The following is a 53,720-nucleotide window of genomic DNA, read 5'->3' on the forward strand; positions in this document are numbered from 1 at the left end:
AAAAAACTAGCACAACAATCGGACGCGGGATGGAGCAGTATGGTAGCTCGTCGGGCTCATAACCCGAAGGTCGTCGGTTCAAATCCGGCTCCCGCAACCACTTTCTTACTAGTGAAAGTTAAAAAAACTAGCGCAACAATCGGACGCGGGATGGAGCAGTATGGTAGCTCGTCGGGCTCATAACCCGAAGGTCGTCGGTTCAAATCCGGCTCCCGCAACCACTTTCTTACTAGTGAAAGTTAAAAAAACTAGCACAACAATCGGACGCGGGATGGAGCAGTATGGTAGCTCGTCGGGCTCATAACCCGAAGGTCGTCGGTTCAAATCCGGCTCCCGCAACCACTTTCTTACTAGTGAAAGTTAAAAAAATTAGCACAACAATCGGACGCGGGATGGAGCAGTATGGTAGCTCGTCGGGCTCATAACCCGAAGGTCGTCGGTTCAAATCCGGCTCCCGCAACCAATTTAACCAGCATAAGCTGGTTTTTTTGTACCTAAAAATCAATGAAACCCACAGTAAAATATGGGATAGAGCGGCATGCTAACTCGTCGGGATCAACTCTTCATAAATAACAGGCGATGGTCATCAGTTCAAATCCACTTCAGCAACAGCATCCGAACTAAAAATTTAACCTGATTAGCTGATCTCAATGCGTTTTTTGGATTTCAAATTTCGCCATGAAGGTATCGGACAATATGACTCCGGCCATAGCACCAAAGGAAACGGTGAAAATCATGATGAAAGGTAGAGGTTTCAAATAAGCGAAAGTGAGAACACCTTGACCGAACCAGTGCATTAAAAGACCAAGGATCATGACGCCAAAAGCGAGCTTATTCGCAGCAAAAAACATCGGGATTTCGAACGCCCACAACGCTTTATTTTCCTTAAATTGAGCGAAACCGAAATAGAGATAAAGCAGTAATGCCACGATAGCGATAGCACAAACACTGAGTACATAGCTTAATTGAGACGTCCCCGCTAAGACTTGATAGCCGATACGAATGGCATAAATACCAACACCCAACCAAAGTATCAGCAGTGGCAATAAAATGAGTCCCATTTTTTATCCTTAAAAGTTGAGATATACATGCACTTAGCACCTAAAGCGAGCTCTGGAAATGAGCGCTTAATGCTATTTCCTAACCTCGATTTGTGAAGTGAGCACTTGAAGTAAGTTCTTAAAGTTAGGACTTGGAATGGAATGAGCACTTAGAGTCCGTTCTTAAAGTAAATGCCTTAAGCAACAGCTAAAATAGCGCCGAGATCAGCATGCTATTTTATCCGCGCCATATGATACACACTGACAAACTCACCATTTCTAAAGGCAAAATCCTTCGACTCACCTTCAATCACAAAGCCAAACTTTTTATATAGACCAATGGCGGCATGATTATCAGTATAAACCGTTAATTCAATTCGTTTTATATTCATCCATTTATCGGTGAGCTCAAGCATAGCATTAATCAAGGCGCTACCAACACCGCGGCCTTGGTAGCTGTCTTTTACCCCCATTCCAAAGGAGGCAACATGCCTACGACGCGGTTGCTCATACAGCTCAAAACCCAACTCGCCGACAATTTTACCTTCAATCTCTGCGACATAGCGACTAATATGATTCGATGTTGCCGCAAGGCGTGACTCCCATTTATCGGTCGATGGCCAAGGGAGTTGTAAGGTACCCGTATAGGCATTTGGGCAGGCATATACGGCTTGAATGGCTGCTGCGTCACGCTTCTCTGCATGCCTAATCGTAATCTTTTCCAATGAGTCCCCTCCATGGTTTTCTAATAAAAAATACCTGTCCGGTTCAACGTACACAGAGCTAAGCACACAGATCTAAATCCACGAATTAGCTTAGGCACAAAGGCTCGAACACTGTAGTAAATCGCAACTTAGCCCGCTTCTTATCAAACCGACTTTACGGATGAAGCTCGCATAAGACAAGTATGAAATTTAAAAAACTATTGATAAACCTAGTTTTTATATGGATATATATCAATTGAGATGAGAATTGAAGCAACCACGGCGCTATCGATAAACCTATCATAACAACCCAGCCTCAACATCTAGGTTAAAACACTGGGCAAATAAAAACCCGCTCAAGATAAGTTCTTGGCGGGTTTATGGGATATCGCGGCAATTGAGTCGAGTTGAACAGTTCAGCATTTAAATTAAGCTAATATAATCAATCGCATTACACTAACTAAACTGAGTCACTGTGTTCTGTTAAAGCGGTAAACGGCCATTAAATGACAAGGCTAACGTCGTGCTATCCACGTATTCAAGCTCGCCACCAACGGGTACGCCGTGGGCGATGCGACTGATCATCACCTTATGGCGTCTGGCCATATCAGCAATAAAATGCGCTGTTGCCTCGCCTTCTACCGTCGGATTGGTCGCCAGAATCAACTCAGCAACATCACCCGAGGCCAAATGGCGCTCAAGTAACGCTAAACCTAACTCTTCTGGCCCAACACCATCGAGTGGCGATAGATGGCCTAATAGAACAAAGTAACGACCGGTGAAATGTCCACCCGCCTCAATGGCTAATACATCGGCGGGCGTTTCCACCACACAAATGGTGGAAGACGTACCGCGTTTATGGCTAGCACAAATCGGACAGAGGGTTTCTTCAGTGTAGGTTCGGCAAGACTGACAATGACCGACGTCACTCATCGCACTGGACAGCGCACTGGCTAATTTAAGCCCTGCTTTTCTGTCGCGCTCGAGTAACTGAAACGCCATACGTTGCGCCGATTTAGGCCCAACCCCAGGTAAACAACGCAGGGACTGAATTAACTCATCTAACAGTGGACTAAATTTCATCGGCTATCTCAATTAAAATGGCATTTTCATGCCTGGAGGTAATTGCATACCACCAGTGACTTCGGCCATTTTAGTTTTTTGGTTTTCTTCGATTCGACGGGCAGCGTCATTACAAGCCGCAGCAATCAAATCTTCCAGCATTTCTTTGTCGTCTTCCATCAGGCTTGGGTCGATTTCAACTTTACGCACTGTGTGCGCGCCAGTCATGGTGACTTTCACCAAACCTGCACCAGATTCACCCACCATTTCCATACGGGCGATTTCTTCCTGCACTTTGGCCATTTTTTCTTGCATCATCTGGGCCTGTTTCATCAGATTGCCCATACCGCCTTTTCCAAACATAGTCTTTTCTCTTCTATTAGGGTTAGTCGCAAGCATTAACGCGGCTAATCTTACTTAAATAAATGGGATTGGCAATCAATGCCGTTATCTTGTTAATAAACTTATGATCTCGATGCCGAGTTTCTCAGCAGCATCACTATAAATATGCACTTTGAGCTCAAATTTAAACTACAAGGTTACAAATTAACGACGAACATTTTACCCAAGGGCTCGTCAATAATGGTTAACTCGCCGCCTCAGTTAACTCAGGTAACGCTTGTATTTGCTGACTGCGTAAATTCAACAACTCGGGCGGATACACTAAACTGTCGGCATCGAGTTCGGCGCCCATACGTTGGATCAACCATTGTACATTGTCATCATGGATCAGTGATTGATGCGCCTGTTGCAGCAACTCTTGGTGGAAACGTTTACGTAACTCTAAAGGCGTTTCCCGCTGCGCATCGATTCCTATGACCACTTGTACCCGTCTTGGGTTCCCAAGCGCAGCACTTAAGGCTTGCTCAAGCTGTACTATGGCGACATCGGCCGCAAGATGTTTCTGATTTGGCTTAAGCAGCAGCGGCAAAGGATCGCTCTGGGTTTGGCAAACGGAATTAACCGCCAGTTGCCGCACTCGCCCGCCGATCTCTAAGCTCGCCATTAACTTGTACCAATGCAAATCTAATGGATGACCGCTGATCGGAAGTGTACTAAGCGCGACTTCCCTCTCCTGCGTGCGCTCAACAGCGCTAGCCGTCTGAGTCAGTGCAGTCGTGCTAGCCGGCGTTAATGCGGTAGCTTGCACTTTATCTTGATGCCTTGCTTGAGTTTGAAGCGCTTGTGACTTCGAACCTGAATCCTGCTCAGCACTCCGGGAGTCATTGCCATCTGCCGCATTATTCTGTCCGTCATTGGCAGTGTTGCTAGTCTCTAAAGATCCTTGGCAACTGCTGGCAGAGTCATCATTTATATCAGAGCCTTGAGCCATCACAGCATCAGCGATATTAGTATTGCCGCTATCAACCTGAGTCGTTTCGATAAGCTCAGCTGTTGACGCTACTTCTGGCGCAGCCTCCCAAGGTGGACGATCATATGTTGCCGGTTTGACTGGTTCAGCAGGGACAGAACCTGATGCGCTTGCAGCCGAAGGCACTGATTGATGCAGAGCAATTGGCTCAAGATCTAAGTCAAAATCATCATCGAAATCTATTGTTAAATCGGGATCTAAATCAGCGGCGGGATCGGCAGAGAATGACGCACTTGTCTTACTTGCATCACTTTTACTGGCAGGTTTTGATAAACTGATCCCATTGGCTTTACTGTTTGGTGTCTTTAATTTTGAGTCCAGTGACGACTTTTTTTCATCACCGTCCTTAACACTTAAGGCGTCGAGATCTGATAACAGTGAATCTCGCGCAGCCAACACCGCCGAGAGAATATCATCATCGGCTAAGGATGCGGAGGCTAGTGTTGGAATTGAAATTGGAGTTGGTGTTGGTGTCTGAGGAGACACTTGAGCCATTGCAGCTGACTGACTATCAACAGAGCCTTGCATGCCTACAGCACTTTGAATACTTGCTGCGCTTTGAACATCAGCAGAATGTTGAACACTATCTGAGTGTTGAACATTAGCTGAGTGTTGAACATCATCAGGCACAGCATGAGAGTCAAAGCTGTGATGAAAATCATCGTCATTGTAAGAGCCGGAAGAGAATTCAACATAAGCATCTTGATAGGAATCGAGCGGTGCTGACTCTTGGGCATAAGCTCCTATCGCTGGATATGAATGCTCGGCTTCAGTTCCATAGGGGCGATGTTCATCTAGCCCCTTTTGCTCAAGCGTATTGTTAGCGGTGGGATTGTTATCCAGTGTGTTCTCAGCAGCGCTGTTGTTATCAGCAGATGTTGAATCAACAAGCGTTTCAGCCATAGCTGGATTAACAATACTCGACTCGGCAGCTGCCCCGATTAATTCAGGAATGTCACTATTCTGAGCATCAAGACTGGCAACCGATGCTTCAATGTCAGCAACGGGTTCAGAAATGTGTATAGAAGGCGCTTGAGCGGTTGATACTGTTTGAGTTTGAGGCTCTACCTCAGCATTAACTGTGTCAGCGTTTAAGCTGTCAGCGTTAAATCCCTGACTGTGCGCCTGACTTAGAATCACCGCCTGTTCGGCAATTAATGCTGCATCCGCTTCGAGCTCAGCATCAAGCGCCTGCTCTACAGTATCTGCTGGCTCAATTGACGCTTCAGCCGTTGTAACAGCGGCCGCTTGCGCGGTTTCAACATGCTGGTTAGCACTAGTTAGCTCAATTAATGCTGTTTTTTTTTCAGCAGGCACTGTTTCAGCTATATGTGGTTCAGTGCTATGTGGTTCAGCAAACTGTGGTTCATTTACATGAGGAGCTTGCGCTGCAGCAGTTGCCGCAACGGGCGTTTGCCCTTCGGGTAAACGGATCTCTGCGACCGCATCTGGCTGCCAACGCTTTACCGGCTTTTCTGGCACAAATGCGACTGCGCGTAACAGCGCCATCTCAAGACCCGATTTAGGATCGGGTGCATGGGGTAAATCTTTGCGGCCCGTTAATAAAATCTGATAATAAAGCTGCACTTGCTCCGGCGTAAGCTGCTCGGCAAAGGCGCGAATTTGCGCGCTATACAAAGATTGCTGCGCGGCCGCGGGGGCAAATTGGGTCAAGGTAATTTGATGTAACAGTTCAAGTAAACTGCGCAGTACTTCTTGGGCATCGGCGCCGTACGCGAGCACTTGGGCACACGTATGCATTAACACGCCAATATCGGCATCGGTTAAGGCTTTAAGCAAGGCAACCACATGCTGCTCATCAATACTGCCCAGCATAGTTTGCACTTGAGTGAGCATCACATTGCCGCCACCAAAGGCAATCGCTTGATCGGTCAAACTCAAGGCATCACGCATACTGCCATTGGCGGCTTTGGCAAGAAGCTTTAAGGCTTCAGCCTCAAAGGGAAGCTGCTCTTGGGTCAAGATATGATTGAGCTGAGTGCTAATTTCGCCTTGGGTCAGGCTTTTTAAATTGAATTGCAAACAACGGGATAACACAGTCACGGGAAGTTTCTGTGGATCAGTTGTCGCCAAAAGAAATTTAACGTGTTCGGGGGGTTCTTCTAAGGTTTTGAGCAGTGCGTTAAAACTGCTGCGTGACAGCATATGCACTTCGTCGATGAGATAAACCTTAAAACGGCCACGGGTCGGACGATACTGCACATTGTCTAACAGCTCACGGGTGTCATCGACCTTAGTGCGGGACGCGGCATCGACTTCAATTAAATCGACAAAACGGCCTTGAGCGATTTCCACGCAGCTGCCGCAAGCACCACAGGGAGTCGCTGTCACGCCTTGTTCGCAATTTAAGCCTTTGGCAAAGAGTCGCGCCAAGCTGGTTTTACCGACACCGCGCGTTCCCGTAAACAGGTATGCATGATGTAAGCGCTGCTGGCTTAACGCATTGGTCAAGGCATGCAAAACATGGCTTTGGCCAACCATTTGATCAAATGTGGCAGGGCGCCATTTTCTGGCTAACACCTGATATGACATGGAACTCCCCAGAGTATGTGATACAAGAGCGGGAGCATGCGCCCCGAGAACTTTGAAAGATAACATGTCATGATTTGACATGCCATCAAACTATCCCAAGGCGCCTTTAGCTGCAGATTTATTCGCCTTCAAACTCACAAAGTTTAACCAACTCAAGCCCTAATGCGGTTAAACGGGCTTCACCACCTAAATCAGGTAATGAGATCACAAAGGCCGCATGTTTAACTTCACCGCCCAGTTGGCGAATGAGTTTAACGGTCGCTTCAATAGTACCGCCAGTCGCGAGTAAATCGTCAACGACTAGCACTTTGTCATTTGGGTTAATCGCATCGGTATGAATTTCTAGGCTATCGTGACCGTATTCCAGTTCATAGCTTTGGCTGATAGTCGCACGCGGTAATTTACCCGGTTTACGCACAGGTACAAAACCCACACCCAATTCTAAAGCCAGCGGCGCGCCAAACAAGAAACCACGGGCCTCAGTGCCCACAATTTTGGTAAAGCCTTGGCCACGATAATGTTCAACTAACAAGTCGATGGTCGCTTTATAGGCGGCTGCATTCTCAAGCAAACTGGTGACATCTCGAAATAAAATCCCTTCCTTAGGATAATTAGGAATCGTTTTAATGCTTTGCTTTATCAAGGATAAGGTTTCTGTATTCATAGCCATCATATTTACTTAATAAGTTACTTAATCAATTCACCAACCTAGCGTTGGCGGTATAAAACAAAACGTCCACACTGGGTGGACGCATTGTCGAAAGTCGGACAAAGCTTATGCCGCTTTAGTTTTAGTTGCAACAATCACAACGCACAAGTGATGGAAAGGTTATCAATTTGTGCCTTAGATCAAACCCTGTCGGCACTGTGTTAAATCCCCTCACCCATGACGCGGCGAAAACGATTTGTCACACATTGAATCCATAGTGTCGCTCAATCATCCCTCTATTTCAGGGATCCCTTTGAGATACCAGAGTAAGACGAGTGCCATCACGAGCAGCAAACCTTTTACCCAAAGGATAGGCACCACAATAATGCTGACACTAAAACTCAGCGCGCTGACGACCATAGCTTTGCGTTTCAACCCCTTACGCATTGCTCGCTGCTCTTGCCACTGGGTTAAGGCATCGGCAAACCAAGGATGAGTCATCAACCAATGGTGTAAACGTTCACTGGAGCGGGCAAAGCAAAAAGCGGCAAGCAAGATAAACGGCACGGTCGGTAGCAAAGGCAGCACGATACCGAGTAAACCCAAGGCTAACGCGGTTAAACCTAACAATAAAAATAATCCGCGCTTTAATACCATCGATTTACTTACCCTTTATCAGAAAAACAAAAGCCACTCTAAGAGTGGCCAATAGTCTATGCGCTCGAGATTAACGCTCGCTTAAATTAGACCTAAGTGCTTTAACCAAGACAGGCTTGCTGGCAGAGTCGGCAACAGTAAAACTAAAATAAAACCAATAAAATACAAAAAATTAAATGGGTCTTTGAACGGCTGACTACTCATTACAGCTCCTCTAGTATGTGCAAGTATAAGTGCGCAGGAATCGTACAGTGATTGAGATCACAAAACGGCCGACATTGTAGCGGTTTGTCAAATTAATAAAAACCCTTTAGATGTAGGGTTATTGCATTTATTTCGGCAATAATCCCCACCTTAAGACTGACGACCGCGCACTATCCCTTTGGCCGCTAATTGCTCGAGTAACTGGCTACAACCTTGCCCAATAACCTGAGGTGCCATTTGAGGGTAAGTGATTGTTAACCAATCAAGTATCTCTTGAAAACTCGCTTGGCCCTGAGCTTGAAGAAATGCCAGCACCTGTGCACTTAAGGGATTTAACTGTAGGAAACACACTTCGCAATCAACATCTTGATAGAGACAAAAAAACACTGGCGTATCGAGTTGTTGCTGCGGACGATAATCCTGACGAATGTGCTGCACCTCAAAATGATACTGCGCCACCCTCGCCGTCTTCGATAAACATAAGGCCTGCATCGGAATTTGCGCTGGGCTAAGTTGAGATTCATCCCCACTCGCATGTGCAACCGCAACAGCTAACTCTAGCCATTCATAGTGGGCTAATTCGAGCATAAAAACAGGATCATTTGCCGTGGGCTGATATTGCTGCTGTAAAAAATCTAAAAATTCGCCCGCGATATCGATAAAAATCGGCGATTGGCAATCATGTTGACTAAAAAAGCTTTGCACTAATGCCAACCACTCTTCCTCAGAATACAAACTTTTCAGCACGGGAAAGCCGTTCGACACAAATCCCAGTACATTATTAAAAAATAACTCGCGGTAAACCTGCATGCGCCGGACATCAGTATCCGCGGGCAATGGCCGAGACGGATCGCGGATATAATCGATAAAGGATTGCTGCACTTGCTTAAAATCCATTAGGCGATCCTCTTTACAACATGAGCGCTATTTTGAATGTGAGAGCTGGGCGCCGCCGCTTGATAAGCGTGGATTTGATTTAGCTCGAGCAACAATTCAGCAGTTGTAGGCACATTAAAGTCACGCTCAAGCAAGGTCGGCTTTACCCCATGTAAGGCATAGCAACGTTGCAACAGTGCCCAAACGGGATCGTTAATGGCAGCGCCATGGGTGTCGATGAGTAAATCTTCAGCTTGCTTGTAGTGCCCAGCGATATGCAGATAAGCGATACGCTCCGTCGGCATGGCCTGTAAAAAGGTATCGGCATCGTATTGATGATTTATCGAGTTCACATAGATGTTGTTCACATCGAGTAGCAGCTTACAATCGGCTTCTTGCAGCACAGCATTGACGAATTCAAGTTCACTCATGCGCGCGCCGGGGGCGGCATAAAATGACACATTTTCTAAAATAAGTGGCCGCTCTAAAATATCTTCGACCTGCTTCACCCGCGCCGCCACATGCTTTACCGCGGCGTCGGTAAAAGGGATCGGCATGAGATCGTATAAGTGACCTTGGCCTGAGCAATAACTTAAGTGTTCGGAATAGATTTGGATTTGGTGTAAATCCATAAAGGTTTTGATGTTTTTTACAAACGCGAGATCTAAGGGCTCTGGGCTACCAATCGATAAGCTCAAACCGTGGCAATAGAAAGTATGTTGCTCGGTCAGTTCACGAAATTGACGGCCAAACTTACCGCCTAAGGTCATCCAGTTTTCTGGTGCCACTTCAAAAAAATTAATCGCTTCAGGCACCGATTCACAAAACTCACTGAGCATTTCTCGCCGTAAGCCCAGCCCTACCTGTGCCGCATTTTTTTGATCATTCATAGAACCTCACGAACGCTTGCTGTCATCGCTTTAGGATAAAACAAATGAGACCAGCGCGGGCTGGCCTCTTAAGACTCAATAACCCCCATTACTGCGGGATCAGTGCAGTCGGATTTATTTCATTTCTTTTTTAACGGCTTCGACTTTAGCGTCAACTTTCTCGGCGGTTTTCTTCATATCCGCACCACATTTCGCTTCACCACACTTACCTTCGTGTGCTTTCGCCATCGCGGCTTTTTTCACATCGGCACCGCATTTCGCTTCGCCACACTTGCCTTCATGGGCTTTATCTGCAGCCGCTTTTTTCATCTCGGCGCCACATTTAGCTTCACCACATTTACCTTCTTTGGCTTTTTCAGCGGCGGCTTTCTTCATATCCGCGCCGCATTTGGCTTCACCACATTTTCCTTCTGAGCCGACAATTTGATAACCCGCATCCATTGCTTCAAAACCAAACGGGTTGGTTTGAGCATTGACTGCAAAAGCTGAACTCATGACGACTGAACCTAAGGCTACTGCAACTGCTGTTTTTTTAACTGAATTCATAAATAATCCCTTCTTGTTTATTGAGTAATGTTGACCAACAACAGTAGAAGTAGCTGGCTTACTGCAAAAGACCTGCCCTGTTTCAATTCTATTGCAAAAAATATCACTAAATCACAGAAATGATCAAAATATCCTGCTAGGACAATCAGTTTAGCGTGGATTTTATCTATGGGGGCGCCTATTCATCCGCATTCACTCGACCACTTTGTAACTTAAGGCCGATAAGGTAGAATGCTCGCCCTTTGCAAATAGATATGGGTTTACTGCAGTGCGTGTGATTTTGGCTCCAATGGAAGGCGTAGTAGACGCTTTGATGCGTGATATTCTATCGACCATCAATCCCTACGATTTGCTCGTCACCGAATTTGTGCGTGTGGTAGACCAACTGCTGCCTGAAAAAGTCTTTCTCAAACTTTGTCCTGAGCTGCTCAACAACGGCAATACCCCTTCGGGTACGCCAGTGCGAGTGCAGTTACTCGGCCAAGAGCCCCAATGTATGGGCGAAAATGCCCTGCGGGCGATTGAACTCGGTTCACACGGTGTCGATGCCAACTTTGGCTGTCCGGCTAAAATCGTTAACCGCAGCAAAGGTGGCGCCGTATTACTGCAATATCCTGAGAGTGTGCACGATATTGTCAAAGCCATGCGTCAAGCGGTACCGAAAGAACATGCCGTGACCGCTAAAATACGTTTGGGCTACGAAGATAAGTCACTGTTCATGGAGAATGCCATTGCTGTGTATGAAGCCGGAGCAACTGAGCTTGCCATCCATGCGCGTAGTAAAGTCGACGGCTACAGACCGCCAGCCTACTGGGAATACATCACAGAAGTACGCAAACGTTTGCCGATCCCGGTGATCGCCAACGGCGAGATTTGGAACAGCGATGATGCTAAGCGATGTATCGAAGTCACCGGCTGCGACAGTATTATGATCGGCCGCGGGGCGATTTCATTGCCGAACTTGGCCGATACCATCAAGACAGGCGCAACCCCTTATACTTGGGCGCAAACCTTAGGGCTGATGCTCAGTTATACCCAAAGGGAACTCAATGGCCGCAAGAGCGACTATTATCCCGCCCGAATCAAACAGTGGTTTACCTACCTCAATCGTCAATATCCCGAAGCCGATACCTTGTTCAGGGAGCTGCGCGTGTTTAAAACCACAGAAGAAATCGTTGCTGTATTAGAAGCTGCGCAGCGAAACTTAGGCAACGAATCATAGAAGAGTGAGCAACCACAGAACGACGGCCAACCATAAAACTGTTAGAAATCGAGATTCAATGCGCGGCAATGTGAGCCATGGAAGGGACTTAGCGATAGCACACATAATGCGATAGGAATGAAGTACTTTTTCGATTTTTAACGGCGGAAAAACCTAAAATGTGGCAGATACTTGATCTTTATCATAGTCGTTGGTAGTGGAACTATTAGACTGGACGCCTAGAGTCAAATGAAATAGGCGATTTTACGTGAGCACCACCCATATCAGACATGAATTGTCAGAGCTTGAAGCTAATCTAAGGAAAGAACTCGGCGCGCTCCCTCCGTTCCTCGAAGTCATAGGGGAGCATTATGCTAGCCTGAGTCTGACAGAGTTAATTGATACATTGGCGCAAACGCCACTGGCCGATCACCCGCTATTTTGCCAGCTGAATAAACTTGATGCCGCCTTTTGTCAGCTCGACTTAGGCCTCTACGGTCTTTGCTCGGATTGTGAGGCAGAAATCGAAACCGAACGCTTAAACCAAGATCCCACTGAACAACGCTGCGCCTCCTGCGCCGAGCATTATCAACACGAACATCGCCACGAGCTGCGCCTCACACATTGACAGCGCTGATCCGATAAGCAACCTGAAAAGCAGGCAAAAAAATAAGCAAAAAAACCTCCGCAAGCGGAGGTTTGAGTTATCCAGGGAGGGCGGACAACCTAAAACTTCTGGTTTATTCTCAGGTAATACGTTCTACCTAACACATCATATAAACCCACATTCACATCGCGATAATCGGCGTAGGTATAATAGTTTGGTGTTTCAGCATCAAACACATTATTCACCCCTACTGTGATAGAGCCGTTATAAGCATGGGTATAACCAAATTGGATATTGTGTTTAAAGTAATTATCGTAATCGACATAACGGTCGGTTTTTTCTAACTTGTTGAAATAACTTGCTGATTGACTACCAATATAGACGACTGTCCATGCGGCAGAGAAATCATCGTATTTCCAACTTGTCGCAAAATTACCGCGCCAATCGGGTGAGTCTGTTGTTCCTGCGTAATCGATCATCTCTGATTCGGCATTATCCTGCTTCTTAAAATCAAGCACGTGAGTCAAATCCAGTTTGAAATTGAAATCACCAAAACCTGTCTCTAAGTTATAAGCCGTTACAAAATCGATACCAGAGGTCTCAACTGTGGCTAAATTACGAATTCCCGCCTCAATATACTCAATCTTACCATCTGGACCACGGGTCACATAGGGAGAAGATCCATTCTTGATTTCATCGCGCAGGATATCATCTACATCAATCGACTCAATTTTGTTGTCGTAGGTGATTGAGTAATAAGATAACTCCAAGTTCCATGCATCAGTGACATTCCAAACGCCACCAAAAGTTAACGAGTTACCCTCTTCAGCCTCTAAGTTTGGGTTACCACCAAACCAAGTTTTATGCTGATTATTAGTGGCGCAATATATGGCATCCACGTTACCGGGTTCATTACACCATAAAGAGTCAACGCTCTTCTCAAAACTCAAAGATTGAGACGAGAACATTTCACTCATATTCGGCGCGCGGAATGAGTCACCATAGCTAGCACGCAGTAATAGCGTGTCTATAGGACGCCAGCTTAAACCAAACTTAGGCACCACGGCATCGAAGGTCGATGAGTTAACCACCTCCCCTTGAGGCCCTGTGAGGGTTCCTTCCTGCTCATAGCGCTCATAACGTACTGCGGCAGAGAACTCAACGTTGGCAGGTAAGCCAACTTGGAGTTCCAAATAAGCGGCGCTACGGTCACGCGTGGCGTCCACATCATCACCACCCGAACCGCCGGAGATAATACCCGCGGCCGATTCTGGATCACTGGTTTGCTTAAACTTGATCATTTCATATTCAAGACCGCCAACCATAGCGACCGAAAAATCACCGTCATCGAGTAGTAAGGTCGAAGCAAGACCATCCAATTGAGTACTTTCAAATTTACCCTGATAAACCCCAGTATGTGCAGCTTTGCGATACAGATCTGTCATCTGTTGGTCCCACTGCTCATAACTCATGCCAGAGGTATTGAAAATATCATATTGCTCTGAATCTATTTCTTGCTGAATAATATTGTCATTCAGTAAATTGTAGTTAAAACTGTTTGTTGTTGAGGTCGCATGCTGGGCATTTAATTCCCAGTCGATACCATTACCGGAATCTATTGTGCCAACAAAGCCACCAAGAATATCAAAATTGTTGGTTTCAGTTAATGTATCTCGCTCACCAAGTTGTGCGCCTCGCATAGAAATAACTAATTCTTCGCCAACTGGGTTGTACTTATTATCGGCACTCATCACAGGGGTATTCGTTGATACTGGTGTACCCGCATAACGAGTTTCAGTTTCAGCTAAAGACGCAGAAGCTCGGCCTCGGAATTTTATATTTTCTGAAATTTCATAGGAGAAATTAGATAATAGCGAGTTACGGGTTTGATCACCAAATAACTTAGTGACATTACCATGATTATATAAACAACGACCATCACCTGAGTCTATGGTATTTTCCGTTTTTTCACATATATCTGAATTACTATACCAGCTACCATTGCCTGGTCCATATTTACCATTTGGTACTGAGCTATATCCGCTATAGGCGTTATAACTTGAATCATCCATTCGCCAAATATCACGGTCCATTACCGCTTTAGTATCATAATATTCATAGGTGAGAGTGATATTGCCTTTATCTGTATTAAAGCCAGTTGCAAGCGATAAACGGTTAGCATCGCCCCCTTCTACGCTTGGTTGCTCTGTACTGTAATCAAGCTGAAAACCTTCAAACTCTTTCTTAGTGATAATGTTTATCACGCCCGCCACCGCATCGGAACCATAGACTGCTGAAGCGCCATCCCGCAGGATTTCAATACGTTCCACGATAGCCATAGGGATAGAAGATGTATCCGCCACTGAGCCAGAGCTCGAACTCGTGCCTGGCATACGGCGTCCATCTAATAACACTAAGGTCGCAGACGATCCTAAACCGCGTAAATTGACATTACTGGTTGAGCTTGCACCAGAGCCATAACCTGAAATACCACGCCAAGAACCAAAGCTGTTTATCGCAGAGTTATTTAATACGTCAGCAACGGTTTTTTCACCTGTCATAGCAATATCTGCAGCATTGATGACAGTCACGGGTGAAACGGTTTCCATATCAACTTGTTTAATACGAGAACCCGTCACTTCAATGCGTTCAACTTTGGTATTTTCTTCTGCTGCATTTATCATTGCAGAAAAACCTAATCCCGAAAAAACCACACTGCTTGTCGCCGCAGTAATTAAACTAGCACGAACGGCTTTGGCCGTTAAACTTAAATAGCGCATTAATCTCTCCTTGAGGCAAATAAAACCCTATGTTTTTATTTTTATATTTAACCAGCGAACTCTATTTCGCTGTAGAGATAATGTTAATGCGCAACATTTAAGTCAACCATTAAAACAAGTTAATTCAAAAATAAAACAAATTGATACAAACTAAAACATAAAAAACCAAATTTAGACATGAAAAAATTAATACGCATCATGGACTTAAGGAGTTTAGATTGATTAAATATATTAAAAAAACAACCTGATACAATAAAACTTATTTGTTACCAAAAAATAGCGCAACACAATTTAGTGCCACAAATAAATCAATATGTATCATTAGTGGACCCCTGAACATTAAATTACACTTAATTCAATATTAATTAGCCATAAAAATGCCACTCCATTGAGTGGCATTTATATTTAAACACTGAGTAATGATTGATTACTTAAAGTTGACAACCTTCAACACTGTTTGAGTTTTCATAAACGATATCGCCTATCGGACTGTAGTCAGCAGCTTTAATCGCTTGTTTCTCTTTCAAGAAAGAATAGGCTTTGTTTCCTAAATCGAGTCAGCGAACAAAACTCTCATCATTGTTCAAATATCAAGCTACATAGCGGGTTTCAGACATACCTAGCCCAGTAAGCTTGTTCAAAGCCCTAATCATCGCATAAGTTTCTCCCACCTGAGCGCTATAATTCCGCATGCTCAACGTGCCTCCTAGCAGTTGTTTTATCCTGTACATGGCGGTTTCTGAGATTGAACGGCGATGATAACCATACCGTTTTTTCCATTGCTTATTTGAGCCATGAAGCTGTTGCCAACTGACGGCTAAGTTTCGTGGATGCCCTTGTTCCCATAGTGCAGCACCTTCCCTAGGTGGAATGAGCACTAAAGCGCGCTTTCGACGAACTGCTTCGTGACAGGCTTTCGTGTCGTAAGCACCATCACCCGAGATATTGCGGATTTTTCGATGGGTTTGCTTAAGTAAATTGGGCATCACTTCAGCGTCTGTGACACCTGATAAACTGAGTTCTGCGGCAATAATTTCATGGCTATGTGTATCTACGGCAATATGCAGTTTACGCCACACTCGGCGCTTGCCATCTGTGCCATGTTTCTTCACTTTCCACTCACCTTCGCCATAGACCTTCAAGCCTGTTGAGTCGATAGCTAAGTGCTCAATGGCGCCGCGAGTCTTGGTTTTAAAAGCAATATTGACCGTTTTCGCGCGTTTACTGATGCAGGTGTAATGCGGGCAAGATCATGGGATGTCACCCAGTTTAAACACCGAATTGATAAAGCCCTGTAAGGCTCTCAGTGGCATAGAGAAAATACGCTTAACCATCAACGCAGTGGTAATGGCTAAGTCGCTAAACACACGAGGACGACCTTTCTTGGGCTGCTCGACCTTGGCTTTCCACTTAGCAATTGCATCCTCATCAATCCAGAAGGTAAGTGGACCGCGGTTGATTAAGGCTTGGTTGTATTGCTTCCAGTTGGTTGTTTTATAGCGAGGTTTTGACACGGTTGATGGGTAAGTTGATAGGCGATGCCGATCAGATCTGCGGCTACGGTTTTAGTTCAACTTATTTAGGTAACAAAGCCATTCCTGAGACATCACTATATACTGTGCCGTACTAACTCCTAGATAAATAAGCTCACAAATAAAAGTTTCAATTATCAAGGAATCACTAAATTATGCTAAAACCACTAAATCAGAGTAATCTTAACATTAAAAACATTCTGACGACTCAGACTAAATAATGGCGATAAATTAATTTAGATGCTTAAATAAAAACACCAGTTAATAATAAAATCAACTGGTGAGCACATTTACATAAATGTTATCTAAGCCTTATATTACAACTTAGGAGCAGCAGGACAACCTTTAACTTCGCCACCAGCTGATGTATAAGTTATATCACCAGCAACAGGATTAAAGTCAGCAACCTTGATATCTGTTTTAGTTTCAATAAAGTCTCGCAAAACTAAAGCATCAGCAACCTCAATAGATGTCGCACTGATCACTGGATATTTGTCTCCACCAGCGGCACTAAATGTAGAGATTGAGAATGTATATTCTTCATTGTCACTAAACCCTTTACCATTGATATCGTTTACAGTGACTTTTTTTGCATCACAATCAACGGCCATCTTAATACCATCGAATTGAGCATATCCACCACTACCAACACTAATTGTCGCAACAGTATTTAAGTATTGTGTAATATCTGAGCCTTTCATGGTAGCTTTAGCAACCATGTTGCCAAATGGCTGGACTGTTAGTACATCACGATATGTAATGTTTCCTGCCGGAATAGATGCTCTTACACCACCAGAATTCATGATACCAAAGTCACTGTTAACCAGTTTATATTGGCTTTGAGCTCTGGCTAATAAATGGCCAAGATTAGTCTGTTCAGAACGAACATTGTTTCGCTCCCCAACTAACATTCCATCCGTATTACCAATGATAACATCTAATAATGCTTGTCCTTTCTCCTGGTAAGGTCTTAAGACTTGTAACACTCCGATATCTTCATCAATTTTTGATGTACCAGGTACTAATGTTGTTGATTTTTTATCATCTTTAACTGCAAGAGCAGGAGTACCATATGCATCTAAAACCATTAAATTGACTGGCACTAACTTATAACTCGCTAAATGCAACTCGCCATTAAAATATTCGAAATCGGCACGACCTACATATTTACCCCATTCATGGGCCTGCATAATGTAAGTACCTTTTTGCTGATCTGGCTTACACTCATCGCCACGGTTAAATACTGCATAAGATTCATTACCTGGTTCCATGCACACAGGATTTTGTGAATGTCCACCAATGATCGCTTGTAAATCGCCTTCATTAAGTGCTCTTGCTAGCGAGACATCTCCTGGCGCATTACTTCCACTTGCAGCATTAGCATAATGTCCCATATGTGTTGTGGCAAAAATTAAATCAGCAGCTTTTGCATCTTTAATTTCTTTTATCACTTTCTTGATTTCAACTTGAGGATCGGTAAATTCAAGGTTAGTCAAATACTCTGGATTACCGATTTTAGCGGTGTCTACAGTAGTGAGACCAATAACGGCTATACGTAATCCATTTATATGAAAAACTTTATAAGGATCAAAATAGCGTTTCCCTGAAACTTTATCGTATATGTTAGCGGCTAACATAGGGAAATCAGCAAGTTTCCTCTGCATTTCAACAATATCTAATGGATTATCAAATTCATGATTTCCCACTGCCATCGCATCATAACCAATCAGGTTCATACCAATAAAATCTGGTACAGCATCTTGCATATCTGACTCAGGGACTCCGGTATTGATATCACCACCAGACAGGAGTAATACTTGACTACCACGTGATTCAACTTCATCACGGATCTGATCAATTAGCGTTTTACGAGCTGCCATACCATATTCACCATACTCACTCTGCCAGAAGCGGCCGTGGTTATCATTGGTGTGTAAAACGGTAAATGTTGTGCAAGCGCTTCCCGCTTCAGCACACGTTGTTGGGACTTTATCGTCATCACTATTATTACAACCCGCAAGCGCAGCGACAACAGCAGTTGCAACTAGTCCTTTAATAAGCATATGTCTCATTACATCAACCCCTTGATTTTAATTATTTTATCATAGAAAGATTGCCGTGAACTCCATCAAGTTCAGCGTCACGGATAATAACAAAGAATAAAGATAAATTGTGTCATTTTTATTAAAAACTTGACATTTATAGGGGAATTCGCGGGCGCTTTAAGACAGATTTGTTTCATATAAAAAATAAGCTGAATGACTGATTTCTATATATTTAGAGAATTAAAAATAAAAATGAAATAAATTAATTTAAATCGTTCAGTATAAATGACTTAGAAAACATTACAGAAAACAGTGATTGTTCCCATAAAAAAACAAGCATGGGCAACTTTCAATTTACCGCATGCTGCTTTTATCAGCAATTAGACTTCTCTACATTTCAAATCGCTGTAATAACCACTTAGAAATCTCTTTTAACTGTGCAGGGATCACTGAATGTGGCATAGGATAAGTCTGCCACACCACATTATAACCGCCCGTAATTAAGGCTTCTTTGGCTAATGTTCCAGCGGATAGTGGCACTACATCATCCTGTAGACCGTGTTGCTGTAATATGGGTGTATTACGATTCGCTGCGCTTAATTCAGCGGGTAATACATCGCCCGTAGGTAAATAGCAAGACAGCGCCATAATCCCTGCAAGTTGCTCGGGGAAACGCAGTCCAGAGAATAAACTCATGACTCCGCCCTGACTGAATCCTGCTAATACGATACGCTCGCTCGCAATACCCGCCGCGATTTGTTCGTTAATTAATGCAGCAACCCTTTTCTCCGACTCAAGCACCCCTTGCATATCAGCTCTGTCGTGCAAATCCATGCTTTTAATATCGTACCAAGCGCGCATGACGTAGCCGCCATTGATGGTCACGGCTTGCTCCGGTGCATGGGGGAAAATAAACCGGATAGCATGATCGGCAGGTAAGCCTAATGCAGGCACTACGGGGGCAAATCCGGCACCCGAATCCCCTAATCCATGTAACCAAATGACCACGGCTGTAGCAGGCGTCTTAGGTTCAACGACAATACGCTCAAGAGAAACTGACATTCTAAAAATTCCCAATTCGATATTAAACACTCATCAACTAAAAACTGATGATAAATCTATAAGTTAACCACTCTGCACAACGCAGGCGTACTTTATTCCGCATCCATTCCCAGCACATCTTGAATCGCCCGTAACTGGGCATTTGAGTCCAACACTAAGCTCCAACGCACACCGCCACCATCGGCGATTAACATAGGTGGCTGACGTCTCAAACCGATATCCTCAGCACTCGCTTGCAGCACGATACTGGCAACATTGAGCCGCACTTGCACTTCGAACTCAGTGACGATTAACTTACCCTGCGAAAAATCTAACACCATTTTGATAACCGCCCTATGTGAAAACGCCGACATCATAGCAAACTTGTGGTCTTTTACCGATGGCATTTCCTTGCCAGCATACGAGCCATTAAAGTTTGATTACATTTGAGCTAACAGTGAGATAACAAATCCAGTGGATTATCAGGTAAACTTTTGCCCTAAATAGAATGGGTCGATAGAACACCAAGCAAATTGGTGCACTTATCGCCCAAAACTCGAGCAAAAATACTTCATCATTAGGCTGTTAAATAATGCTTTCACTTCGACGTACCGTCCTAAGCAGCGCCCTTTTGTTTGCGCTGCAACTCCTTGCTAGCACCTATGCCAATAGCGCTCCAAATACGTTAGCCGCTGAGCCGACTGCCACTGTTGTACAAGCACAGACGCAGCAGAACCAAGATGCACTGACCTACGCCAATTACACTGAAGTCAGCGTGAGTCATGTGGAGCTAGCCCTTGCCGTCGATTTTAAACAAAGCCGCTTATCCGGTGAAGCCACCCTCGATTTAGCTTGGCATAAACTGGGGAAGGAACTCATCTTAGATACCCGAGATCTGACGATTAACAGTGTGAGTGCTTTGAATTCAACTGGGAAATGGCAAAGCGTGCCCTTCACCTTAGCCAAAGCTGACGCTGTAAAAGGCGCGGCGCTGACCATAAAACTTGCTGATGAAGATACCCAAAAAGTTAAAATCAATTACCACACGTCGAATAATCCATCCGGTATTCAATGGTTAACTCCAGAGCAAACCCAAGGTAAACAGTTACCTTTTATGTTCAGTCAGAGTCAGGCGATTCATGCTCGCAGCTGGATCCCACTGCAAGATACCCCAGCCGTGCGCCAAACCTATAGCGCAACGATTACTGCCGATAAAGCCATTACTGTGGTCATGAGTGCCGATCGTAAAACCCTGTCGAGCACGCAGACCCAATTCACTATGCCGCAGGCGATCCCTGCTTATTTAATCGCCATTGCAGCCGGGCATTTAAAGTTCTCCCCTTTAGATAACATCTCGGGCATTTGGGCTGAGCCAGAAATCCTCGACAAAGCCAGCAAGGAATTTGCCGACACGCCGGAGATGATCAAAATCGCCGCTAAACGTTACGGCGATTACCGTTGGGGACGTTATGACTTGCTTATTTTGCCGCCAAGCTTCCCCTTCGGCGGGATGGAAAATCCACGGCTTTCGTTTATTACGCCAACGGTGATCGCGGGTGATAAAAGTTTAGTGAGTCTAATTGCCCATGAACTTGCCCACTCGTGGTCGGGTAACTTGGTGACCAACGCCACTTGGCGCGATCTCTGGCTTAATGAAGGTTTTACTACCTATGTTGAGAACCGCATCATGGAAGATCTCTACGGCCGCGACCGAGCGCTGATGGAGCAAACCATCGGCTATTCTGAGCTGCTTGCCGAGCTTGCAGAACTCACGCCTGGCGATTCAGTGCTGCATGTGGATCTTGGCAAACGCTCGCCAGACGAGGCCTTCAGCGGTGTCCCTTATGTGAAAGGCCAGTTGTTCTTAATCTTTTTAGAGCAGAAATTTGGCCGCGAACGCTTCGATGCTTTTGTGAAAAGCTACTTCAATCATTTTGCATTTCAAAGCATTACCACGGCGCAGTTCCGTGAGTATTTATCTTTGAATCTATTAAACAAATATCCCAATGTTGTCAGTGAGGCCGAAGTGGATACTTGGATTGAAGGTCAAGGTTTGCCGCCATTTTTAGTGCCGCCCAATTCCCACGCCTTCGATGATATCGATGCCCAAAGACAAACTTGGCTCGACAGAAAACTTAGTGCAAGTGAGTTGAAAACCAGCACTTGGACAGTGCACCAGTGGTTAAGGTTTATCAATGAAATGCCAAGAGTCAATCTAGACCAAGCCAAGCTTGCCGAGCTGGATAAGGCGTTCCATTTTACGGGCACAGGCAACAGTGAAATCGCTTTTGCATGGTATTCACTCGCCCTAGACAACGGCTATTACGCGGTACTACCTGCTTTAAAACAGCACTTGACCCATATTGGTCGCATGCGCTTAATCGTGCCGTTATATCAAAAGCTTGCAAGCACAGATCAGTACGACTGGGCCAAGAGTGTCTATCTTAGGGCTCGCAGCGGTTACCATCCACAAACCCAAGCAAGTCTAGATATAATGTTTGCCGACAAACCACTCGCTCATGAACATAGCCATTAGCCAGATAAAGAGCCATTAGCGAGATGAAGAGCCATTAGCAGTTGCGCTAACTATTAAGCCATTAGCACCATAAAAACAAAAAAGCCCAAACCTAGGTTTGGGCTTTTGCTATTCAATCTTCTGCCTCGATTCATTCAACTTATTCTGAACTTATACTCATCTCACATTGAGTCAGATAAAAGCCAAGTTCGAAGCTGAACCCGAAGCCTAAAGATTAGTGGTGATGACCACCAGCGCCATGGGCATGGCCGTGGGCGATTTCTTCATCACTCGCGTCACGGGCACCAACGACTTCGATATCAAATGTCAGTTCGCGGCCCGCTAATGGATGGTTGACATCCACAGTCGCCATAAACTTACCCACTTTAACGATAGTCACTTGGCGTTGACCTTGGTCAGTATTGACCACAGCAGTCATACCCGGTTTCCACGCAGTCGCGCCCAATAAGTGCTTAACCGACACACGTTGGTGCGCATCAGCATCCGCTACGCGCTCACCGTATGTTTCGGCAGCAGGTAAAGTCACAGTGAATTTTTCACCGATGGCTTTACCATTGATCGCGTTTTCTACACCAGGCATCATGTTGTCATGACCGTGTAAATAGGCAATCGGATCGCGACCTTCGTTCGTCTCAATCACTTCGCCTTTCTCGTCACGCAGTGTGTAGTTAAACTGCACAACCATATCGTCTTTAATGCTCATCGAATATCCTTTGATTTTCTTCGATTTCAATTGTGGGCCGAGCTTAACAAAACTGAGCTTTTCACTCCACTTTTTTATCCGGCCTAAAAGCGCTCAAAACCCGCGGCGAGCGCTCTTTGGCTGCAGTAACGACAGTGACAGTGGCTACAGTGATAGTCCTAAAGCAGTAAACACCTCTGGGCTTGGGAAGCCATCGGCAATCATCTGTTTGCTCCGTTGAAAGGCTTGCAATCCTGCCACAGAGTTACGCCCTAACACACCATCTGGCTTGCCAACATCAAATCCGGCCTCATTCAGTTTTGCTTGCAATTGCTTAACTTGCTCACGACTTAAGCGTGGCTGTTCTGGCGGGCTCACTGTCAAAGGTAAGCCACCATTAATGCGATCGGCGAGATGCCCTACTGTAATGGCATAATACTCGGAGCGATTCCAACGCATGATCACATTGAAGTTCTCATAGCCTAAAAAGGCAGGCCCTGTATGGCCTGCAGGCAAATACAACGCGGCTTGAATATCAACGGCGGGCAAAGGTTGACCATTCGCTTGCGTGACATTAAGGGCGGCCCACTCTGATAACGCCAAGGGCTGTTTCGCCCCTAAATGGCTGTAACTAAAATCCTTTGGTAATAAGACTTCACGGCCCCAGCGTTCATTTCGCTGCCAGCCTAAGTGCTGTAAAAAGTTCGCGGCGGAAGTCAGCGCGTCTGTGGTGCTATTCCATAAATCGGCTTTACCATCGCCGTCACCGTCGACGGCATATTTGGCATAGGCCGACGGCATAAATTGCGTGTGTCCCATGGCGCCAGCCCATGATCCCACCATAGTGTCATCATCGAACTGATACTTTTCTTTCAGCTTTAAGGCTTGCATCAGTTCTATGGTGAAATAATTGCTACGGCGTGGCTCACAGGCCAAAGTCGCGAGCGAATTCAATACCGACATCTTGCCTTTATAGGAACCATAGTTAGTTTCAAGCCCCCAAAAAGACAAGATATATTGCGGCGGCACGCCATATTCTTTAGCTAGTTGATTGAGTAAAACGCTGTGTTTTTTCAGTAAGCGACGGCCTTCATTGACGCGCCATTCGGTGGCGCGCTTACTGAAATAATTATCGAAGGTCTGGCTGAATTCAGGTTGTTGCTGATCGAGCTCAATCACCCGAGGCACAAATTTCAAATTTGCAATGGTCGAGTTAATCGTCGCCTCTGACAGCCCTTCGGTGCGCGCCCGCGCTTGTAGCCCAGTCAAACAACTCGGAAATGCCTCGGCATTCGCTTGTACGCTAGCACTGATATCGGGCATTGGGTTGGCTTCTGCGGCTATGCCACTTGCATTGCTACTGACTGCGTTAGTGTTGGAACTGGCACTCGCCGCTGGCACGCTGGAACAGGCACTCAGACTGACACAGGCGGCAATACTCGCAAACAGATAAGTTAACCCTTTAATTTTAATCAAATCAACAACTCCAATATTTGATTTCACAACAATGGCACAGTAATCACACTGCTGTGGCTAAACACGACAATCTTCCTTCTTCGAGAGGGGATTGCCCTAGAGAGATATTCGCCTTGGCATAACGAGTTAAAGGTTCTATTAAAAAAACCTTTAACGGCCAATGGTATAGAAGACATGTTTCTCCCCCCACGGAAAGCCTCTATCTGAGTCACACTTGAACAGTAAAGCACACTGCATCAAGGCTTATCATTGCCAATAATCCTGACCCATAGCGACACGTAACACAATCCTTATCGCCATAAATACCTTGTGGCACCGGCTTATTGCTCAGTTATCCAACACAAGAAAAATCTTAACAAAGAATCCCTTGGTATCGCAGCATGTTACCGTATAATGGATAAGTTAACAGCACACATCAAAGAGACCTATCATGACTGAAATCAATGCGGCTTTGGCTGGCTTTATCAAAAATGTAAAACAACATCAGACGCTTTGGGGTCTAATGGATGAAACTGGCGAAGGCTGGGTCGTTTGTGATTCTTCAGAATTTGAAGACACAGATGTGATGCCATTGTGGTCAAGTGAAGCCACTGCAAAATCCCATTGCAGCGACGAATGGCACGACTACCAACCCGTTGCTATTTCATTAGAAGAATTTCTGGAATATTGGGTGTCTGATCTCAACGACGATGGTGTATTGATCGGTGTGGATTGGCAGACTGATGAAGATTGCCTTGAACTTGATCCAATTGTTTTAGCAAAAGATTTGGTTGATGTTGAAGAAGTTTAATCCCTTCAATATGCCATTAGTGACATCAAGGACTGAGGTGCTCATTCCTTGATGTCTGCTATCCCGCTTATCGATATTCCCTTCGACCAACGTCATACCTGTTGGTTTTGCGGCGAACCGAGCAATCAACACTTCGAATATATTGCCCACACACATACGCCACATCCTTCATTAGCCGTCCCCGCCTGCAGCGAATGCTTACGATTAGCCAAACAACATACCCTGAGTTCAATTTGGGATTGTCGTATGGCCGTCAAAGATGCACTGATGCGCATTTATGCAAAACACCTCGCGATTGGAATTAATTGGACCGAAGAAGAACTTGCCGAGTCTGAATTTTCCTGCAAAGTGTTTGAAGGCTTTAAGAAAAGTGCTTGGATGATGTACCAGATTGCCCGCGACCGTATCAACGCACCCGGCTGGCCACTGGTATTAGAAGGCGAAGAAATTGACGACCAAGGTTATAACGCAGGTTTCGAATTTGATGGCGTGACCTTTAACTCAGTCAATGCTGCAATCCAGTACTACTCGACGCAATTCACCTTAGACCCGCAGTTTTTTGCCGAACTGGTGCGCCTCGTCGGCCGAGCAAGATTCAACTACGCCCTACGACTCGCCCGCATCCATATTGCCGCCGCCAAAGAAATGAAACGCCAAGTATTACAAGATGTAGAAGCCGAATTCGCCTCGTAATCGAGCGTTAAATAAAAAGGTAATTTGGTAGGATTTGCACAAAAGCGATGGAAAGGTTGCAATTGAAGGGCTGATATTAAAAGTCTGATATAAACAGGCCACATTTAAAAGCGGTTATTAAAAGCGGTTATTAAAAGCGGTTATTAAAAGCGGTTATTAAAAGCGGTTATTAAAAGCGGTTATTAAAAGCGCTGAGCCTACCGATGACCAACACAAGGTCAATCACCGATAGTTCGAATATCAAAATGCTTAGTGATTAATCACTTGTCTTAATCTTTCTTGTACCACTTCCACCAGCAGATCCGGCTGGAACTTAGAAATAAACTTATCACAGCCCACCTTTTCAACCATGGCATGGTTAAAGCTGCCGCTCAGTGAAGTATTCAAGGTAATATATAGATCTGACATAGCTTTATCACCGCGGACTTCAGACGTCAGTTTGTAACCGTCCATCTCGGGCATTTCGGCATCAGTAATCATCATCAACAATTCTTTGGATACTTGCTTGCCTTCATCGCGCCATTTTTGTAATAAATTCAATGCCTGCAAGCCATCAGAAGCTTCAATAATTTCTATGCCTAGTTGGCTTAAAGTCTCACGCACCTGACGCCTTGCGGTCGATGAATCGTCCACAATCAATATTTTTCTGCCTGGCATTTCATGCACTAAACTTTCGTCAAGCACACCTTCTGATAAACTAATATCGTAGTGAATAATCTCCGCCAGTACTTTCTCTACGTCGATAATCGACACTAATTGCGATTTGCCTTGATGTTCGATGCGGGTAATTGCCGTCAGATAATTATTGCGCCCCGCCGTTTTCGGCGGCGGCATGATATCGCTCCACGTCATGTTGATAATGTGCTCAACCTTGCCGACTAAGAAGCCCTGCACGCTGCGGTTATATTCAGTGATGATCATATTGGCATCATCATCTGGCGGCACAGGTTTAAACCCAATCGCCGAACGTAAATCAATCACAGGGATAGAAATACCGCGAATATTAGCAACACCATAAATATGAGGATGACTCCCAGGCATGGCATTAAGGGGAGGAAGCTTAACCACTTCTTTGACTTTAAAGACGTTGATGGCAAATAACTGCGTGGAATTAATGCTAAAGAGCAACAACTCGAGGCGGTTCTCACCCACGAGTTTGGTACGCTGATCTACGGTTGCAAGTACGTTTGCCATAATGCTGCTTCTCTACTCTTGAGGAAAATCCTTTCCTCACATGCGACGGATTAGCTCAAATTATAGCGGTAAACTCCCATGAAGAACCATGCCGAGGTGCTATTTTATCTAAAAATTACAACCACTCTCGCAAAATCACGCCGCTAACTTGGTTTACTCCACCCCGAATATTAATGGCGCTGCTGGTTCATGTCTGTGCTCAAGCGGCGAAATAGCCAAAATATTTGGCTTTGGCATAAGTGTGAATATTAGCAAAAGCACGAATATTCAATCCATTCAAAACGAACATTCAATTTGCGTCAGCGGCGTTGCCACCTAACGCAGCACTTTCTGGGCAAGCACCATGCCCGCAAGATCCAAGGCATTTCTGTCGCAGACTATCTCAAACCCCGCTTGACGCAACACAAGTAACAACTCGCGGTGATTAAAGCGATTTTGTTGTGGATGCTCAAATAGGCGTCGACTCAGTGGATTACAAATCGCAGCGCGATATAAATCCTCTACCACAAAGTAACCGTTTGGTTTCAGTACTCGGGCAACGTCCTTGATTGCCGCCTGCCAATTTGGAATATGGTGGAATACGGCAAAATCAAACACTATATCGAACTCGCAATCGGCAAAGGGAAGACAAGATGCGTCGGCAACCGAGAAACTCAGCCCTTTCAAACCTTGTGGCCGAGCTTGCCAGCGAGATTGCGCCGCTGCGACCATTTCAGGGTCGATATCCACAGCCGTGATATGTCCTGCGCCAAAATGCTCGCGGATCAACTGAATACCATTACCAAACCCACAACCGATTTCTAATGCGCGCTCGCAGCGAGCCATAGGTTTAGGCATCATAGACGTAAGCAAAGGCGCTTCGACATGATTTTGTAGCCAAAAACGTATTGGATGCTGAACGAGCTTTTTCTCAAATGGATTTAATTTCATGCCATCCTCTAAATATGGGTAAACTATTGTTGATAATTTTACTGATCGAACTGCCACTATGGTACGTAATGATAGGAACATAAGTTCACCAGAGGCCAAGATGAAATTACCTCTTTTTCCACTACCCATTTGTTTATTGCCCGAAGGTTACACACAACTGCGGGTATTTGAACCTAGATATAAGCGTTTAGTCGCCGAATCGTTAAAGTCAGGCGAAGGCTTTGGCTTATGTATGCTCGAAGAGGATGGCAAAACCATTCAGCCCATAGGCACCTTAGTGCATATTATTGATTTTGAAACCCTACCCGATGGACTATTAGGGATCAGCATTCAAGGTTCAAAGCGCTTTAAAGTTAATGAAATCAGTGTCGAAGACGATGGCTTGAAGCGCGGCGATGTTAGCTTTATCGACAATTGGCCTGCGACACGTATTGCGACCGATGAGCGTTACTTGAGCCAAATGTTACAAAACATCCTCAAGGAATATCCGCAACATCTCAAGCACTACCAAGCGGAACAGTTTGAAGACATTGCTTGGGTCTGCCAACGCTGGCTAGAAATATTGCCCGTGCAAGCCTCTGAAAAGTACAACTGCATTAATACCTTAGATCATATTATGACCCGAGACCTATTACGGGCCGTAATAAAATAATCCTGTGAATGATCCTTTATTTAAGCCACTCCGTATTGATTGACAGTTTGACAGTAAAACTGGGCTCAGAAGTGAAACAAGCCTCTCAATTTTGTCGTTACTGATCTCAAACTTAGCACTAACGACTGGGATAAGAGCGAAAATAATGGAAAATATTCAATCACAAAGCAGGCAAAATCGGTATCATGGCCCTATCACGTCTCTGACTCATTCGGCTATGGATAACGACATTCCCGCTCTCAAAACCTGCGAGCCTCAAGCGGATACTTTGATCACGTTTATGCTACAAGTAGCTGACAAACGGGACAGAGCCGCCTTTGGGCATTTATTCCAGCATTTTATGCCCAAGATCCGCGCCTTTGGTTTACAAAGACTGAATCAACAAGGCTTAGCCATGGATTTAGTTCAAGAAACCATGACCAGCGTGTGGACTAAGGCCCATCTGTACAATGCAGATAAAGGCTCAGTGACGACTTGGGTATTTACCATAATGCGTAATCAGTGTTTCGATATGCTGAGACGAGTACAACACAATAAAGAAGATACCTTTGGCGATGATATTTGGCCGCTGTGCGATGCGACCATGGCTCAAGACACACTCACTGATCATAAATTGACGGCGAAACTCCTCCAACATCTTGATGCCCTTCCCCTCGCACAAAGACAAGTCGTGCAAGGTATCTACATGCAAGAACTCACTCAACAAGAGCTAGCCGATGCCCTCAAGGTGCCAATAGGTACAATAAAGTCACGATTAAGACTCGGGCTAGAAAAGTTGAAAAGTTTCTTGGAGACACACAATGATTAAGCATCATCCCCAACAAGAATTACTCGTGAGCCATGCGAATGGGGTCTTACCTTTATCGATGGCCATTGCAGTATCAGCGCATTGCGCATTATGTGAGACGTGTCGTGAGCAACTAGCCCTATTAACCGAGCAAGCTGCCAATTCGGCATTAAATCCAGATGGTGCTCATGCTGCAAAGCATACACACCAAGAGTCGATTCACACTGCGCATATTGATGCTGGAAACACTCAAGCTACTCATGTTCCAATGATGGATATTGACGCTATGCTGGCGCAAATCATGGCCCAGCCTGCGGCAACGGATGTGCATAGTAATGCTCCTCTGGATGTTCAAGTAAAACAACAGCATTACACAGTGCCGTCGGTGTTTCGCCAGCATTTGGCCCGTCCTTGGCAAATATTAGGCAAAGTCAGTCGTATGCGTTTTGATGTCGATGAAATGAACACCCGCGCGAGCTTGTTACACATAGATGCGCAAGGTGAAATCCCCCAACATACCCATAAGGGCTATGAGTTAACCCTATTGTTAGCGGGAGCGTTTTCGGATATTAACGGTGACTATGTGCCAGGTGATTTTATTGTGCTCGATAGCCAACATCACCACTCACCTAAAACCGTTGACGGTTGCTTATGCTACACAGTGTTAGATGCGCCGCTGCATTTTACCAAAGGCCTAAGCAAGTTGCTTAACCCCATAGGTGAACTGATTTATTAAGCCTGTAGCCAGTGCTTTAACATGACTTATTTACTCCGTTTTAAAATGAGTCCGCTGCTAAATTTTCAGTTACTGAATCTTCAATTACTAAATTTTCAGTTACTAAATGACAGCCATTAATCCCATTGAAATAACCTATTTCAGTGGGATTTTTTATTCTATTTGCATGAGTTTTTTATTCAGTTTGCTAGAATTTTTAATTCAATTGGCTAACAGTAGCCACATCCTTTTCGCCTAAAAAGCCGCAATATGGACACCCAGCATTGCCGCTAAATACAAAATAAGAATATGCCCCATACCGAGCTTTATGCTTTAAATCAAATGAATAGCTAGAAACAATTCACGTTAACTCAACATCAATCAACAAATAATCACATTGAATAAAAATTAAACTTGCATAAGCTACTTTTATTGATATACTGCACGTCGTTTTGAGAAACACCTTGTTGTTTACCTTTTTAAACCAGCCTGACTATTAGCAATCAGAGTTCGGTCCTCATAAAGAAAGCCTACTACAAGCAAAACCCCATAAGCTCAAGCATTCGATACCACTAAAATCATGTGGTTATGTCTGTGAACTTACTGTTCTCCACACTGTCATAGTATTGTCATTAAGCTATGGTCAACTGGCAGAATCAAGTTAGTCCATTGGCATAATCGACAGCATGTATTATTTATCGATTAAGCATCTCTTGATTAATGAATCAAAGATGGGGTAACCTCGATACTCAATAGAACGAATCTTTCGCAAATTGCTAAGGATATTTTATAGTTACAACTATCTCACCTATGGGTGAATTAACAAAAAGGAGTGTGGCATATGTCATACAAAATTAATGGACATGAAATTACAGTGAACTTCCCTGTAGATTCAATCTCAGTAAATAAAACCTCAATTGCTTTTACCGATCGTCAAGGTAAAAACAGACAGACTTTTTCAAAGCGTACAGAAGCCATAAGCTTTATGAAATGGTTATTGTCCGCAAACAAATAAGTCAAAAAGTAAATTAGACGATAAGTTAGAAATAAGTACTGTAATACCCCGTTTGCTCAAGTGTATTTAATCGGTTTCCATTCTCTTCGCAGTACCGAGCACTTAAGTAAACTGATAGCCGAATGTCACGAACACGCTATCCTTTTTTACGTCATCATGACGAACACATTTGGTTCAGGCTGTATCTCTCTCACACAGATACCTGCCGAACCAAATGAGTCAAATCCAGCTTAGCTCACCTACTTCCACTGCAGCATCCGCTAATATTCATCCCCATGAATACTGTACAGCACCTCACCTATGCCAAAACCCAATACCCAAATCGCCATGCAAAGCTTGATAAGCCAGATCAAAGCGACAATTCCGCTCAATTTAACGGAAGCACAACTGTGCCAAGGACAATGTTTAGGTTGTTCGAAAAAAATGCTGGAAATGTTAGATGCTGAAATCAGCTATTGGCAGTTTAGCGATGTAATACCTAGCCTAAAAGATTTAAAAAACCTCGAGAATATAGGCCAACGTACCTATAAAATCCTTAAGCGAAACCATCTACTATCTTAAGAAACTATCTACTGTCTTAAGAAACCATCTGCCGTCTTAAAAAAGCGGTCTTAATCTATTGCGCTGGTTATATTACTATTCTTTGAAAATTCTCATACTCCAGAAAATTTACGCTGATAACGCGGCAACATGGTCTCATTCCCTAATATTCCGCCTTGATGCAAATACATCACATGACCTAATTCACTACGCTGTAAGTAATCCTCAAGCACAATAAAACCTAAGGGATCGTAGAGTAGTTCAAATTGAATACCTGAGGCACAAACGCGCTGCCACATGGCATAAAATTCTGGGTAGAGTTTACCAAAGTGATATTTTTTGCCGACATTCACTATCTGTGGATGCTCGAGAGTATTTGGATTAAGCATAGAGAATTGCAAACGTAAATAATCATCGCCGCCCACCACGGCGCAAGTCACGATGCGAATCGCCGTTTGCTGACGAATAAAGTACTGATTTAAAAATAACGCCGTCGTCCCCGTCCCCGACGGTAAAAATACTGTTAAATCGACTAAATCATTCGCCTGCGCAAATTGCACTATTTCTTGCGCCAGTCTATTTACCCCGTATTCAGCGTAGGAACAGCGACCGCCCTCTGGGATAAAAAGCGCCGTAGGTTCATTCGCGAGTATCTGAGTCTCGATATACTCTTGGCAACTCAGTCGCGCACCACCCGTTTGCAAAGCAGGTTCACAACTAACATTGTGGCCAGATAAAACCTGAGGTTCACCCTGCGACTGAGTAAACGCCAGCTTTTGCGCCATTAACTCACTTAAGTCGATAATATTGGCGCCATTTGCCAATGCCGCAGCGTAATTCCCCGTGGGATGCTTAACAATCTGGCTGGCAATATGGTCAACATAAAAATCACACTGCCAGCCTTTCATCTTGGCCAATGTAGATAGGGAATACAAAGAGTTTGCTAAGGGTGAGCCATGACCTATCACCTTGTTGATGCCTGCAAACTCATGATCTAAAAAGTAGCCGAATTTACGCGCTTTATTGCCGCTAAACGCTGGATGCAATAAATCATCACGTTTTAGAAATATTTCTCGACCAGCAAAGGCAAAAATATCGACGGGGGAATTTGCAAACATCAGGCTACTCAAACGATTAAATACTCAGGCTTTTAAGCCATTGGATGGAATGGCTAGTGTAACGCCGCCTTTGCTCTTCTGCTCTTAAGAAATTAGCAATTTAGCGAAGAATTAGTAAAAATCACAAATGAAGCTTAAACAGGTGGATGTAAGACATTGATTTTTGAAAATAAAATAATTGGCACGTTTCTCGCTTAGTCATTGGCATATATTCAGTTTATCAAAGCTAACGGCATTCATTAGAGCTGACGATAAAGGCTAAAAAAGTAACATAAGGAGTTTTCAATGGCAGTATTACGCTTAATATTCAACATCGCTTGGTTTGTGCTCGGTGGATTTGTGATGGGACTCGCTTGGTGGCTCGCTGGTATCCTGTGTTTTATCAGCATTATTGGTATTCCCTTTGGCCGCGCCTGCTTTGTTATCGGTGAAATGACCTTCTGGCCCTTTGGTCAAGAACAAATCAGCCGTCGTCACTTAACCGGACGTGACGATTTAGGCACAGGTGCCCTAGGCATGGTGGGAAATATTATTTGGTTCTTGCTGTTTGGGATCTGGTTAGCCATAGGCCACCTGGTCCATGCCTTAGCCTGTTTTGTGACTATTATCGGTATTCCCTTTGGAATACAGCATCTTAAACTGGCGTTACTCAGCCTAACACCGATAGGCCAAACCGTTGTGGCTAAAGCCTAATAGGCAGTGAGTTATCCGTCTTAGCGCTGTTCATTGCTGATGATTTACTGTCGATGATTTACTGTGGAGAATGGATAGCGCTTTTTCATCCCATTCTGAAAATATCGCCTCAATGAAGGCCATTTCCTCCTCCAGTAAATCATTGCAACTATATTGAGTATGGACATATTGAGCATGGGCAGGTTCATCATCCTCTTGAACCTCAGTTTGCGGCTTAGTCGGCGCCACAATTGCCAACAGATAATGTGCCAGTTTTGCAGGGGCATCAATGGCCGCATCATGGCCGCAATACGCTAATACTATCAAATCCGTGTGAAAGTGCTGTGCCAAGGCTTTGCTCGATGCCATGCTCACCAACGCATCACGGTCGCCACAGAGTACACTTATCGGCACTTCCACGGTCAATGGACATTGATATTGAAAAGCCGCCCACAGTTGCCGCCAGGCGTTACGGATAGTTGGCGACGATTGGCGGCGAAATTCACTCCATTCGGCAATTAAACCGCAGTCTCGCCGATGACGAAAACTGGTTAAACGCACTATCGTCGACTCGATGGGATGTAAAGCTTTACCCCGAGCCCGCAAGAAAAACGCCTTCAATGCATTCAGTGGATTAAATCTTTGATACCACGTCGATAAATTAGCCGCACTGCTGTTTAGTACAAATACATGCCTTATCTGCCAAGGTCGCTGGCGCGCCATTTCTAGCGCTAACATACCGCCCATAGACAAACCGAGAAGGTAAATGGCTTCTCCATTTTGCACCTGCTCATCCAATTGCTGCCACACTGCATGGGCATAATCGGCAATCTTAAGTGGGCTTAGTTCATGGGATAGCGTCCCATTACCTGGCAAATCCGGTGTCAGTACTCGCAGCCCCTTTTGTCGCAGTCGCTGATCGAAGCCATTCCAGTGGCGCTGATCACGCATTAATCCCCGCAATAACACCCAAGTTGTCATGACTGTGGCTCCCGATACCAATACTGCCGCGCGCACTCAGTGAGTTCAGTCAAACGTTCAGGGGTTAACTGCTCTAACGATTGGGCGTAGGCCGCTTCCATCATAAATTGCATCAGCACTGTGTGCCTGCGTAAAATTCTGTGGTGACGATGTGTTTTCTGCGGATTGAAAAAACCTGCAAAATTAAATATTTGCCTTGGGTTTTTCTTTATCCAAGCCCAGGATCCCATCTCCAATGTCAAAGGCAGAAACGGTACCTGAGCATGGGGATCGGCCACTTGATGTTGGCGATAGAGGTAATCCCAAATATCCCCATGGGTGCGATAAAACTGACTCTGGGGTGCGAGCCGATAATGGCCATGATGGGGATAACTCTGTTCAAATAATTGTTTTAGATAAAAAATATAATTGGCATTTTCGAAGGCGGTACGTGTATGGGCGTAGGGGAACCAAATATGATCACTCAAGCCAAAGCCTGAGTGAGCATCGAGGGAAATCAAACTGGTGCTGCGGCTCAGCAATTGCTGTATATAGGCAACTAAACCGGCGGTTTCAAGCTCCATTCCCCCCATGCCGCGATACCAAGGCAGCCGCGACGATATCCGCTGTCCTCCGACCATAAAAGAGACTTTTTCGCTAGATTCTATCGGGGCGTTACGCATCAAATCCACTTGATTGCCATTGCCCCGCGTTCCCATAAATAAACCAACGGGATTCACCACAGGCACAAAAGCTAACCGCACGCCCGTTAACATCTGTTGTAGATGCTTATCCCACACCAGCCGCTGCAACAAACTGTTCAGCAATGCCAAGATGACTTGAGAGCCAATACGTTCAACCCCATGCACGCCGCCCACAAAGAGTACTGTCGGACAGGGCTTCTCTCCTCCGCCCAGTTCAACACTGTAGAGAGGAAAATGTTCGTGACGAAATGGGATGTCAGCAAGAATTTGATACTGCAACTTAAGATGATGAGTATCAATGAGTTGTTGCAGCGTATCTAACTCAAAGGGAAGTTTATTCATGTCACCTTAATCAATAAAATGAGAAAGCAACTCATGCCGTTAAGGTGATGCTAATAGTGAACAAAGACAGAATGATGACAAGCGGAATATCTGATGTAATTTTGAGAGGAATTGGCTGAAAATAGAGGAAAAAATAAGGGGGGAAATTGAGAGCACACTAACCTAAATTATGCATTAGTCTTCACGATACAGTAGCTCTCCGATGATGGTTTCGACATCAATTTGCGCCAAGCCTTGATCAAAAATATCCCGCCAACGTCGGCCTTCTTCGGTATTACGAAACGCAATATAAAGCTGCTTATTCGCTAAAATTTGGCGGTTGATTTGCAGTTTGTCCGCCAATGGCTGCAAGGGCTTTTGCTTAAGTAAATAGTGCAGCACGTTGACATCGATTACCGCCGCATCAATACGGCCTGCGGCCACTTTCTTAATATTGTGCTCATCTGAAGTCACCGCTTCAGTCGGCTGAACGCCTGTGGCAATCATGCGATCTAACGCCTGAGTATTCACGTAATCTTTCACCACACCTAAGGTATAGCGATTCAGATCTTCGACATAATTCCAACTCACAGGATGGGCTTTTTGCTCCACCAGTCCCAAAGGACCGTCGCCAATCGATTTAGAAAAAACAAACTTTTCAGTCTCAAAGTAATACTCAGGGAAATAACCCAGATAGTCAGAATTAGGCATACTGGCGAGCTTTACAGCGCGGCTCCATGGGTAAAAATCCACTTCTAATTGGTGCCCCATCACTTTGAGCGCCGCCCGCGCCACAGCAATACTCGCGCCCTGCTCGGCTAATTGCTGCCCAGAATAAGGCGGCCAAAGTAAGGATGTCAGCATTAAGGTATCCGCTTTCGCTGTGCTCAATCCCATGGAAAAAAGGCAACACGCAAGGAGCATTGAACGCCATCGAACCATTTGGGACTCCTTAGCCTACAGAATGGATTGACTAGTAAATCATCGACAAATTGAGCTTTAGTGTTTATCTGCCAAGATTTTTTCTCTGGTTTTAGTATAGCCATGAAGCCACTGCGGGGAAGTGAAGTTTTGTTACAATTAGGCTGACGACATAAGCTGCCAATAAATGAGCAAAGGATTAGACTGAAAACTGATATACAGTTAGCACACAACTGATAGTCAGTTGACAGTAGATCTTGATTCAATTAACTCACCATGAGGCCAACTCCTATGCGCAAAGTTACCTTTTTCAATCTCGCGCCGTCCTCCCATGCAAAAGGCGCGATAACTAAAGCAGGGATCACTGTGATTGGCGCAGCTTTAACCTTGCTTGGGCTAGTCTTTTTACTCTTACCCGGCCCAGGTTTACTCTTGATTATCTTAGGATTGGCGCTGCTCAGCACACAATATGCGTGGGCAAAGCTGGCGCTGCGTCGTAGTCAGCGAAAGTTAACTCAAAGTGCGGCTTGGCTTGATGGCATGACCCGTCGACTCTTCCGTTAACTCGCTCACTTGTAGGTTAAACGGCATCTATAGACTGAATAAAATTCAAGCCGCATTGTGCGGCTTGAAGTCGAAAAAGCAGGCTCGCCAAATCACATCACTTAAGCATTAATATCTTCATATAACTCTTGATACATCAGCTCACGCATTTTGAATTTCTGAATTTTCCCCGTCACTGTCATTGGATACTGATCCACAAACTTGATGTAACGCGGCACCTTGAAGTAGGCAAACTTCTCGGTAAGAAAATGACGAATATCGTCCTCGGTAATCGCGGAGCCTGAGCGGACTTTAATCCAAGCACACACTTCCTCCCCGTATTTATCGCTTTGAACACCAAAAACCGCCGCATCCTGCACATCTTTATGGGTGTAAAGTTTCTCTTCAATCTCACGGGGATAGATATTCTCGCCACCGCGAATGATCATATCTTTAATCCGACCCACAATTTGCACATAACCTTGCTCATCCATTTGGCCAATATCGCCAGAATGTAGCCAACCCGCACTGTCTATGGTCGCCGCTGTTTTTTCGGGATCGTTCCAATAGCACTGCATTATGCAATATCCCCGACTACAGACTTCACCGGGTTGATTAATTGGCAACACTTCACCAAATTCGTCGACTATTTTCACTTCGGTATGGGGCAAAGCACGGCCAACAGTGAGCACCCGTTTCTCAACTGGCGAATCAATTTCAGTAATATGATTGAGCGGACTGCACTCAGTCTGACCATAACCAATTAGTACTTCCTTCATATACATGAGATTTTGTACTCGGCGCATCACTTCTTCTGGGCAAGTTGCCCCCGCCATCACGCCGGTTCGTAAAGAACTCAAATCAAAACGCGTAAATTCAGGATGCTCAAGCTCGGCAATAAACATGGTCGGTACGCCATGTAAAGCGGTGCAACGCTCTTGCTCAATCACTTGCAATGTCGTCAAGGGATCGAAGGATTCGCCGGGGAACACAGCCGCGGCGCCTTTGGCTAAGCAAACTAAACTGCCGAGCACCATGCCAAAGCAATGATATAAGGGCACAGGAATACAGAGTTTATCGTGACAGGTAAACTTCATCGCCTCTGCGACTAAATAACCATTATTCAAAATGTTATGGTGGGATAAGGTCGCACCTTTCGGGCTGCCCGTCGTGCCAGAGGTAAACTGGATATTAATCGAATCATACGGGCTTAATGCTTTGCCGATACTCTCGAGTGCCGCCTTGTCATCGGCGGTCACATCGACGAGCAAGTCATCAAAATTCAACATGCCGACGGATTTTTCAGCGCCCATACGGATCACAAACTCGAGATCAGGAACGGCCTTCGCCTGTAGTTGACCCGCAGGGCAAGAAGTTAGCTCAGGCGCCAATTCGTATAGCATTTCGAGGTAATTGCTGGATTTAAACTTGTCGGCACAAATTACCGCGCGGCACCCCACGTTACTCAGCGCATATTGCAACTCTTCAGGCCGATAGGCAGGATTAATACACACCATGATGGCGCCAATTTTAGCGGTCGCATATTGGGTTAAGCACCATTCAATATTGTTGGGTGACCAAATGCCCACCCTATCGCCGGACTTAATACCGAGTTTTAATAATCCTGTGGCGAGCGCCTCGATTTGAGCGAGATATTGACGGTAATTCCAGCGGATATGTTGATGGTGTACGACGACAGCTAATTGGTCGGGATAGGTTGCCGCAATCTCATCAAGATACTGACCTATGGTTTTCTCAACGAGTTTCGGTGATGACTCGCCTCTAAACTCGCTGACGTTGAGCGGACTGATAACTTGGCTTGTTGGAACTGACATTAAGGCCTCCGTGCATTTATTATTATGGTTAGCGAGGTCCAAACTAACCAATCCACGGATCATGTCACAAGCAAAAAAGCACTTTATTAGACTAAAGAGTAAGATAATCGATTAAATAACAATCCATTAAAGTGCGGGGTTAGCGACTGATAAATTCAAGATGAGTACTCGACTTAGGCACATTTAAACTTTGCAAGCGCTCAACAATGGCCAGTAAAATCCCTTGGCGGCGCATATTTTCTAACACGCCAGGGCTAAAGACCTCAAGTCGCGTCATGGCGGTCAGCAGCAACTTGCATTGTGCTATGCTCGCTTCACGAATGTAGGCGGGTTTATCGACTAAGTAACTGTTGTTATACCAATAGTCCCAAGTGAAATTTGCCAATAACCAACCTTGGGTTGTCAGGTCATTAATAAATTCCAGCATACGCTCATGGCTTAGGATCACATCACCGGCTGTAAAATCCTTAAGATATTTAGTATATAAACCACAGTCGGACGTCATTGTTGAAGTTCCCATCACACACCTCACAGGTTTTGATTGCCACTGCTGCCACAACTTGTATGGCACCAATCACAAACCGAGATCGAATTTGACGCTTTGCCTTAGAAACGAGAATCTGCATAAGGCATACCAAATAAGATTGCTGCCCACAGGCTAAGCCACCTTATCTGAACCGAAACTTAATCAAACTCACAATGTTTGATATGAGTGACGAACTGGGGTGTTCGATAAAATTAAGATAAACTCAGGGATATTGAAGCGCTTAACGGCAACTATGAATAAAGGAAACAAGATGAACTACTGGCTTATGAAATCGGAACCCGACGAATTTAGCATAGATGATCTTAAGGCTTGCCCGAACCAAATCGAAGCTTGGCATGGGATACGTAACTATCAGGCGCGTAACTTCATGCGCGATGAGATGCAGATTGGCGATCAGGTATTTTTTTACCATTCAAGCTGCAAAGTACCCGGTATTGTCGGTATCGCTGAAGTCGTGACAAATGCGTATCCCGACAGCACAGCCTTCGATCCCGAATCTAAGTATTTCGACCCTAAGTCAGATCCAACCAAACCGAGATGGCTACGAGTAGATATCCGCTTTGTTGAAAAATTTAACGATATTATTCCCTTAAGCCTGATTAAAAACCTGCCGCAATTAGCCGACATGTATTTAGTGACTAAGGGTTCAAGGCTGAGTATCCAACCTGTGACCGCCGAACAATGGCAAGCTGTGCTAATGTTAACCCGTTGAGTTTAAACATCTCGACTCAGTAACGTTCAGCTAAGGTTCATTTAGTATCGCCTATTGTTGGCCGCATCAAGCATTGCCGCTGCACTAGCTCAATGCTCTCTCAACGCCCCTTTGGAGCACAGATGAATAAATCAACGTCAGTGGTTATCGTAGGACTCGTGCTCAGCTTAATGGCGCCTATATCAGTTTTTGCTAAAGATGACCATGAACACGAGCACCACAAAAAAGAGAAAGGCTTACCACCTGGATTACAGAAAAAGGTCGACCACGGTGAACGTTTACCACCCGGTTGGCAGAAAAAACTCCATCGTGGTGATGTGCTTGAGCATGATATTTATGACCGCGGTCGTATCATAGTGCCCTTAGACAGAGATGGCATTATTAGCATCCAAGTTGAAGGCGCATTGATCAAACTCGATAATAACAGCCGTAAAATCCTCGATATCGTCAATATCATTACCGAATAACGCAAGACATTCGCGAAATGGCTAATCACAGTAGTTTTATTAGCACGCCCAATTCTTATTAGGGCGTGCCATCATCCCAAATCATGATGCTTGCACAATCCTATCCCTTGTCTGTACTTCTATTTATCCCACAATTTCTCGCGCGTGAATGACTACAGTTACAATTAAGCAACATGCTGATATTTATCATATCTTTACTATCTGATGCTTGGTCACTCATTAGCTGAATGCTAGACTCAGCCAGTGCTAATATGCGCATAAACTAAGATGAAATGTCTTCGGCGGTACTCAAGGTTTTAGTCTGGACAGAAGACTAAGCTTCTGGCATCAAAGCATTGGTATCAAGTCCTTTGCATAAAGTTATAGCATCGAACCGAATCAGATAAGCGTTATCAAAAGGTACTCACGCAGCTAAAGTAACCAAAGCAGCCAAAGCATCGACTAATGCAAAACCTTAACGACACTCATAGCATCCCTATAATGACCGCAGACTAAAGCTGGATTTTGACAATGGAACACACCACATCACTTCAACGGGTTAAGCAGGCGATTATTGCGGGATTCTGGGCATCACTCGCCAGTATTTCTGTGGGTTTTCTCTTTAAGCTTTGGTTAGCACAATGGGTCGCCAAAGCGGATCTAGCGCTCTATCACACGGTTATCGATATTATCTCACTGTCGCTGATCCTGATGACAGGATTTCGCTCCTCTATGGTGGTGACTTACTCCCAGACCAAGCAAGATGTGGATATCACCAATATATTCCGCTACAGCTTGATCGCTATGGTGCTGCTGACATGGGGCTTAGTCTTGCCCTATATCAAACACAAACTTCACCTTAACGTTGAATATTTTCAATTGGTTGGCATTGTTTTGAGCATGGGACTCAAGGTGTATTTTACCAATCAAATCGCTATGTACCGGCTATATGCCATCTCCAATCGAGTGACTTGGCTGGAACCGATAGCGCAAGTGACTAGCTTTTTCTTGTGTTTCTATGGGCTAAAACAAACGGCCATAGCCTCACTCTTTTACAGCATGACACTGTCATCGCTCATCGTTGCCTTATATATGTACTTAAAACGGCGCAAAGATATCGCCACGCCGCCCTTAAGTGCGGTGCATTTTGATACGGGCTTACGTAGTTTCATGAAAAAAAGCCTGACAGCGTCCATGGAAGCCGGTGCCAGTATCTTGATGATTTACATCACAGTACTGCTGACCATTGCCTATTTCAGCATAGATGAACTGGGTGATTTCCAAGTAGTAGTGCGGCCGATGATCACTTACCTCACCTTGCTGTTTGTCTTCCCCATCTACCGCTTTGTGCTGCCCGAAGTGGCAGTGTGTGTACGAGAAAAACGCTTTGATGAAGTGCAACAAATCAAGTCATGGCTGACTAAAGTCTCCCTGTGGATCAGCGGAGTGTTTTTCGTCGCTATGATATTCGCGAGCAAGCCATTGGTGGCTTGGTTATTTCCCGAGCAATACATTAAAGCGGCGCCAGTATTGATGCATTTCTCTATGTTTTTTATATTTATGATGCTCAACGGCTATCAGTTAGCCTATATCAAAGCCCACGGCTACTTTACCCAAAGCCTGCTCATTCGCCTTGCTGGTATCGCAGTGCTGGTAGGTACTTTCTACGCTTACCGCCTATATACCGAGAATGTCGTCGCAGTGATTTTAGCCTTGGGCACAGGCTATTTGATGATGTATCTGATATCGAAACTGGTGGAAAGACGCATTCAGCAAAGCCTTAACAACGGCGAAAACGCTTAAAACGTTGAAGGAAATGACAGGCTTCAACTAAAAAGGCATCCCAGAGGATTATCTGGAATGCCTTAAGAAGAGACAGCATGATTGCAAAATGGTGCTGTGATTGACTTACATCGATTTAGCTTAAGGTTTAACGCCCATCAAGCATGCGGCCAAGACCACCAAGCACTGAACCTTCACCGCGATCACTGCCACCCGCAGATGGGGCATGGGCGATAATGCGATCCGCCATTCGTGAGAACGGCAAGCTTTGCAGCCAAACCGTGCCGTGACCTTTTAAGGTCGCTAAAAACAAACCTTCACCGCCAAATACCATAGACTTTAACGAGCCTGCGCGCTCGATGTCGTAATCTATTCCAGGCGTAAATCCAACCAGACAACCGGTATCAACCCTTAAGGTTTCACCTCGCAGTTCTTTCTTCACTAAAGTGCCGCCCGCATGGATAAAGGCCATGCCATCGCCTTGTAGGCTTTGCAGAATAAACCCTTCGCCACCGAAAAATCCCGTGCCTAAACGGCGATTAAATTTCATCGTCACCCGCGTACCTAGAGCCGCCGCTAAAAAACTGTCCTTCTGGCAGATAAGCTCGCCGCCATGTTCGGCTAAGTCGATCGCAAGGATAGTGCCCGGATAAGGTGCGGCAAAGGCGACTTTACGCTTTTGATTTCCTTGGTTGGTAAAGTGAGTCATAAAAATACTCTCCCCCGTCAGCGCCCGTTTACCCGCGCCCATCAACTTGCCAAAAAAGCCGGACTCTGGTTCAGAGCCATCGCCCATTTTGGCCTCAAAGCTAATATCTTGCTCTAGGTAGTTCATCGCGCCCGCTTCGGCAACCACGGTTTCGTTAGGATCAAGCTCCACTTCAACCAACTGCATACTGTGGCCGATGATTTCATAATCCACTTCATGACAACGTTTAGACATACTGTTCCCCTTAACTGTCAGTTCCTTGTTACTAGCCTTTAGATTGACCCAGATGGACAACTCTTTAGCTATCGCGGCTAAATTTCACTCTTCATCACGACCTTAATCTAGATCTAAGCTCAGTCTGAATTTAGGCCTTATTTTAACTCTCAATCTAAGCCTTAATCTGACCTAGGCATTAATCTATGACATAAAATGTCAAAATGCGATAATTTTATGCGGTAACTTGTATCAAAAGATGACAAGTGAAGACTTATCAACCCAAACCCACACCATTGAACTGCTCAGCCTTAGCAAACTCCTCTAATATCAACTCGGTAAAAAGTTGTCCCGCACGGCCTAACGGCCGCTCTAAGGTCGAGACGAGCTGTGGAATAAAGGTATACCGGCTGCCACCGACAAAGTCGATTTCAACTAACTCCCCCTTCACCAACTCTTCTTGTACGAGAAAGTCTGGCAACCAACCAAAACCTAAACCTTTTAACAAAGCATTCTTTTTCATGATAAAACCAGAAAGATAAAACACTTTATCGCCGCCAAATTGCATTTCATCGCGGTAACTTTTATTGGGTGAAGAGTCTTCGATAGTCAATTCCACGTGTTGCTGCAGTTCGGACAAACTAATTTCGCGAATAAATGACAAAGGATGCGAAGCACTGGCCACCAGCACGCTAGTGATGGCTGGCAAAGGTTGCGGATGATAATAAGGACCTGTGCGATAATCTTTCACTAACATCAAGTCGGCATTATCCCGCTCGAATCTGTGTTGCACGCCGCCTAAAAACTCCATATTCAGCTGAATTTTAGTGGGGATCTGATGTTCAGCCATACGCTTTAAGGCCGTCATGATAGGCTCCATCGGTAAGGCACCGTCTATCACTAACTCTAGCTTTGGCTCCCAGCCTTCACTGAAACGACTGGCAAGATGTTCAATGTTTGCAAGGTGTTGCAACAATCTTCGCCCCTCGGCCAAAATCACCCGGCCCTCTTGCGTCAGCTCAGCACGATATTGTTCACGGCTAAAAAGCTGCACGCCTAAGTGCTCTTCTAACTTTTTAACTTGATAACTCACCGCCGATTGCGCCTTGTGTAACCGCTCCGCCGCCTTGGCAAAACTGCCCTCTTCCACCAGCACTTGCAGCACATTAAAAGCATCAATATCGATGCGCATGGTCACTCCTTGGCTCTTATGAACATGTCACGGAAACACTACGATTCGTAAAGATTAGAATACCATCTAATTTTTAGATTGAGATAACGGATTTATTATTCTTTTTTTTGTTCATTCAAGCAACTAAATTGATAACAAGATCACACTAATGCAACTTGCAGCATAACGACCAGCGATGTAGGTAATCCTGCAACGCAATATTGAAGGAATAACCATGCCATTTTATGTGAAACAAGGCCAGATCCCCCATAAGCGCCATATCGCATTTGAAAAGGAAAACGGCGAGCTTTACCGTGAAGAGTTGTTCTCAACCCATGGTTTTTCCAATATTTATTCCAATAAATATCACCACAACATGCCAACCAAAGCGTTGGAAGTAGCGCCCTATAGCCTAAGCCATGGTGCCAATTGGGAAGATTCACTGGTCCAAAACTATAAACTCGATTCCCGCGATGCCGACCGTGAAGGTAATTTTTTCAGCGCCCGCAACAAGATCTTTTATAACAATGACTTAGCACTTTATACCGCCAAAGTCACCGCCGATACCGACAAGTTTTACCGTAATGCCTATGCCGATGAAGTGGTTTTTGTTCACGAAGGCGAAGGCACACTCTACAGCGAGTACGGCACGATTAAGGTTCAAAAGTGGGACTATCTCGTGATCCCACGCGGCACGACTTATCAACTTAAATTCAACGATTACAGCAATGTGCGACTTTTCGTTATCGAGTCATTCTCTATGGTGGAAGTGCCTAAGCATTTCCGTAACGAGTATGGTCAGCTATTAGAGTCGGCACCTTACTGCGAGCGCGATTTGCGCGTGCCCACATTGCAAGATGCTGTGGTTGAGCGCGGTGCCTTCCCCTTAGTGTGTAAGTTTGGCGATAAGTACCAACTCACCACACTTGAATGGCATCCCTTTGATTTAGTGGGTTGGGATGGCTGTGTTTACCCTTGGGCATTCAACATTACCGAATACGCGCCAAAGGTGGGCAAAATCCATCTGCCGCCTTCTGATCACTTGGTCTTTACTGCCCATAACTTTGTAATTTGTAACTTCGTGCCGCGCCCCTACGATTTCCACCCGAAATCGATTCCAGCGCCTTATTACCACAACAACATAGATAGCGACGAAGTTTTGTATTACGTCGATGGCGACTTTATGAGCCGCACGGGCATTGAAGCGGGTTACATGACCTTACATCAAAAAGGCGTGGCCCACGGACCACAACCGGGCCGCACTGAAGCCTCGATTGGCAAGAAAGAAACCTATGAATACGCAGTGATGGTGGACACCTTCGCCCCACTTAAATTAACCGAACATGTACAAAATTGCATGAGCAAAGACTACAACCGCTCTTGGCTAGAAGACTAGCCCTAAGCCACCAGCGCACCGAAAAGGTTGCGTATCCCAACGTAATTAAGGGGATAAAGAGTGTCGGCGGTTGAACTAAAATAATGAGGAAAACATCATGGCAAGCGAACTAAATCCACTGGGCTTATTAGGTATCGAATTCACTGAATTCGCCAGCCCTGATACTGATTTTATGCACAAAGTCTTTATTGACTTTGGTTTTTCACTGCTGAAAAAAGCCAAGAATAAAGACATTCTGTACTACAAACAGAATGACATTAATTTTCTGCTCAACACTGAGCGCGAAGGTTTCTCTGCTAAGTTTGCTAAATCCCACGGCCCAGCCATTTGCTCTATGGGCTGGCGTGTAGAAGATGCCGGCTTTGCCTATCGCGTTGCCGTTGAACGTGGTGCAAAACCCGCCGATGATGCCAACAAAGATCTGCCTTATCCTGCGATTTACGGTATTGGCGACAGCTTGATTTATTTCATCGACACCTTCGGCGCAGATAACAATATCTATGCCGCTGATTTTGAAGACTTAGACGAGCAAGTGATCACCCAAGAGAAAGGCTTTATCGAAGTCGATCACTTAACCAACAACGTCTACAAAGGCACAATGGAACATTGGGCTAACTTCTATAAAAACATTTTTGGTTTTACTGAAGTGCGCTACTTTGACATCAGCGGCGTACAAACCGCGCTAGTGTCCTACGCCCTGCGTTCGCCCGATGGCAGCTTCTGTATCCCGATTAACGAAGGTAAAGGCAGCGATAAAAACCAAATCGATGAATACCTGAAGGAATATAACGGCCCAGGTGTGCAACATTTAGCCTTTAGAAGCCGCGATATCGTAAAATCTCTGGATGCGATGGAAGGCAGTTCAATCCAATGCTTAGACATTATCCCTGAATACTACGACACCATATTTGAGAAGTTGCCGCAGGTGACTGAGAATCGTGAGCGCATCAAACATCACCAAATTTTGGTGGATGGCGATGAATCCGGTTATTTACTGCAAATTTTCACTAAAAACCTGTTCGGACCGATTTTCATCGAAATCATCCAACGCAAAAATAACTTAGGTTTTGGTGAAGGCAACTTTACTGCCCTGTTTGAATCGATTGAACGGGATCAAATGCGCCGCGGCGTACTGTAAGTTTTCATCCCCCATAAAAAACGGTACGCATTGCGTACCGTTTTTTGTTTCTACGACGATCTAAATCGTCATCTCAATCAGCATCAGCATTGACACCAATCACACGGCATCGACTTTCCTGCATTATTCCACATTGATGGGTTTGATAACCTTACAAGGGTTGCCAGCCGCCACACAGTTAGCCGGAATGCTCTTATTCACTACGCTGCCAGCACCGATGACACAATTATCGCCAATGGTCACACCGGGCAACACTGAGACATTCCCCCCAAGCCAGACATTATTACCGATTTGAATTGGCGCGCCGTATTCCGTCGTTTGCCGCGCAATGGGATCGATAGGATGCGTTGCGGTAGAAATCATCACATGGGGGCCAAACATCACGTTATCGCCAATCGAGACTGAGCAAACATCTAATATGGTTAGATTATGATTAGCGTAAAATTGTTTACCAATATGAATGTTATAACCGTAGTCACAAAAGAAATTGGGCTCAATATGGGCGCAGTGTTGAATATCGAGCAGGCCACGAAGGTGATCCATACGCGTATCAAGCTGAGTCGGTTCGGCCAGATTAAACTGATGGCAAACGGATTTCGCCCGCATTCGCTCAGCCAATAGCTCATCATCCCATGCCTTATAGGGCTGACCCGCTAACATTTTTTGTTTCTCTGTCTGTTTTACTTCAGTCCCTTTACTCTCAACCATAATGCATCCCCGCGATTAATTTCATGCTGTCACCCTACCAAACCTCAGCATTCAAGCTCAAGTGACTAAATTAATAAAAGTAACAAAAGCGACAAACAGAAAATATGACGATGTTAATCTCTCATCTATCGCTAATACGGCACACTTTGTACCGCAAAGATGGGGATCAGCTGGGCAAACTCGATAGATAAATAGCAAGGTCTTGTGGTGATAACAGAGTAAACATCCCAAAAAGATGAATTGTTTACATACTAAGTTACAGTTACTCATCGAAAAAAACGGGACGCACATTGGCTAAACTCGCGGTTTTCATTACACTATCGGCCTTCCCATCTTCACCCAAGACAGACCAAACCATGCCAGATTTTGCCTTACTTGCAGTGTTTATCCCGACCTTCTTCTTTGTTTCTATCACCCCGGGCATGTGTATGACGCTCGCCATGACCTTGGGCATGAGCATAGGTGTGCGCCGCACCCTGTGGATGATGCTGGGTGAACTGGTAGGCGTAGCGTTAGTGGCGACAGCCGCCGTGATGGGCGTTGCCAGTATCATGCTCAACTATCCCGAAGTCTTTCAAATCTTCAAATGGGTTGGCGGAATTTATTTAGGCTATATCGGCGTACAGATGTGGCGTGCCCGCGGCAAGATGGCCATGCTAAGCGATGACGACACTAACCCCAGAGCCAGCAATGTTACCTTGATCTCCCAAGGCTTTATTACCGCCATTGCCAATCCTAAAGGTTGGGCATTTATGGTGTCGCTACTACCACCTTTTATCAATGCCGAGCGCGAAGTCGCGCCGCAGCTGCTCGCACTGCTGAGCATTATCATGGTGACCGAGTTTACCTCTATGCTCGCCTACGCCAGCGGCGGCAAAAGCCTACGTATTTTCCTAAGCCGCGGCGATAATATTCGCTGGTTAAACCGTATTGCAGGCAGCCTGATGATAGGCGTGGGCGTGTGGTTAGCCATGAGCTAACATTCATAGCTAACCGCTTGAATTAACAGCTTAGATAGAACTGCTTAGGTTGTACTACATAGGTTGAACAAGCACGACATAAACGAGAGCCCAATAAAGTCACGTTAACTCGGTCTTTATTCGGGCTCTTTTTTGTAGGGCAAAACAGCTCGCATCTGTGCCATATATTGCTGCATTTGCTGTGCTTCTTGCTCAACAAAATCGGCAATCGCCGCCCTAAATCCTAAGTGGGCGATATTATGGTAGGAATACATTTCAACAGGTTCAAAGCCGCGCAGCACCTTATGCTCCCCCTGTGCGCCCGCATCAAACATCTGGAACCCATGTTCGATACAGTATTGAATCCCTTGGTAATAACAGGCCTCAAAATGCAAGCCGTCGAGCTCAACCGTGGTGCCCCAATAACGGCCATATAAGCATTTCTGCCCTAAGGCATTCTCGCCTTTAAGATACAAGGCGCCTGCTATCATGTCGCCCTTGGTATCCTCAACCACTAACAGTAGGACTTGCACAGCGAGTTGTGCCCCCAACTGCTGAAAAAAAGTTGGCGTTAAATAGCCGCGATGGCCGGAGCGCTTAAGGTAAGTTAATTGATAACATTGGATAAACGTCTGCCATTGTGAAGCGGTAATGTGTTCACCTTCGACAAAGTGAAACTTAAGATTAAAAGGCTGTAACTGCGCCCGCTCCTTCAAGATATTCTTACGTTTGCGCGAACTAAAGCCCGCCAGAAAATCATCAAAGTCGCGATAGCCGCGATTGTGCCAATGGAACTGAGTGCCTAAGCGTTTTAACAGCGAATTGGGCGAGCCTGCAAATAACGGTGTTTGGCTTGGGGTAACGAACAAGCTATGCCATGAAGAAATCGGGCTGTCGCCCTGCTCTTTAACGCTTTGCACTGATCCATCAAGATCAGATTCATCAACTACGGGCTCATCGTCAACGGACTGATCAAGCTCTGACTCATCAAAAACCGAATCACCTTTCTCTAACGCACAAGGCTCTGACGCAAACAGCTCTGATGTTAGCCGGCGATTCAATGTCAGCAGCAGTAATTGCGCCACGCGCAGTTGCTCAACGCTATCGAATGCAGGATGAATGCCCATCCTTCGCCCTTGCACTGGGGTAAAAGGAATCGCATTCACCCATTTAGGATAATAATCGAGTCCATGGCGCTCATAGGCTTCGGCCCACGCCCAATCGAACACATACTCGCCGTAGGAGTGAGACTTTTGATACAAGGGCATCACCGCCACCAGCGATAATGGCTTGAAGTGCTTAGCCGTTTGCCGGCTTATCAGGGCTCCAGCAGCCAAAGGCGACAAGCTTTTATCCAAACTTGCAACATCATTTAATCTGTCACCCACATCAAACACGCATAAATGCCGCGGCGTCCAACCCGTTGCAGCGCAGGCCGAATGGCTTTGCTCTAGTGCCAACAGAAACTCATGACGACAAAAGGGATTCGCCTCCCCCATAACGGCATTCCACGCACTGGCCGAAATGTCCGACATTGAGCTCGCAAAGGCCAAGATAAGCTGTCTCATTGGGTAAATTCTCGTCCTTTACGGATCTTAACTAATATACAAGGTTGCAATTAAGCCTAATTCTCGGCACATTGCATAGCCATAATGAAAATAAATTCAGGATTGAGTATGCGTCCAACAAGACCTTTTAGACCTCTTATTCTCGCCATTGCCATGGCGCTTCCCCTACTATCATCACCCAGTCTGCTTGCCGAAGAATCGTCGATTTTCAGCCAGATGGCTACAGCACAACCTGTGTGGGCCAAGCATGGCATGGTTGCCAGCCAAGAAACACTCGCCAGTCGCACTGGCGTTGAGATCCTAAAACAAGGCGGCAATGCCGTTGATGCGGCCGTGGCCGTGGCCTTCAGTTTGGCAGTCACCTTACCACGTGCCGGCAATATCGGTGGCGGCGGTTTTATGTTGGTGCATATTGCTAAAGAAAACAAAACCATCGCTATCGATTACCGTGAAATGGCGCCGTCTAAAGCCAAAAAAGATATTTTCCTCGACGAGAATGGTGACGCAGTTGAGAAGCTGAGCCGCGAACACGGCCTTGCTGTGGGTGTCCCAGGTACAGTGATGGGTATGAGCTTAGCCCTTGAAAAATATGGCACTATGACACTCGCCCAAGTCGCTGCACCCGCAATTAAAATGGCGCAGGAAGGCATTAGCGTGACGCCAGATCTTGCCGAATCTCTTGCAGGCCTAAAACGCCGCATGACCCAATGGCCAACCACGGATGCTATCTTCTACAAAGCCGACGGCAGTGATTATCAAGTTGATGATATTCTTAAACAACCTGAGCTTGCCCATTCATTAAGTCTGATCGCTGAAAAAGGCACCAAAGGATTCTACGAAGGTGAAACCGCCACTAAACTCATCAATGCGGTGAAAGACGCTGGCGGCATTATGACCTTAGACGACCTTAAAAATTATAAGGTTGTAGAACGCGAACCCGTGCGTGGTGAATACCGTGGATACGAGGTTGTGTCTATGCCACCGCCATCATCGGGCGGCGTGCACATCATAGAAATGCTTAATGTGTTGCAACAATTCCCGATTGATAAACTCGGCCACAATACGGCGCAGACGATTCATCTGATGGCAGAAACCATGAAGCACGCCTATAGCGACCGCAGCGAATACTTAGGCGATCCCGACTTTTATAAGGTGCCCGTCAAAGCCTTAACCAGTAAGGACTACGCCCAAAAAATCGCCAGCCAAATCGCGATGAATAAAACAACGCCAAGCGCCGAAATCAAGCCAGGTAAACTCGCGCCCTATGAGAGCGACCAAACCACTCACTTCTCGGTAGTGGATAAATGGGGCAATGCGGTTTCAAACACTTACACCTTAAACTTCAGCTACGGCTCAGGTTTAGTGGCCAAGGGAACTGGCATTTTGCTCAATAACGAGATGGATGATTTCTCGGCCAAACCCGGCGTGCCAAACGGCTACGGTTTAGTTGGCGGTGATGCCAATGCGGTCGAAGGCAATAAGCGCCCATTGAGCTCCATGAGCCCAACAATAGTGATGAAGGATGGCAAGCCCTTCCTCGTCACTGGCAGCCCGGGCGGCTCACGCATTATCACCACCACACTGCAGATCATCATGAATGTGATCGACCATGGATTAAACATCGCCGAAGCCAGTAATGCGGCGCGGGTACACCATCAATGGCTGCCCGATGAACTGCGAGTCGAATCCAGCTTAAACCGCGATACCATTTCCCTGCTCGAAGCCAAAGGCCACAAAGTGAAAGTACAGTCCGCTATGGGCAGCACACAATCAATCATGGTGACTGAACAAGGGATTTTTGGCGCGTCTGACCCTCGCCACTCAGGTAGCGAAGCCATCGGCTACTAGCATCTCCATGATGCCAATGTTACTGAAATAGATGAGTGTAAAGAGATGAGTGAGAGATAAGTAAGAGAAATAGGTGAATGAAATAAAAGGATTTATGACCTATTCGAACTAGGTCATAAACCCTGAGTAAAGCGTGTCCTTCCGCTCAACGAATACAAACTCGCAATCAAAAAGCCCTGCTATACATCACTGTATAAGCAGGGCTTTTTATTGTATGGAAACAAGTAATCGTACTGAACATAGCTGACTTTTAGACCTAATAGTTTAGGCAAACTGTACTGAGTGGCCTGTTATTTCAGTCACAGGGATCTAAGTGTTGGCTGGTATTCAATCCTATAGGCTTGCCATGGCATTCACTCTCCGACACGCAGCTAGTCCGTCCTTGGATGCTCGACCGCCCCGTCCATGGGGCGGACGGTCGTCTCGCAAATCACCATGGCTCACCTTTCGCGCATTAGCGTAACTTAATACACTGTTATCTTTTGGACAAAAGAGCTTTATTATGCACTTGCCTTATACTCTTCAAGCGATACAGCATTTTCTATATCCGTTTTGTATGAACGAAGCAAAAATAGAATTTCATCTGCTAGCTCACGGAAACCATCCGGGTCTACATCTAAATATTCACCATGAGCTATATGGTTTCTTCTATTCAATAGACTTTCATCAATTAGATTGTATCTAGTTTCATAAGCTTGGGTATTTATCCCAATAGAATTGGCAATATTTTCGAAAACCTTGGAGCTCAAATTAAATTCAGTTCTAATAGCTGACTCAATTTTCAGTTTTGCTTTTTCATTTAGCTCATCACGCAAGAATTCCAATGTAGATATTGATACACTGGAGTTTTTCGATACTATTAAGTCATTTATTTTTCGTTTAACGCCAAAAACGACAAAACATGATTTTAGTTCCCTATATCTCAATGATTGACCATTTACATATTCCAAGTAATTTGTGGAAGCATTCTTTATAAAACCTTCCCAATGTCCATATAGCAAGGGGATTGCGGCACGAACCGCAGTCTTTTTGTTAAGGTTTTCAGAACTTCTTACAACGACTTTTAGAGCAGCGATTTCTTTTAATCGCCAAGCAAACTCCTTGTCTAAAGTACTTTGTAATTGATCTATGGTTCTTATTATAGTCATGGTTTAAAAAAACCTTTAGCCATAGGAAGGAGCTTAGATAGCCGAGTTGTTCCACGAATGCCTGCACCTGAGTTCTTCTCAAAAACGTCATCAGACCAAAGAGCTTTAGCTCTTGCCACTACAAATGCTTTCTGTTCTTCTCTCCCTTTGGACTCAATTTCATGCAGGTTTTGGGAAATACCGAAAGCGATTGTTTCATAGAGAGACATCAAAAACTTTCCACCAAAGCTATTACCATCCCAACGTTTGAACACAGTATCACCAAGTGAATCATTTAATAAACTGAATGTTTTCTTGAACAATATTTCTTCAGTAGTCCAATCGATTTTATCACTTTGTGATATTTCGACAAGAGCTTGATCAAGGTATTCATGGACATCTAAACCATTTTTATATGGATGATGCTTAAACCGTCATTCCGCACCTAATTTTCGATTTAAAAAACTTGACGGCGATCGGTCATTCTGATCTATTACTACTTTTTGCAGGTAGATCATTATGACTACTCCAGCTATCGCTATTCGTAACCTCG

48 protein-coding genes, 4 tRNA genes and 2 pseudogenes are annotated in these 53,720 nt (G+C 45.1%); 23 read left to right on the forward strand and 31 right to left on the reverse strand.

The window, feature by feature from the left end; translation table 11 throughout:
- Positions 1 to 23 precede the first annotated feature (23 nt).
- The 4 genes from MO387_RS16875 (at position 24) to MO387_RS16890 (ending at position 463) form a co-directional block, all read left to right on the forward strand.
- A tRNA-Met gene (locus MO387_RS16875) sits at positions 24 to 100 on the forward strand.
- A 44-nt stretch (positions 101 to 144) separates the two neighbouring features.
- A tRNA-Met gene (locus MO387_RS16880) sits at positions 145 to 221 on the forward strand.
- Between the two features lie 44 nt (positions 222 to 265).
- A tRNA-Met gene (locus MO387_RS16885) sits at positions 266 to 342 on the forward strand.
- 44 nt (positions 343 to 386) lie between these two features.
- Positions 387 to 463, forward strand: a tRNA-Met gene (locus MO387_RS16890).
- A gap of 184 nt (positions 464 to 647) precedes the next feature.
- On the opposite strand, the gene MO387_RS16895 is transcribed toward MO387_RS16890, so the two are convergent.
- From MO387_RS16895 to MO387_RS16940, 10 genes are all read right to left on the reverse strand, one after another.
- Positions 648 to 1,061, reverse strand: coding sequence for a hypothetical protein (locus MO387_RS16895; protein WP_107947996.1), 414 nt, complete (start codon positions 1,059 to 1,061; stop codon positions 648 to 650).
- 212 nt (positions 1,062 to 1,273) lie between these two features.
- Positions 1,274 to 1,765 carry a GNAT family N-acetyltransferase gene (locus tag MO387_RS16900; RefSeq protein WP_107947999.1) on the reverse strand — a complete coding sequence of 164 codons (492 nt, stop codon included), beginning with the start codon at positions 1,763 to 1,765 and terminating at the stop codon, positions 1,274 to 1,276.
- Positions 1,766 to 2,227: 462 nt separating this feature from the next.
- Positions 2,228 to 2,827 (reverse strand): recombination mediator RecR, encoded by a 600-nt coding sequence (gene recR, locus MO387_RS16905; RefSeq protein WP_006082081.1) that lies wholly within the window; start codon positions 2,825 to 2,827, stop codon positions 2,228 to 2,230.
- A 12-nt stretch (positions 2,828 to 2,839) separates the two neighbouring features.
- Positions 2,840 to 3,169, reverse strand: a complete 330-nt coding sequence (locus MO387_RS16910) for a YbaB/EbfC family nucleoid-associated protein (RefSeq protein ID WP_006082082.1) — start codon at positions 3,167 to 3,169, stop codon at positions 2,840 to 2,842.
- 223 nt (positions 3,170 to 3,392) lie between these two features.
- A complete protein-coding gene (dnaX, locus tag MO387_RS16915; protein ID WP_107948001.1) occupies positions 3,393 to 6,812 on the reverse strand; it encodes a DNA polymerase III subunit gamma/tau in 3,420 nt (1,139 codons plus the stop codon).
- A 37-nt stretch (positions 6,813 to 6,849) separates the two neighbouring features.
- Entirely contained in the window at positions 6,850 to 7,401 is a 552-nt protein-coding gene (apt, locus tag MO387_RS16920) for an adenine phosphoribosyltransferase (RefSeq protein ID WP_086010671.1), read from the reverse strand.
- Between the two features lie 267 nt (positions 7,402 to 7,668).
- A complete protein-coding gene (locus MO387_RS16925) occupies positions 7,669 to 8,037 on the reverse strand; it encodes a YbaN family protein (RefSeq protein ID WP_012089492.1) in 369 nt (122 codons plus the stop codon).
- A gap of 354 nt (positions 8,038 to 8,391) precedes the next feature.
- Positions 8,392 to 9,138, reverse strand: coding sequence for a putative DNA-binding domain-containing protein (locus MO387_RS16930; RefSeq protein ID WP_107948003.1), 747 nt, complete (start codon positions 9,136 to 9,138; stop codon positions 8,392 to 8,394).
- On the reverse strand, positions 9,138 to 10,007 hold the full coding sequence (locus MO387_RS16935) for a DUF692 domain-containing protein (RefSeq protein WP_011847062.1): 870 nt from the start codon (positions 10,005 to 10,007) through the stop codon (positions 9,138 to 9,140). The genes MO387_RS16930 and MO387_RS16935 overlap by 1 nt, the downstream gene beginning before the upstream one ends.
- A 114-nt stretch (positions 10,008 to 10,121) precedes the next feature.
- The gene (locus MO387_RS16940; protein WP_006082089.1) at positions 10,122 to 10,553 is read right to left on the reverse strand and encodes a hypothetical protein; all 432 of its coding nucleotides are present in this window, start codon (positions 10,551 to 10,553) and stop codon (positions 10,122 to 10,124) included.
- Positions 10,554 to 10,821: 268 nt separating this feature from the next.
- Here MO387_RS16940 and MO387_RS16945 point away from each other — a divergent pair, with 268 nt between their 5' ends.
- Together MO387_RS16945 and MO387_RS16950 are read left to right on the forward strand one after the other, a co-directional pair.
- Positions 10,822 to 11,775 carry a tRNA-dihydrouridine synthase gene (locus MO387_RS16945; protein WP_011847064.1) on the forward strand — a complete coding sequence of 318 codons (954 nt, stop codon included), beginning with the start codon at positions 10,822 to 10,824 and terminating at the stop codon, positions 11,773 to 11,775.
- A 247-nt stretch (positions 11,776 to 12,022) separates the two neighbouring features.
- On the forward strand, positions 12,023 to 12,382 hold the full coding sequence (locus MO387_RS16950; RefSeq protein WP_012089497.1) for a TraR/DksA C4-type zinc finger protein: 360 nt from the start codon (positions 12,023 to 12,025) through the stop codon (positions 12,380 to 12,382).
- A gap of 98 nt (positions 12,383 to 12,480) precedes the next feature.
- On the opposite strand, the gene MO387_RS16955 is transcribed toward MO387_RS16950, so the two are convergent.
- The 5 genes and pseudogenes from MO387_RS16955 to MO387_RS16975 all read right to left on the reverse strand — a co-directional run bounded on the left by MO387_RS16955 (position 12,481) and on the right by MO387_RS16975 (position 20,100).
- Positions 12,481 to 15,141, reverse strand: coding sequence for a TonB-dependent receptor (locus MO387_RS16955; RefSeq protein WP_107948005.1), 2,661 nt, complete (start codon positions 15,139 to 15,141; stop codon positions 12,481 to 12,483).
- Between the two features lie 590 nt (positions 15,142 to 15,731).
- A pseudogene (locus tag MO387_RS16960) lies at positions 15,732 to 16,655 on the reverse strand (IS5 family transposase).
- A 335-nt stretch (positions 16,656 to 16,990) separates the two neighbouring features.
- A complete protein-coding gene (ushA, locus tag MO387_RS16965) occupies positions 16,991 to 18,745 on the reverse strand; it encodes a bifunctional UDP-sugar hydrolase/5'-nucleotidase UshA (protein ID WP_107948007.1) in 1,755 nt (584 codons plus the stop codon).
- Between the two features lie 363 nt (positions 18,746 to 19,108).
- Complete coding sequence (locus tag MO387_RS16970; protein ID WP_006086183.1) at positions 19,109 to 19,780, reverse strand: carboxylesterase; 672 nt, start codon at positions 19,778 to 19,780, stop codon at positions 19,109 to 19,111.
- 92 nt (positions 19,781 to 19,872) lie between these two features.
- The gene (locus tag MO387_RS16975; RefSeq protein WP_006082094.1) at positions 19,873 to 20,100 is read right to left on the reverse strand and encodes a DUF3389 family protein; all 228 of its coding nucleotides are present in this window, start codon (positions 20,098 to 20,100) and stop codon (positions 19,873 to 19,875) included.
- A 251-nt stretch (positions 20,101 to 20,351) separates the two neighbouring features.
- Between MO387_RS16975 and MO387_RS16980 the strand changes: the two genes are divergently transcribed.
- The gene (locus MO387_RS16980; protein WP_242326423.1) at positions 20,352 to 22,295 is read left to right on the forward strand and encodes a M1 family metallopeptidase; all 1,944 of its coding nucleotides are present in this window, start codon (positions 20,352 to 20,354) and stop codon (positions 22,293 to 22,295) included.
- Positions 22,296 to 22,509: 214 nt separating this feature from the next.
- On the opposite strand, the gene MO387_RS16985 is transcribed toward MO387_RS16980, so the two are convergent.
- Both MO387_RS16985 and MO387_RS16990 read right to left on the reverse strand, forming a co-directional pair.
- Positions 22,510 to 22,998, reverse strand: coding sequence for a peptidylprolyl isomerase (locus tag MO387_RS16985; RefSeq protein WP_006082096.1), 489 nt, complete (start codon positions 22,996 to 22,998; stop codon positions 22,510 to 22,512).
- A 144-nt stretch (positions 22,999 to 23,142) separates the two neighbouring features.
- Positions 23,143 to 24,453, reverse strand: a complete 1,311-nt coding sequence (locus MO387_RS16990; protein WP_199908729.1) for a lytic murein transglycosylase — start codon at positions 24,451 to 24,453, stop codon at positions 23,143 to 23,145.
- Positions 24,454 to 24,883: 430 nt separating this feature from the next.
- Between MO387_RS16990 and MO387_RS16995 the strand changes: the two genes are divergently transcribed.
- Both MO387_RS16995 and MO387_RS17000 read left to right on the forward strand, forming a co-directional pair.
- Positions 24,884 to 25,243 carry a DUF2750 domain-containing protein gene (locus MO387_RS16995; protein WP_006082098.1) on the forward strand — a complete coding sequence of 120 codons (360 nt, stop codon included), beginning with the start codon at positions 24,884 to 24,886 and terminating at the stop codon, positions 25,241 to 25,243.
- Positions 25,244 to 25,294: 51 nt separating this feature from the next.
- Positions 25,295 to 25,936, forward strand: coding sequence for a hypothetical protein (locus MO387_RS17000; RefSeq protein WP_107948011.1), 642 nt, complete (start codon positions 25,295 to 25,297; stop codon positions 25,934 to 25,936).
- 249 nt (positions 25,937 to 26,185) lie between these two features.
- Here MO387_RS17000 and MO387_RS17005 read toward each other — a convergent pair whose 3' ends face one another.
- Positions 26,186 to 27,130: a chemotaxis protein CheV gene (locus MO387_RS17005; RefSeq protein ID WP_107948014.1), complete on the reverse strand. Its 945-nt coding sequence runs from the start codon at positions 27,128 to 27,130 to the stop codon at positions 26,186 to 26,188.
- A gap of 315 nt (positions 27,131 to 27,445) precedes the next feature.
- The gene (locus MO387_RS17010; RefSeq protein WP_107948015.1) at positions 27,446 to 28,060 is read right to left on the reverse strand and encodes a class I SAM-dependent methyltransferase; all 615 of its coding nucleotides are present in this window, start codon (positions 28,058 to 28,060) and stop codon (positions 27,446 to 27,448) included.
- A 100-nt stretch (positions 28,061 to 28,160) separates the two neighbouring features.
- On the opposite strand from MO387_RS17010, the gene MO387_RS17015 reads away from it, so the two are divergent.
- From MO387_RS17015 to MO387_RS17035, 5 genes are all read left to right on the forward strand, one after another.
- Positions 28,161 to 28,712: an LON peptidase substrate-binding domain-containing protein gene (locus MO387_RS17015; protein ID WP_006086177.1), complete on the forward strand. Its 552-nt coding sequence runs from the start codon at positions 28,161 to 28,163 to the stop codon at positions 28,710 to 28,712.
- Between the two features lie 145 nt (positions 28,713 to 28,857).
- Positions 28,858 to 29,520 (forward strand): sigma-70 family RNA polymerase sigma factor, encoded by a 663-nt coding sequence (locus MO387_RS17020; protein WP_011847075.1) that lies wholly within the window; start codon positions 28,858 to 28,860, stop codon positions 29,518 to 29,520.
- Entirely contained in the window at positions 29,513 to 30,235 is a 723-nt protein-coding gene (locus tag MO387_RS17025) for a ChrR family anti-sigma-E factor (protein WP_107948017.1), read from the forward strand. The genes MO387_RS17020 and MO387_RS17025 overlap by 8 nt, the downstream gene beginning before the upstream one ends.
- An 820-nt stretch (positions 30,236 to 31,055) precedes the next feature.
- Positions 31,056 to 31,229: a hypothetical protein gene (locus MO387_RS17030; protein WP_006082106.1), complete on the forward strand. Its 174-nt coding sequence runs from the start codon at positions 31,056 to 31,058 to the stop codon at positions 31,227 to 31,229.
- A gap of 300 nt (positions 31,230 to 31,529) precedes the next feature.
- On the forward strand, positions 31,530 to 31,790 hold the full coding sequence (locus MO387_RS17035) for a hypothetical protein (RefSeq protein ID WP_006086174.1): 261 nt from the start codon (positions 31,530 to 31,532) through the stop codon (positions 31,788 to 31,790).
- A 92-nt stretch (positions 31,791 to 31,882) separates the two neighbouring features.
- On the opposite strand, the gene MO387_RS17040 is transcribed toward MO387_RS17035, so the two are convergent.
- Positions 31,883 to 32,887, reverse strand: a complete 1,005-nt coding sequence (locus tag MO387_RS17040; protein WP_107948019.1) for a pyridoxal-phosphate dependent enzyme — start codon at positions 32,885 to 32,887, stop codon at positions 31,883 to 31,885.
- 285 nt (positions 32,888 to 33,172) lie between these two features.
- On the opposite strand from MO387_RS17040, the gene MO387_RS17045 reads away from it, so the two are divergent.
- A complete protein-coding gene (locus MO387_RS17045; RefSeq protein ID WP_006086172.1) occupies positions 33,173 to 33,580 on the forward strand; it encodes a YccF domain-containing protein in 408 nt (135 codons plus the stop codon).
- Here MO387_RS17045 and MO387_RS17050 read toward each other — a convergent pair.
- The 3 genes and pseudogenes from MO387_RS17050 to MO387_RS17060 form a co-directional block, all read right to left on the reverse strand.
- A pseudogene (locus tag MO387_RS17050) lies at positions 33,570 to 34,540 on the reverse strand (alpha/beta hydrolase). The gene MO387_RS17045 and the pseudogene MO387_RS17050 overlap by 11 nt on opposite strands.
- Positions 34,537 to 35,565, reverse strand: a complete 1,029-nt coding sequence (locus tag MO387_RS17055; protein WP_107948023.1) for a M14 family metallopeptidase — start codon at positions 35,563 to 35,565, stop codon at positions 34,537 to 34,539. Before MO387_RS17055 ends, MO387_RS17050 begins: the two are co-directional and overlap by 4 nt.
- A gap of 174 nt (positions 35,566 to 35,739) precedes the next feature.
- Positions 35,740 to 36,486, reverse strand: a complete 747-nt coding sequence (locus MO387_RS17060) for a transporter substrate-binding domain-containing protein (protein ID WP_107948025.1) — start codon at positions 36,484 to 36,486, stop codon at positions 35,740 to 35,742.
- Between the two features lie 270 nt (positions 36,487 to 36,756).
- On the opposite strand from MO387_RS17060, the gene MO387_RS17065 reads away from it, so the two are divergent.
- A complete protein-coding gene (locus MO387_RS17065; protein ID WP_107948027.1) occupies positions 36,757 to 37,029 on the forward strand; it encodes a PGPGW domain-containing protein in 273 nt (90 codons plus the stop codon).
- Between the two features lie 101 nt (positions 37,030 to 37,130).
- Here the strand turns inward: MO387_RS17065 and MO387_RS17070 are convergent, their stop codons facing one another.
- Both MO387_RS17070 and MO387_RS17075 read right to left on the reverse strand, forming a co-directional pair.
- Positions 37,131 to 38,843 carry an AMP-binding protein gene (locus tag MO387_RS17070; protein ID WP_107948029.1) on the reverse strand — a complete coding sequence of 571 codons (1,713 nt, stop codon included), beginning with the start codon at positions 38,841 to 38,843 and terminating at the stop codon, positions 37,131 to 37,133.
- A 139-nt stretch (positions 38,844 to 38,982) separates the two neighbouring features.
- On the reverse strand, positions 38,983 to 39,363 hold the full coding sequence (locus tag MO387_RS17075) for a DUF6508 domain-containing protein (RefSeq protein ID WP_006082114.1): 381 nt from the start codon (positions 39,361 to 39,363) through the stop codon (positions 38,983 to 38,985).
- A 277-nt stretch (positions 39,364 to 39,640) separates the two neighbouring features.
- Between MO387_RS17075 and MO387_RS17080 the strand changes: the two genes are divergently transcribed.
- The 3 genes from MO387_RS17080 to MO387_RS17090 all read left to right on the forward strand — a co-directional run bounded on the left by MO387_RS17080 (position 39,641) and on the right by MO387_RS17090 (position 42,351).
- Positions 39,641 to 40,102, forward strand: coding sequence for an EVE domain-containing protein (locus tag MO387_RS17080; protein ID WP_006086166.1), 462 nt, complete (start codon positions 39,641 to 39,643; stop codon positions 40,100 to 40,102).
- Positions 40,103 to 40,224: 122 nt separating this feature from the next.
- Complete coding sequence (locus MO387_RS17085; RefSeq protein ID WP_006086165.1) at positions 40,225 to 40,569, forward strand: hypothetical protein; 345 nt, start codon at positions 40,225 to 40,227, stop codon at positions 40,567 to 40,569.
- Between the two features lie 510 nt (positions 40,570 to 41,079).
- Positions 41,080 to 42,351 (forward strand): hypothetical protein, encoded by a 1,272-nt coding sequence (locus MO387_RS17090; protein WP_107948031.1) that lies wholly within the window; start codon positions 41,080 to 41,082, stop codon positions 42,349 to 42,351.
- Positions 42,352 to 42,478: 127 nt separating this feature from the next.
- Here MO387_RS17090 and MO387_RS17095 read toward each other — a convergent pair whose 3' ends face one another.
- Positions 42,479 to 43,273, reverse strand: coding sequence for a TIGR00266 family protein (locus MO387_RS17095; protein WP_107948033.1), 795 nt, complete (start codon positions 43,271 to 43,273; stop codon positions 42,479 to 42,481).
- 256 nt (positions 43,274 to 43,529) lie between these two features.
- Positions 43,530 to 44,444: a LysR family transcriptional regulator gene (locus tag MO387_RS17100; protein ID WP_107948034.1), complete on the reverse strand. Its 915-nt coding sequence runs from the start codon at positions 44,442 to 44,444 to the stop codon at positions 43,530 to 43,532.
- Between the two features lie 214 nt (positions 44,445 to 44,658).
- On the opposite strand from MO387_RS17100, the gene MO387_RS17105 reads away from it, so the two are divergent.
- Together MO387_RS17105 and hppD are read left to right on the forward strand one after the other, a co-directional pair.
- Positions 44,659 to 45,819, forward strand: a complete 1,161-nt coding sequence (locus MO387_RS17105; RefSeq protein WP_107948036.1) for a homogentisate 1,2-dioxygenase — start codon at positions 44,659 to 44,661, stop codon at positions 45,817 to 45,819.
- Between the two features lie 97 nt (positions 45,820 to 45,916).
- Positions 45,917 to 46,957: a 4-hydroxyphenylpyruvate dioxygenase gene (gene hppD / locus MO387_RS17110; protein ID WP_011847092.1), complete on the forward strand. Its 1,041-nt coding sequence runs from the start codon at positions 45,917 to 45,919 to the stop codon at positions 46,955 to 46,957.
- A 123-nt stretch (positions 46,958 to 47,080) separates the two neighbouring features.
- Here hppD and MO387_RS17115 read toward each other — a convergent pair whose 3' ends face one another.
- Positions 47,081 to 47,665, reverse strand: a complete 585-nt coding sequence (locus MO387_RS17115) for a sugar O-acetyltransferase (RefSeq protein WP_107948038.1) — start codon at positions 47,663 to 47,665, stop codon at positions 47,081 to 47,083.
- A gap of 356 nt (positions 47,666 to 48,021) precedes the next feature.
- On the opposite strand from MO387_RS17115, the gene MO387_RS17120 reads away from it, so the two are divergent.
- Positions 48,022 to 48,645 (forward strand): LysE family translocator, encoded by a 624-nt coding sequence (locus MO387_RS17120; protein WP_107948040.1) that lies wholly within the window; start codon positions 48,022 to 48,024, stop codon positions 48,643 to 48,645.
- 116 nt (positions 48,646 to 48,761) lie between these two features.
- On the opposite strand, the gene MO387_RS17125 is transcribed toward MO387_RS17120, so the two are convergent.
- Positions 48,762 to 50,192 carry a peptidogalycan biosysnthesis protein gene (locus MO387_RS17125; protein WP_107948042.1) on the reverse strand — a complete coding sequence of 477 codons (1,431 nt, stop codon included), beginning with the start codon at positions 50,190 to 50,192 and terminating at the stop codon, positions 48,762 to 48,764.
- A 108-nt stretch (positions 50,193 to 50,300) separates the two neighbouring features.
- Between MO387_RS17125 and ggt the strand changes: the two genes are divergently transcribed.
- Positions 50,301 to 52,040, forward strand: a complete 1,740-nt coding sequence (gene ggt / locus MO387_RS17130; protein ID WP_107948044.1) for a gamma-glutamyltransferase — start codon at positions 50,301 to 50,303, stop codon at positions 52,038 to 52,040.
- Positions 52,041 to 52,540: 500 nt separating this feature from the next.
- Here ggt and MO387_RS17135 read toward each other — a convergent pair whose 3' ends face one another.
- On the reverse strand, positions 52,541 to 53,188 hold the full coding sequence (locus tag MO387_RS17135) for an MAE_28990/MAE_18760 family HEPN-like nuclease (RefSeq protein ID WP_107948046.1): 648 nt from the start codon (positions 53,186 to 53,188) through the stop codon (positions 52,541 to 52,543).
- Complete coding sequence (locus tag MO387_RS17140) at positions 53,185 to 53,490, reverse strand: hypothetical protein (RefSeq protein WP_242326424.1); 306 nt, start codon at positions 53,488 to 53,490, stop codon at positions 53,185 to 53,187. The genes MO387_RS17135 and MO387_RS17140 overlap by 4 nt, the downstream gene beginning before the upstream one ends.
- Positions 53,491 to 53,720 lie beyond the last annotated feature (230 nt).

This window comes from Shewanella sp. N2AIL (assembly GCF_022690845.1).
In the GTDB taxonomy this organism is placed as follows: domain Bacteria; phylum Pseudomonadota; class Gammaproteobacteria; order Enterobacterales; family Shewanellaceae; genus Shewanella; species Shewanella baltica.

Coding starts and splice junctions, on each gene's coding strand:
- MO387_RS17085 (WP_006086165.1), top strand. CDS start 40,225: ATGAATAAATCAACGTCAGTGGTTATCGTAGGACTCGTGCTCAGCTTA.
- MO387_RS17025 (WP_107948017.1), top strand. CDS start 29,513: ATGATTAAGCATCATCCCCAACAAGAATTACTCGTGAGCCATGCGAAT.
- MO387_RS17020 (WP_011847075.1), top strand. CDS start 28,858: ATGGAAAATATTCAATCACAAAGCAGGCAAAATCGGTATCATGGCCCT.
- MO387_RS16940 (WP_006082089.1), bottom strand. CDS start 10,553: ATGAATTCAGTTAAAAAAACAGCAGTTGCAGTAGCCTTAGGTTCAGTC.
- MO387_RS17065 (WP_107948027.1), top strand. CDS start 36,757: ATGCGCAAAGTTACCTTTTTCAATCTCGCGCCGTCCTCCCATGCAAAA.
- MO387_RS16980 (WP_242326423.1), top strand. CDS start 20,352: ATGCTTTCACTTCGACGTACCGTCCTAAGCAGCGCCCTTTTGTTTGCG.
- MO387_RS16930 (WP_107948003.1), bottom strand. CDS start 9,138: ATGGATTTTAAGCAAGTGCAGCAATCCTTTATCGATTATATCCGCGAT.
- MO387_RS16955 (WP_107948005.1), bottom strand. CDS start 15,141: ATGCGCTATTTAAGTTTAACGGCCAAAGCCGTTCGTGCTAGTTTAATT.
- MO387_RS17005 (WP_107948014.1), bottom strand. CDS start 27,130: ATGGCAAACGTACTTGCAACCGTAGATCAGCGTACCAAACTCGTGGGT.
- MO387_RS17045 (WP_006086172.1), top strand. CDS start 33,173: ATGGCAGTATTACGCTTAATATTCAACATCGCTTGGTTTGTGCTCGGT.
- MO387_RS17090 (WP_107948031.1), top strand. CDS start 41,080: ATGGAACACACCACATCACTTCAACGGGTTAAGCAGGCGATTATTGCG.
- MO387_RS16910 (WP_006082082.1), bottom strand. CDS start 3,169: ATGTTTGGAAAAGGCGGTATGGGCAATCTGATGAAACAGGCCCAGATG.
- MO387_RS16975 (WP_006082094.1), bottom strand. CDS start 20,100: ATGGTGTTAGATTTTTCGCAGGGTAAGTTAATCGTCACTGAGTTCGAA.
- MO387_RS17115 (WP_107948038.1), bottom strand. CDS start 47,665: ATGGTTGAGAGTAAAGGGACTGAAGTAAAACAGACAGAGAAACAAAAA.
- MO387_RS17075 (WP_006082114.1), bottom strand. CDS start 39,363: ATGGGAACTTCAACAATGACGTCCGACTGTGGTTTATATACTAAATAT.
- ushA (WP_107948007.1), bottom strand. CDS start 18,745: ATGAGACATATGCTTATTAAAGGACTAGTTGCAACTGCTGTTGTCGCT.
- hppD (WP_011847092.1), top strand. CDS start 45,917: ATGGCAAGCGAACTAAATCCACTGGGCTTATTAGGTATCGAATTCACT.
- MO387_RS17100 (WP_107948034.1), bottom strand. CDS start 44,444: ATGCGCATCGATATTGATGCTTTTAATGTGCTGCAAGTGCTGGTGGAA.
- MO387_RS17030 (WP_006082106.1), top strand. CDS start 31,056: ATGTCATACAAAATTAATGGACATGAAATTACAGTGAACTTCCCTGTA.
- MO387_RS17035 (WP_006086174.1), top strand. CDS start 31,530: ATGCCAAAACCCAATACCCAAATCGCCATGCAAAGCTTGATAAGCCAG.
- apt (WP_086010671.1), bottom strand. CDS start 7,401: ATGGCTATGAATACAGAAACCTTATCCTTGATAAAGCAAAGCATTAAA.
- MO387_RS17040 (WP_107948019.1), bottom strand. CDS start 32,887: ATGTTTGCAAATTCCCCCGTCGATATTTTTGCCTTTGCTGGTCGAGAA.
- ggt (WP_107948044.1), top strand. CDS start 50,301: ATGCGTCCAACAAGACCTTTTAGACCTCTTATTCTCGCCATTGCCATG.
- MO387_RS17080 (WP_006086166.1), top strand. CDS start 39,641: ATGAACTACTGGCTTATGAAATCGGAACCCGACGAATTTAGCATAGAT.
- MO387_RS17125 (WP_107948042.1), bottom strand. CDS start 50,192: ATGAGACAGCTTATCTTGGCCTTTGCGAGCTCAATGTCGGACATTTCG.
- recR (WP_006082081.1), bottom strand. CDS start 2,827: ATGAAATTTAGTCCACTGTTAGATGAGTTAATTCAGTCCCTGCGTTGT.
- MO387_RS17060 (WP_107948025.1), bottom strand. CDS start 36,486: ATGGTTCGATGGCGTTCAATGCTCCTTGCGTGTTGCCTTTTTTCCATG.
- MO387_RS16895 (WP_107947996.1), bottom strand. CDS start 1,061: ATGGGACTCATTTTATTGCCACTGCTGATACTTTGGTTGGGTGTTGGT.
- MO387_RS16925 (WP_012089492.1), bottom strand. CDS start 8,037: ATGGTATTAAAGCGCGGATTATTTTTATTGTTAGGTTTAACCGCGTTA.
- MO387_RS17070 (WP_107948029.1), bottom strand. CDS start 38,843: ATGTCAGTTCCAACAAGCCAAGTTATCAGTCCGCTCAACGTCAGCGAG.
- MO387_RS16985 (WP_006082096.1), bottom strand. CDS start 22,998: ATGAGCATTAAAGACGATATGGTTGTGCAGTTTAACTACACACTGCGT.
- MO387_RS16970 (WP_006086183.1), bottom strand. CDS start 19,780: ATGTCAGTTTCTCTTGAGCGTATTGTCGTTGAACCTAAGACGCCTGCT.
- MO387_RS17010 (WP_107948015.1), bottom strand. CDS start 28,060: ATGAAATTAAATCCATTTGAGAAAAAGCTCGTTCAGCATCCAATACGT.
- MO387_RS17055 (WP_107948023.1), bottom strand. CDS start 35,565: ATGAATAAACTTCCCTTTGAGTTAGATACGCTGCAACAACTCATTGAT.
- MO387_RS17000 (WP_107948011.1), top strand. CDS start 25,295: ATGTCTGCTATCCCGCTTATCGATATTCCCTTCGACCAACGTCATACC.
- dnaX (WP_107948001.1), bottom strand. CDS start 6,812: ATGTCAAATCATGACATGTTATCTTTCAAAGTTCTCGGGGCGCATGCT.
- MO387_RS17135 (WP_107948046.1), bottom strand. CDS start 53,188: ATGACTATAATAAGAACCATAGATCAATTACAAAGTACTTTAGACAAG.
- MO387_RS17105 (WP_107948036.1), top strand. CDS start 44,659: ATGCCATTTTATGTGAAACAAGGCCAGATCCCCCATAAGCGCCATATC.
- MO387_RS17015 (WP_006086177.1), top strand. CDS start 28,161: ATGAAATTACCTCTTTTTCCACTACCCATTTGTTTATTGCCCGAAGGT.
- MO387_RS17095 (WP_107948033.1), bottom strand. CDS start 43,273: ATGTCTAAACGTTGTCATGAAGTGGATTATGAAATCATCGGCCACAGT.
- MO387_RS17120 (WP_107948040.1), top strand. CDS start 48,022: ATGCCAGATTTTGCCTTACTTGCAGTGTTTATCCCGACCTTCTTCTTT.
- MO387_RS16935 (WP_011847062.1), bottom strand. CDS start 10,007: ATGAATGATCAAAAAAATGCGGCACAGGTAGGGCTGGGCTTACGGCGA.
- MO387_RS16995 (WP_006082098.1), top strand. CDS start 24,884: ATGACTGAAATCAATGCGGCTTTGGCTGGCTTTATCAAAAATGTAAAA.